The organism is Roseovarius faecimaris (genome assembly GCF_009762325.1).
In the GTDB taxonomy this organism is placed as follows: Bacteria; Pseudomonadota; Alphaproteobacteria; order Rhodobacterales; family Rhodobacteraceae; genus Roseovarius; species Roseovarius faecimaris.
Genome location: NZ_CP034348.1, coordinates 1,766,397 through 1,820,395 on the forward strand (window position 1 = coordinate 1,766,397; position 53,999 = coordinate 1,820,395).

A 53,999-nucleotide genomic window follows, 5' to 3' on the forward strand; every position below is an offset into this window, starting at 1 on the left:
TCGATGACGAACAGCATGTCGGGCGTGCCGCCCAGCTCGCGGATACCGCCCAGGGAGGCTTGCAGCTTCTCCTGGTCACGTTCCATGCCAAGGCGCTCTTTCTTGGTGAGGCCCTCGGCACCCGACGCCATCGCTTCGTCGATGTCTTTCAGGCGCTTGATCGATTGCGACACGGTTTTCCAGTTGGTCAGCGTGCCACCGAGCCAGCGGTGATTCATGTAGTATTGCGCCGATTTCTCAGCGGCTTCAGCGATCGGCCCAGCGGCCTGGCGCTTGGTGCCGACAAAGAGGATGCGCCCGCCCTTGGCGGTGGTCTCGCGGATCGCGTTCAGCGCCGCGTCCAGCATCGGCACGGTTTGCGTGAGGTCGAGAATGTGAATGCCATTGCGCGCGCCATAGATGAACTCGCCCATACGGGGGTTCCAGCGTTGCGTTTGGTGGCCAAAGTGAACGCCGGCTTCAAGCAGCTGGCGCATGGTGAACTCAGGAAGAGCCATGTCCGTTTTCCTTTCCGGTTTAAGCCTCGGTACGGGATGAGAAGCGGATGCTTCAACCGGTGGACGAAATGGGGATGTCTCCCCCACCTGCCCGCCCGTACCTGCGGAGTAAGTGGCGCGCGTATATCCGGGGCAGAATGAACTTGCAAGACTTTCCTTCAGACGTAGGCTGTCAGTCAGTCATCCCAACCTGTCCGGAGCCTTGCCATGCCCTTTCCCAGCTTTCGCGATGCGTTGCCGGCACTTGACGTGCCCTTTGATCCCGAGGTGGTCACAACCCGGGCCGTGGCGGCACCCGAAGGTTTGCTGGTCTTCTTCGACATCCATCAGGATACCAGCCTGGCACCGCATTCCCACGGGCCGCAATGGGGGACGGTGATCGCCGGAGAGTTACATCTGACGCGTGGCGGGCAGACCACGATCTACCGCCCAGGCGAGACCTATGAAATCGCCGAGGGCGAAGAGCATGGTGCTTTCATCCCGGCCGGATCGCAGATCATGGACCTCTTCGCCGAACCCGACCGCTATCCGGTCAAGCGATAGCTTTGGTCATTGCGCGGCGCTGAGGCTGAGGAAGATCAGACTTTGCCCCAGCCCCGCCTTGTCCTTGAGTGAAAGCGCCACGCGGATCCCCTGCCCTTCGTACCGGTGCAGGGTGAAACTGTCGGGATGATTGACCTGCGTATCCGCGGGCTGTGCGGCCTTCGCACCCAGACAGGCCTCGATCCCGGATCGCAAACCCTCCAGCCGCGCCTCGGCCTCGGGCGCACGATAGGCATAAACCCAATAGCAGGAGGTTTGCGCCTCTCCCCCCAGTAGCGCGCTGCTCTGGCAGGTGGCGTCGGGATCCCCGAGGCTGGGATCGCCCGCTTGCAGCGCAAGGCAGATGTCGCTCGCCCAGAGGGGCCAGGGACACAGTATGAAGATCACAAGACATAACCGCCGCATGGCTCTATCTTGCCATGAACAGTGCCATTTGCCTACATGAACAGCACAGGGGCGCGGTCGGTTCGCAGCGGGCACGACCTGCGGCAAAAGGGAGTAAACCGCAATGATAACCTATGATTTTTCCTCCCGCGTGGCTGTCGTCACCGGTGCGGGCGGCGGAATGGGCGAGGAAATCGCGCATGCCATTCTCGACGCGGGCGGGGCGGTGATCGCCATTGACATCAAGCCGCAACCGGAGCGGCTTGTGCAGGAGCGGTGTGTTTACGCCCAGGCAGACCTGACGGATGCCGATGCCGTGACGCGCATCATCGACGACGGGGCCGCCCGTTTCGGCCGGATCGACTATCTTGCCAATGTGGCCGGGGTGCTGTGGTTCGGGCGCGATGTGTCGCTGCTCGACATTGATCTCGACCTCTGGGATCAGGTGTTTGACATCAATCTGAAGTCCATGCTGCACACCGCCCGGGCTGCTGTTCCACATATGCGGGCGGCCGGTGGCGGGGCGATGGTGCATATCTCGTCAACCCAATGCCTGCGCGGTGACCCGGTGCCTCAGGATGCCTATTCGACCGCCAAGGCCGGGGTTGGGGCCCTGTCGCGGTCGCTGGCAATGCAGCTGGCCGGGGACCAGATCCGCTCCAACACGATTTATCCGGGCTCCACCCGGACGCCCCTGCAAGCCCGCTGGGACAGCGATGAGAAACTGGCGCAGGCAGGCTCTTACGTGCCGCTTGGCCGGGTCGGCGAGGCGCGCGAGCTGGCCGCCGCGGCGCTGTGGCTTCTGAGCGATGGTGCGTCTTATGTCACGGGTGCCGATCTTGTGGTCGATGGCGGGTTGCTGTTGCACTGAGCCGCATCCCGCGCCAGAAGGATGTCATGAGCAACCTCCTGTGCATCGGCAGCGTCCTGTGGGACGTGATCGGGCTGAGCCCCAAGGCAATGGCCCATGGCAACGATCTGCCCGGCCGGATCACCCGTCAACCGGGTGGTGTCGCGCTGAATGTTGCGATGGCGTTGCGGCAGTTCGGGCTTGCGCCCGCATTGCTGTCCGCCGTGGGACAGGACGCGGAGGGCGAGGCGCTGATCAAGACCTGTCAGGCGCTTGATCTGAATACGGGTTTTGTGTTCCGGTCCAGTGACTTGCGGACCGATCTTTACATGGCAATCGAGGATCCCAATGGCCTGATCGCCGCGATCGCCGACGCAAGCTCACTTGAAGCGGCAGGCGCGGATATCCTTGCGCCCTTGCAGGATGGGCGGCTGGGCAGCGCCGCGGCCCCCTATGACGGGATCATCGTGCTCGATGGCAACCTCACGGCGGACCTGATGGACGAGATCGCCCGTAGTCCGCTACTGGTCAGCGCCGATCTTCGGGTGGCCCCCGCCTCGCCCGGCAAGGCGCTGCGGCTGCGCCCCTTCCTCAACCATCGCAGTGCAACGCTCTATGTGAACCTCGAAGAGGCCAACCTGCTGAGCGAAGGGCACCATGAAGCGGCCGCCGACGCCGCGCAAGCGCTGCGTGCGGCTGGCGCGCGGCGGGTGCTGGTCACTCACGGGCCGCATGACGCCTGTTTTGCCGATGCTGAAGGGCTGTTCACCGAAACACCGCCCCGTGTCACACCAAGGCGTATCACCGGCGCGGGCGACATGGTGATCGCCGCGCATATCGCGGCCGAACTTGACGCTGCAGACCGGCAAGAGGCGCTCTCCCGCGCGCTCTGCGCCGCCGCCACCCATGTCGCCGGAGGCACTCCATGACAGTTTTCACCCCTTCCCCCGACGTCGCTGATGCGCTTCAGGCCGGCCGTCCCGTTGTCGCGCTGGAAAGCACGATCATCACCCACGGCATGCCCTACCCCGACAACCTGACCACGGCGCGGCAGGTTGAGGCGGATATCCGGCAGGCTGGCGCAACCCCCGCCACCATCGCCGTGCTTGACGGGGTCTTGTCAGTGGGCCTGACCGATGCGCAGCTTGACACCCTGGCCAGGGCGAAAGACGTCGCCAAGCTCAGCCGCGCAGATCTGGCCGCCTGTATGGCGCGTGGCGGCACCGGATCGACCACCGTTGCGGCAACCATGATCGGCGCACATCTGGCGGGGATCGCCGTCTTTGCCACCGGTGGCATTGGCGGGGTGCATCAGGGGGCCGAGTTGAGCTTTGATGTCTCCGCTGACCTGCAGGAGCTGGCACAAACCCCCGTCACCGTCGTCAGCGCCGGGGCTAAGGCCATTCTCGATCTGCCAAAGACGCTCGAAGTGTTGGAAACGCTCGGGGTGCCGGTCATGGCCTATGGGCAGGATACCCTGCCGGCTTTCTGGTCCGCCTGTTCGGGGCTTGCCGCCCCTCTGCGTTGTGACAGCCCGCAGGAGATCGCGGCGATGCACAGGATGCGCACAAGGCTTGGCCTGCCCGGCGGTCAGCTTGTCGCCAATCCGGTCCCCCAGGCCGACAGCATCCCCGCAGAGGAGTTGCATCCGCTCATTCTTCGGGCGCAGCAGGACGCACTCGCCGCCGGGATCACCGGCAAGCAGGTCACGCCCTTCCTGCTTGGACGGCTTTACGAGCTGACCCAGGGGCGAACCCTGACCGCGAATATTGCCCTCGTGCGCAACAATGCCCGCCTTGCCGCGGCCATTGCCGCGGAGCTTGCACGCTAAACCCATTGTAGGGCGGCGGATTTCTGCTTACATAGCGCGTCAGTACCCGATCAGAGCCTGCCAATCATGAACACGCCTTTCGACGAAGAGCCGCACGAGCCGCGCAAGCCGGGCCGTTTTGCCGGGCTGCGCGCGAGCTTTCTGACCGGGATCGTGGTGATCGCGCCGGTGGCGCTTACCGTCTGGCTTGTCTGGGCCGTGATCGGCTGGATCGACAGCGTTGTGCTGCCGCTGGTGCCCTATGATTTCCAGCCTGAGAAATACATCGGCATCAACCTGCGCGGCGTTGGGGTGATCATCTTCCTGATCTTCACCATCTTCGTGGGCTGGGTTGCCAAGGGACTTATCGGACGGTCGCTTATCAATTTCGCTGAATCCCTGGTCGACCGGATGCCGGTGGTGCGCAGCATTTATTCCGGCGTGAAACAAATCGCCGAGACGGTATTTGCCCAATCCGAACGGAGCTTTGAAAAGGCCTGTCTGATCCAGTATCCGCGCAAGGGTATCTGGGCGATCGGCTTCATCTCCACCACCGCCAAGGGCGAGATCGCCCGCCGCGCGGAAACAAGCGGCGAACTGATGAGCATATTCCTGCCCACCACTCCCAACCCGACCTCGGGCTTTCTTCTGTTCCTGCCGAAGGAAGACGTGATCGAGCTCGACATGAGCGTGGAAGAGGCGGCCAAGCTCGTGATTTCGGCAGGGCTGGTTTATCCGGGGGACCAAATGCTCGAAAGTCAGGACAAGTAACCGCGCCCCGAGCGCGTGGTTAATCGAACATCGCCTCGATATCGGTACTGCTGCGCTGACCCAGATCATCGAAATGCTGCGCGAGGAATGTGTCGCAGGCCGCGCGCCCCGACTCCTTCAGCCGGGCCAGCAGATAGGGATTGGGAATAAGCTTCGTGGCCACCGAAAGCGCCCCCATCAGCGCATCATCCGCCACCATATGGACCAGCACATATTTCATCGCGCCCTGCTTGACGGCCCCGTCAGCAATCAGCCGTTGGGCAAAGCGGATCGCGCGCAGCTCGCGCAAAAGCGATGAGTTGAAGCTGATCTCGTTGATCCGGTTCTGGATCTCCTGCGGGCTGCGTGGCACCTCGCGGCGCTCCAGCGGGTTGATGTTCACAATCAGGATGTCATCGGGCAGGTCGGGATCAAAAAGCGGAAACAACGCCGGATTGCCGGTATAGCCGCCATCCCAGTAGTGTGCGCCGTCGATTTCCACCGCCTGAAACAGCGTCGGCAGACAGGCCGAGGCCAAAAGCACATCCGTGCTGATCTCATCGCCCTGAAAGACCCGGATCTTGCCGTCATGCACATTTGTCGCCCCGATAAACAGCTTCGGGCCGGTTGCCGCGCAGACCTCCTCATAATCAAACGCGCGCGCTACCGGCTCCAGCGGATTGCGATAGAGCGGGCCATACGCATAGGGCGACACCAGCCGGGAGGCCGCATCGGCCATCTGGTAGCCCGGTGACAGCTCCAGCGCGCCGCTCAGCAATCCGGGCAAAGGCAACCCGCCTGCCATCCATCCGGGCATGCGCATGTCCTGCACCGCTCCCAGCCTGTGCCAGAGCCAGTCGAGTTTGGCCCGAGCGCCCGCCCGCCCGTCTTCCAGCCAGCCCGATTTGAACGCGGCCGCATTCATCGCACCTGCCGAAGTGCCGGATATCCCCGCCACCTCGATCCGCTCATCCTCCAGCAGACGGTCGAGCACCCCCCAGGTAAAGGCGCCATGCGCGCCACCACCCTGCAAAGCCAGATTGATCCGCTTCACCTCCACCATGCGCGCCCTTTCTTCCTGGCTCTGATATGACCGGGGACCACGACGGAACGGCCCCTCGCCCCGGTCGGATGGCCGTCGGGCCAATCGGGATTATTGCGAGGTCCAGCCACCATCCGCGGTCAGCGTCGTGCCGGTCATCTGCGCGGCAGCATCCGAACACAAGAACAGCGCGATACCGGCCAGTTGCTCGACCGTGACAAATTCTTTCGAGGGCTGTTTGAGCAGGATCACCTTCTCAATCGCCTCATCTTCGGAAATGCCATATTCCTTGGCCGTATCCGGGATCTGTGCCTCGACCAGCGGGGTCAGCACATAGCCCGGGCAGATCGCATTGCAGGTGATCGGCTCTTTTGCCGTTTCCAGCGCCACGACCTTGGTCATCCCGACCACACCATGCTTGGCCGTGACATATGCCGATTTGAACGGGCTGGCGCGAAGGCCGTGTGCCGAGGCGATGTTGATCACCCGGCCCCATCCCGCCTTGCGCATCATCGGCAGAGCGGCGGCCGTGGTGTGAAAGGCCGAGGACATGTTGATCGCGATGATCGCGTCCCACTTCTCTACCGGGAACTCCGGGATCGGGGCCACGTGCTGAATGCCGGCATTGTTGACGAGGATATCGCAGGCCCCCGCCTTTTCGATCAGGCCCCGGCACTGATCCGCCTTGGACATGTCGGCCTGGATGTAGCGCGCGTTCACGCCGTGCTCCTCCGCCAGCGACGCGGCCAGCGCATGATCCTCTTCCGAATCCGTAAACGAGTTCAGGATCACATTCGCCCCGGCCCTGGCAAGCTCGGTCGCAATGCCAAGACCAATGCCCGAGGTCGACCCGGTGACAACCGCTGTTTTTCCGCTCACGCTCATTTCGATGCACTCCTTTGTTTGCAGTTGCAGCATAATTCGCGCCGCGCCGGAATGCACCCGATCTTTGCCCGGCAGCAAAGCCACCCGGCCAAAAAAAACGCCCGCACGAAGCGGGCGTTAAGTTATTGAGGCAGGTTTCATACAGGCAAGAAACCTATCGAGCAGTGACCCCTTTATAAGCGTTTCAGCGCCGCTGGCCAAGCTAAAAGTTTGAAAAGACATAAAACCGTCTTTACCTAGGCAGTAAAGAAAACAAGGGCAGTTAAGGATTGTTGCGATAATGAGATCAGAATTTTTCCGCTCATTGCGGCGCGGGGCGCTGATTCTTGCAGTTGTTTTTCCGGCCAGCTTTGCAGGGGCCGAACCGCGACATGGCATAGCTATGTATGGCGACCCGGTCCTACCACCTGATTTTGTGTCTCTGCCCTATGCCAACCCCGACGCCCCCAAGGGCGGGCAGCTGATCACCGGCAATGTGGGCGGTTTCGATTCGCTCAATCCCTTCGCCCGCAAAGGCACCCCGCCCTGGCAACTGAGGTTCCTCGCTTACGAGTCGCTCATGGGGCGTTCCTATGACGAACCCTTCTCGCTTTATGGCCTTCTGGCCGAATCGGTCGAGACCAGCCCGGCGCGCGATTGGGTCGAGTTTACCCTGCGCGAGGAGGCGCGATTCTCCGATGGATCCCCGGTCACGGTCGAGGATGTGATCTGGTCCTATGAGACTTTGGGCACCGTGGGCCATCTGCGTTACCAGAACCTCTGGTCCAAGATCGAGCGTATCGAGGCAACCGGGCCGCGCACTGTCCGGATCAGCTTCAACACGGCTGACCGTGAACTGGCGCTTATTGCCGGGCTGCGTCCGATCCTGAAGAAAGCACAGTGGACCGAACGGGATTTTGCCGAGGCCGGGCTTGACGACATTCCCATCGGAACGGCACCTTATGTGGTCGACAGCTATGAGATCGACCGCAATGTCGTTCTGCAGCGCAATCCCGATTACTGGGGCAACGACCTTCCCCTCCGGCGCGGCACCAACAATTTCGATGAGATCCGGATCGAGTTCTACGGCGACGACACGGTGATGAAAGAGGCGTTCAAGGCGCAGGCGATTTCCTTTGTCCGCGAATTCAACGCCGAGCGCTGGGACACACAATATGATTTTCCGGCCGTTGAACGCGGCGACATCGTGAAATCGGAAATTCCCCATCAGAAGCCTTCAGGCATCACCGGGTTTGTGTTCAACACCCGCCGGGCGCCGCTGGATGACTGGCGGGTGCGCGATGCGCTGCTGCATGCGTTCAACTTCGAGTTTATCAACGACACGCTGACCGGCGGCCGCCAGCCGCGCATCACATCCTATTTTTCCAATTCCGAGCTGGGCATGCAGGATGGCCCCGCGACCGGCGCTGTCCGGGAGCTTCTGGAGCCGTTCGCGCAGAGCCTGCCGCCCGGTGCGCTGGAAGGTTACAGCCTGCCCGTCTCGGACGGCACGAAACGCAACCGCGCCAATCTGCGCCGCGCCCGCGCCCTGCTGGAAGAGGCGGGATGGACGGTGCAGGACGGTCGCCTCAAGAACGCCGCCGGAGAGACGCTTGAGCTGGAGGTGCTGTTACAGCAAGACGCCCTGTTGCAGCAGGCGACAGCGATCATGGATATTTATTCAGGCGCGCTGGCGCGTCTCGGGATCACGCTCACCGTACAGCAGATCGACAAGGCGCAATTTGCCGAACGCGAGGCGCAATTCGATTTCGATCTTACCTTCATCCGCCGTGCCATTTCGCTCAGCCCGGGCAATGAGCAGGCGTTTTACTGGGGATCGGCCGTGGCCGACCAGCCCGGCAGCCGCAACCTGATGGGTATGAAAAGCCCGGCGGCGGATGCGATGATCGACGCCATGCTGACCGCTGAAAGCCGGGAGGCGTTTATCGCCGCGACCCGTGCGCTTGACCGGGTGCTGACCAGCGGGCGCTATGTCATTCCCATCCATAATTACGCTGTCGGGCGTGTGGCGCATGTGAAACAGCTGACATATGCAAAAGATCGCCTGCCGATCTACGGGGATGGCATTCACTTCCTGCCTGAGGTATGGTGGTGGCAGGATTAGGGGCGCAAAACCCCTGCAAAGCTTGAGGCAAATCGATGAAACATCTGGCCATTCTTGGGCTTCTCGCCGCGCTGGCGGGCTGTGGGACGATCGAAGGTATGGGCGAGGATGTCTCGGCCGCGTCGCGCACTGTGCAAAGCTGGTTCTGATCCGTCACATCACCGTTACAAGCTCTGGTTAAATCGGGCTGATGAATTTCCTCGTTCTCTGCACCGGTAATTCGGCCCGCTCCATCCTGCTCGAAGCCATCCTGAACCGGCTCGGTGCAGGCCGTGTGCGCGCCTTTTCCGCAGGCTCACAGCCGACCGGCCTTGTGCATCCGCAATCGCTGACCCAGCTGTCTGAGCTTGGATATGACACCATCGGCGCCCGCTCCAAAAGCTGGGATGAATTCGCAGGACCGGATGCGCCCGCGATGGACGTGGTAATCACCGTCTGTGCCTCGGCGGCGGGCGAAACCTGTCCGCTCTGGCCGGGGGCGCCGCTGCGGGCGCATTGGGGGGTAGACGACCCCGCCGCACAGGACGAACCCGCATGGGAGCCCGCTTTTCGCACCGCATATGACCAGTTGCATGCGCGGGCCTCGGCCCTGTTGGCGCTGCCTGTCGAGCAGATGGAAGCACCCGCCCTGCAGGCGGCGCTCGACCGGATCGGCACGCAGAGCTAGAGCGGCGCGCCCTCTTCGGTTTCGCCCGGGGCCGGTGTGTGATTGAACACATACGCGTTTCGACAGGCGTCGACCCCACCCAGTTCTTCGATCCGGGCTTTTTGATCCGCAAAACAGCGGGCATTCACGACATCCGGGTCGCAGATCCGTTGAAGCCGCGCGCGCCCTTCGGCGAGGATGGCCGCGATATGCGGCTCCCGGGCGGCGCGCGGCGCAAGATCCTGAAACTCCTGAGGATCCGTCTCCAGGTCAAAAAGCTGGGGCGCATACCCGACATAATGGACATATTTCCACCTGTCCCATCGGATCATGAACGTCCCCGTCGAGGACCCGCCATCGTGATATTCGCTGAAGACGGTGCGATCAGGGTCGTCCGGGGCCTGCGCCAGCGCCCGCAAGGATTGCCCGGGCCTCTCCGCCCGGGCAGGCAGGCCCGCCACCTCCCGCGCCGTCGCCGCGATATCCAGAAGGCTGGCCCCGCTGCGCACCCGCCGCCTCGGCGGCACACCCGGCCCCGCAAGGATCATCGGCACCCCGGCCGAGGCCTCGTACATCACCTGCTTGGTCCAGTACCCATGATCCCCCAGCATCTCGCCATGATCGGAGACATAGAGGATAAGCGTATCCTCGGCCTGCCCGCTGTCTTCCAGCGCGTGCAGCACCCGGCCCAGGCAGTCATCCATGAAAGAGGTCAGCCCGTAATACGCCGCCCGCGCCTCGCGCATTCTCTGCGCGTCGAAATATTCCTGATATTTGAAAAAGCGGCGCAGGTGCCGCAACTCCGGATGATCCGCCTCGGCGGCATATCCAACCGGCAGATCGACCGTTTCCGGATCATAGAGGTCATACCAGTCCTGCGGGGCCTTCAACGGGTAATGCGGGCTCACCAGCGATACGAATGCAGCCCAGGGTCTCTGCTTGCGCGCCCTGTCGCCAAGCCACGCCTCCGCGGCCTGCGTGATCATCAGATCGTAATCGGTATAGCTGCTGGCCCCGCGTCCCACATCCCCGGCCAGCTCGGCGGCGGCGTCGTAATCGGGCGGCTCTTCGCGCAACAGGCCAATCGCCCAGCCGACCCCGCCGACCACATGCATCGGCAAGATCTCTTCTGAGAACCCGTTATCATCCTCGCCGGACCGGAAATGCAGCTTGCCGATCGACACAACGTCGCGTCCGGCCTCCCTCAGCTCGTGCATCCAGCTGCGCTGCGTGCCGTCATAGGGCGTGGCGCTGTCCCAATACCCCGTCCGGTGCACATAGTCGCCACAGGCAAGCGCCGCCCGGGTGGGCACGCACATCGGACAGGGCGTATAGGCGTTCTCGAACAGCGCACCGCGCGCCGCCAGAGCATCCAGGTTCGGTGTCTTCACCAGCTTGTGCCCGGCACAGCCCATCGCATCGCGCCGGTGCTCATCCGATATCAGGATCAGCAGATTGGTCATCGCGCGCCCTCCCCTTCTTCTTGGCAGACACACTCCCGCCGGAGGCGCACGTAGCGAGTGCCAAAGCCGCCCCTGCCCAATTCAGCATATGTCTCATTGTCGGAGCGGGATCGACAGGCGTCCCCGCAAGATGGCCTTTCAGACCAGAGATGTGACCCAAAGGATCGTCGCATCCTCATCGCTTACCGAAATCACGTTATGACCCATCGTGGCATCGTAATAGGCGCTGTCGCCCCGCCGCATGGTCACCGGCTCGTAAAACTCGGTATAGAGTTTGATCACACCTGTCAGCACATACAGGAATTCCTCACCGTCATGGCGCACCCAGCCGCCGAACTCCTTTTCGTCGCGCGCCCGCACCCGCGCGCGGTAGGGCAACATTTGCTTTTTCGTCAGGGCGTCGGCCAACAACTCGTGTTCATAGGTCGTGGTCGCCTGATGCGTGCCTTCCCCCTGTTTCGTCACCGCCATGCGCCCGTTGATCTGGTTTTTCTGCGGGGGGGTGAAAAGCTGGGGCACCGAAATGCTCAGACCCTCGGCCAGCTTCTTCAGCGCCTCATAGGTGGGCGACATCTGGCCGTTCTCAATCTTTGACAGGGTCGACCGCGCGAGACCGGCATGTGTGGCGGCCTGTTCCAGCGTCCAGTTGCGCGCCTTGCGCAGCTCGCGGACCCGCTCGCCCAGGTTCAGGGGTTCGGGCACCTCGTCGCGCCCGCTTTCACGGGCGATCCTGATCAGCTGTCCTGGTGCGCGCTCTGTCATACCTCACCTATAGGAGCCGACCGCGGCTCTTGCAACATCCGGCCCACGGGCCTAAGCCTTGGCGCATGCACTCAGATTTCGATCACGGCGCACCTGCGCCCTGCCCCGACCCGTTCAACATGGCCGCGCATGTCCTGCGCCGCGCCGCCGCGCAGCCTGACAAGGTGGCGCTGGCCATCCTCGGCCTCTCCGGCGCCGAGCGCTGGAGCTACGGGCGGCTGGAGGCGGCTATTCGCGGCACTGCCACGGGCCTTTTGCAATCGGGGCTGAGACCGGGCGACCGGGTGTTGATGCGGCTGGGCAATACGGTCGAGTTTCCCATCGCCTATCTGGCCTGCATCGCGGTTGATCTTGTCCCTGTTCCCACCTCGTCGCAGCTTACCGAGCCCGAGGTGCAGAAGATCATCGACATCATCAGCCCCGCGGCGATCCTCAGGGGGGCCGACATCGCCTGCCCGGAGGTGGATATTCCCATGATGGACGAGGCGACGCTTCACGGCATGCGCGACCTGCCACCGGCCGACTATGCGGTGGGCGATCCGAACCGCCCTGGCTATATCATCTTTACCTCCGGCACATCGGGCAAACCGCGCGCCGTACTGCATGCCCATCGGGCGATCTGGGCGCGTCAGATGATGTTTGACGGCTGGTACGGGCTGACCGGGAACGACCGTGTCTGCCATGCCGGCGCGTTCAACTGGACCTACACGCTCGGCACCGGTCTCATGGATCCCTGGACCGCCGGGGCCACGGCGCTGATCCCGGCCGTCGGGGTCGATCCCGACCACCTGCCGCTGCTGCTCAAACGGCACGATGCCACCATATTCGCCGCCGCGCCCGGTGTTTACCGCAAGCTTCTTCAAGGCCCCCTGCCCGCTCTGCCCAAGCTGCGCCACGGCCTGACCGCGGGCGAAAAGCTTTCCGATACGATCCACGACGCCTGGATTGCCGCCACCGGAACCGAGCTTTTCGAGGCCTATGGCATGTCCGAATGTTCCACCTTCATTTCGGGCAGCCCGGCCCATCCGGCCACCAGAGGCGCGCTGGGGCGCCCGCAAGAAGGCCGCCGTGTGGCTGTTCTGGAGAATGGCGTGCCGGTCCCTTTGGGAGAGGAAGGTACGATTGCCGTACACCGCTCCGATCCGGGGCTGATGCTGGAATATCTCGGCGCGCCCGAGGATACGGCTGCGCGGATGCAGGGCGAGTGGTTTCTGACCGGCGATCAGGGCGTGATGGATGAGCAGGGCCAGATCTTCTACAAGGGGCGCGCCGACGACATGATGAATGCCGGCGGCTATCGGGTCTCGCCGCTGGAGGTCGAGGCGGTGATGACCCGCTTTGAGGGGCTGACGGCCTGCGCCTGCACGGATATCGAGGTCAAACAGGATGCCCGGCTGATCATGGCTTTCTACACGGCCCCGGCGCCGCTTGACGAGGCCGCACTTGCCGCCCATGCCGAGGCCAATCTGGCGCGATACAAATGCCCCCGCGCCTTTATCCATGTGGACGCTCTGCCCACCGGAGCAAATGGCAAAATCCTGCGGCGCGCGCTGCGTCCCATCTATGAGGCTCTTCATGATCAGGCTTGATGTGATTTCCGACCCGATCTGCCCCTGGTGCTATATCGGGCAGACCCTGCTGCATCAGGCACTCGCCGAGCGCCCGGAGCATCCGTTCGAAGTGGTCTGGCACCCGTTTCAGCTTAACCCGGACATGCCCCGTGAGGGGATGGACCGGCGGGAATATCTTGAAACCAAGTTCGGTGGCAAGGAGGGCGCCGTCAAGGCCTATGCCCCGGTTCTGGAACGCGCCGAGGCGGCGGGGCTCAACATCAATTTCGAGGCGATCACGCGCACCCCGAACACCCTGGATGCGCACCGGCTGATCCACTGGGCCGGGATCGAGGGGGATCAGACCGCCGTCGCCATGGCGCTCTTTCGGGCCTATTTCGACGAAGGCCGCGATATCGGCGATGTGGATGTGCTGGCCGATGTGGCGGATGCAGAAGGTATGGATGCGGCCGTGATCCGCAAATTGCTGCAATCGACCGCCGATCGCGACGAGATCATCACCCGCGACAAGCAGTTTCGCGAGATGGGCGTCACCGGTGTACCCACCTTTATCGTGGCGGGCCAGCATGCGGTGCCGGGCTGCCAGCCGGCCGAGCTCTGGGTCAGGGTGATCGACGAGATGTCCCAGAGCGGCGACAACGAAGCCTGATGTCACAGGCCCATAGGGAGTGAGCCCATGCGCGACTCGAAAGTTCTTTCGATCTTCATTGCCCTTGTCTTCATCATTTTCGGCGGCACGGTGTTTTTCCACATTGTCGAAGGCTGGAGTTGGATCGACAGCTATTTCTTTACCGTGGTGACCCTGTCAACCGTGGGCTATGGCGAACTCGTCCCGGCGACAACACTGGGCAAGATCGCGACCACCGTGTTCATTTTCGTCGGTCTTGGTGTCTTTGCCCTGGCGATCCAGCTCTTCGCCCATATGCACGTCAAGAAGCGCGAAAAACATGCCGAATGGTTGCTCAATCACATGCGGCATGCGCCGCCGCCCCCTGAGGAACAGGCCGATAGCTGAGCACTCTGGCGCGGCGTTCTGCGCTGTGATAGCGCCCGTTCCATGACCGAGCACACCCCCCGCCCCACGATCGGCCGAACCGAGTTTGTGGCCTTAATGGCGATGCTGGTGGCGACGGTGGCCTTTTCCATCGACGCGATGTTGCCAGCACTGCCTCGCATTGCGTCGGAATTGTCGCCGGAGGCGCCCAATCACGCACAGCTTGTCGTCACAAGCTTTGTCTTTGGTATGGGGGTCGGCACATTCCTGGCCGGGCCGCTTTCGGACAGTTACGGACGTAAGCCCGTGGTCCTGTGGGGCTCGGTGCTCTATGTGCTGGCCTGTGCGCTGGCCTGGGCGGCCACCAGCCTTGAGCTGGTGATGCTGGCGCGCGTGTTGCAGGGCCTCGGCGCATCAGCCGCACGCGTCGTGCCCATGGCGATTACCCGCGACTATTACGCGGGACGCGGTATGGCGCGGATCGTCTCCTTCATCATGATGGTGTTCACGCTGGTGCCGGCGGTTGCGCCGCTGATCGGCAGTTTCGTTATCGCCTATACGGGCTGGCGCGGACTGTTCGGGGTGTTTGCCCTCTTTGCGTTGCTGAGCGCGGCGTGGCTGGGGCTGCGCGTGGCTGAACCCTTGCCAAAAGAACGCCGCCTGCCGTTTCGCGCAAAAGCACTGAAAGCGGCGGTGTCGGAGGTTCTGGCACACCCGGTTGTGCGCCTCAGCACGGTGATCCAGACACTCTGCTTCGTCGGTATTTTCGCCTCGCTCAGTACGATACACGCGCTGTTTGACACCACGTATCACCGCGCCGAAAGCTTCCCCTACTGGTTTTGCCTGATCGCGCTTGTCTCGGGCGGCTTCAGCCTTTTGAATGCCAGCCTCGTCATGCACCTGGGCATGCGCCGTCTGGTCCGGCTGGCCATGGCGACGACCATCCTGATCAGCCTCGCGATGCTGGCGCATATCTGGCTGATCGGTCCCCTGCCCTTTGTGCTCTATCTCTTCTGGCAGACCACCATTTTCGTGCACACCGCCATGACCCTCGGCAATCTCAACGCCATCGCGCTGGAGCCTATGGGTCATATCGCCGGCACGGCGACGAGCGTCTTTTCGGCATTGGCGACGGTTGGGTCCGTGATGTTGACTATTCCCATCGGTCTTGCCTTTGACGGAACGCCCGTTCCGCTTATCATCGGGCTGCTTGCAGTGATCAGCCTGGCCTATGGGCTGATGCATTTTCTGAACGAGTCCGAAGATGTCGAATGATGTCCTGCGACAAATCGGTATACCGTTGCATACAACTCTTTCCTATCGCCCCTCTTTGCGCTAAGAGCAGGCCAACAAGATCACACCCGAATCGAGAGAGGTTTCCCGATGGCCAACACATCCACCCCCGATATTGTCTACACCAAGGTCGATGAGGCTCCTGAACTGGCCAGCGCGTCGCTTCTGCCGATCATTCAGCGCTTCGCCTCCGCCGCCGGTATCTCGGTCGGCACCAAGGATATCTCGCTTGCCGGGCGAATTCTGGCCACCTTCCCGGAAAACCTGACCGAAGAGCAGCGCATTCCGGATGATCTTGCGGAACTGGGCGAACTGGTGAAAACGCCTGAGGCCAATGTGATCAAACTGCCCAATATCTCGGCCTCCGTGCCACAGCTTGTGGCCGCTATCGAGGAATTGCAATCCAAGGGCTATGCCATTCCCGACTATCCGGAAACCCCGTCTACGGACGAGGAAATGGCCGTGCGCGCGCGATATGACACGATCAAGGGGTCCGCAGTGAACCCGGTTCTGCGTGAAGGTAATTCAGACCGCCGTGCCGCCGCCGCCGTCAAGAAATTTGCCCAGAACAACCCGCACCGCATGGGCGAATGGAAAGCGGACAGCAAGACCCGCGTCGCCGCGATGCCGGGCAATGACTTCTTCTCCAACGAAAAATCGGCAACGCTGGACAAGGCCGCCACGGCCAAGATCGTGCTGGAGACAGCAGACGGTGAAATCGTGCTCAAGGATGGCGTGAGCTATCCGGCGGGCACGGTGGTTGACGCCACCTTCATGAGCGCCGCAGCCCTGGATGCCTTCCTTGCTGACGAGATCGAGAAAACCAAGGCCGAAGGCGTGCTGTTCTCGCTGCACATGAAAGCCACGATGATGAAAGTGTCCGACCCGATCATCTTCGGCCATGCGGTCAAGGCCTGGCTGGCACCCGTGTTCGAAGCGCATGGCGCCAAACTGGCCGAGTTGGGCGTAAACCCCAATCAGGGCCTTGGTGCATTGCTTGACAAGGTCAAGGACGAGCCCGAGATCATGGCCGCCATTGACGCCGTGACGGCTGAACGCCCGCCCATGTACATGGTCGACAGCGATCGCGGTATTACCAACCTGCATGTGCCGTCGGACGTAATCATCGACGCGTCCATGCCCGCCCTGATCCGCGCGGGTGGCAAGGGCTGGGGCCCGGATGGAAACGAGGGCGATGCAGTCTGCGTTATCCCCGACAATTCCTATGCGCCGGTCTATGACGAGGCGATCAAGTTCTTCAAAGCCAATGGCGCGCTGAACCCGGCCACCGCCGGGACAGTGCAGAACCTTGGCCTCATGGCCCAAAAGGCCGAGGAATACGGCTCGCATCCCACGACTTTCGAGATTTCGCAGGCCGGCACCGTTAAGATGATCCTCGATGACGGCACCGTTCTGCACAGCCATGAGGTGAAAGCGGGCGACATCTGGCGCTCCGCCTCGGCCCGCAAGGCCCCGATCGAGGATTGGGTGAACCTCGCCATCGAACGGCAGAAGGCCACCGGCTATCGCGCGATCTTCTGGCTCGATGCCGACCGCGCCCATGATGCGGAACTGATCGAGTACGTGAAGCCGATCCTCGAAGCCAAAGGCGTGACCGACAAGTTCGAGATCATGGCCCCGCGCGAAGCCACCCGCGCCAGCCTTGAGACGATCACCAAGGGCGAGAATACCATCGCCATCACCGGCAACGTGCTTCGCGACTACCTGACGGACCTGTTCCCGATCCTCGAACTGGCCACCTCGGCCAAGATGCTGTCCATCGTGAAGCTGATGAATGGCGGTGGTCTGTTTGAAACCGGCGCCGGCGGCTCCGCGCCCAAACACGTGCAGCAGCTTCACGCCGAAAACCACCTGCGCTGGGACAGCCTGGGCGAGTTCTGCGCTCTGGGCGAAAGCTTCAAATTCCTCGCGGATGCCAAGAACAACCCGCGCGCGCGCGTGCTGGGTGAGGCAGTGGAAGAGGCGACGCAGGGTATTCTCGACCACGGCCGCTCGCCCTCGCGCAAGGTGGGCGAGCCGGACAACCGCGACAGCCACTACTGGTTTGCCCGCTACTGGGCCGAGGCGCTGGCCGCGCAATCGGATGATGCGGCGCTGGCCGAGGAGTTTGCCCCCGTCGCCAAGGCCCTGGCCGAGAACGAGGCCGCGATTGTCGCCGAACTGGCCGCGCCTCAGGGCAAACCTGCTGATACCGGCGGCTACTACACCGCCGACGAAGCCAAGCTGGCCGCGGTGATGCGCCCCTCGGCGACGTTGAACGGGATTATCGGGTAAAGTCATTATTGACGCAGCGCCCGTGATCAGATGACATTAAGGCAGGCAGTTTCAGGCTTCCTGCTTTAATTATTCCGGAAGCCTAAAATGCGCTCATTCTTCAATGCACTGTTCATCGTTGTGATATCTGCCACTTTGTTGGCTGGTTGTTCGGGCCAAGGCGTCACTGATAAATCCAGCATCGCATCTCTGGTCGCCTCAGAGCCGCCAAATACAGCGTTGGTATATTGGAGAAACGTTGAAAAGGCCGGGAGCAAGAATTTCTTCTTCGAGGATGAAGGCGGAGATTATGTAACCCTGGGCGCAGGTGAGGTGGTTCAACTCAAACTCTCCGCGGGCGACAATGTCTTTCGAGTGGCCTCAGTCGATATGTTTGGTCAGCCGTCAAGTACCGATAAGATCGTCATCAGCAATGACGACGCAAAAACCATTTATTTGGTTCTGGACATCAAAGAAGGCATCCTGTTAGCCGATACCACATTGAATCAGGTGGACAAATCCACCTTCCTCAAAGTCGTGAATGCCTCTTAGTAAACGCATAAACACAGTGAAATCTTGACCGCCGAGCCCGATTCTGTCGTTGTGCTTCGAAACAAAGATGAGCGCAGCCGAGGTATCCCATGGGCAAGGCCTATTTCTTCCTGATAATCGCTGTTCTGTTTGAAGGCCTCGGGACCACCAGCCTACAGGCGAGCCAGCAATTTACCCGGCTCTGGCCCTCGCTTGGGGTGGTCGTTGGCTTCGGCATGGCCTTCTGGTGCATGATGATCGTGCTGCAATACCTGCCTTTGGGCATCACCTACGCACTCTGGTCCGGCATGGGCATATGCCTGACCGCGCTGCTTGGCTGGCTCGTCTTCCGGCAGGCGCTCGACTGGCCTGCCATCCTCGGCATGGGGCTGATCGTGGCCGGGATCGTGGTGATCAACCTCTATTCCAAGACGGCCACTCACTGACCCCGGTTATGGGTGCGCGCATACATCTGCGCGATCAGCCGACTCGCTGTTTTCTCGAACAGGCACGGGATCAGCGCATGGACCAGCGCCGCGAAACCGGCGGCAAACAAGGTCAGGCTGAACCGGCCTGCAAAGGCCATATGCTCGAAATAGCTTTCTTCAACGCTTTGCGGATGGTCGATGAAAATACGGCGAAACATGATGGCCTCCCTTGGCATAGTGTTTGAGGCCAAGATACTCACTATCTGCTGAGAAATGCTCTCATTATTGAGGTTATATTTCTCTTTGTTGGGACAATATCTCATGATATGCACAATTCATGGAAATAATGGATGATCTTGACCGCAAAATCCTCGCCGAGCTTCAACGCGATGCCAGCCTCCCGCTTGACGCGCTTGGCGACAGGGTTGGCCTGTCGCGCAACGCCTGCTGGCGCCGGATCAAGGCGCTGGAGGCGGCGGGCGTCATCACCGGGCGTGTGGCCCTGCTCGATCCGGCTCGGCTCGGGCTTGGGCTCATGGTCTTCATGCAGGTACGCGCCGCAGCCCATGACGCCGCCTGGCTCGATGCCTTCGCCCGTGCCACGCGATCCATGCCGGAGATCCTTTCGGTCTACCGGATGACGGGCGATCTGGATTATCTGATCCGCGCGCGGGTGGCCGATATGCAGGGATATGACCGGCTCTATCAGCGCCTGATCGGCAAGGTGGCGATGAATGATGTGTCGGCCAGCTTTGTGATGGAAGAAATCAAAGACACAACGGCGTTGCCGGTATAGCGCTCAGAGCCCCTCGAATTGCGCTTTTTGTATCGCATTCCAGCGCACGGTCAGGACGTACCCGTCTTCATCCTGCGCCTCAGCCTCCACCAGCCCCTTCTCATAGAGCCAGGCCCGCGCGCGCCCTTCAGCATAGGCCAGGCGCAGCTCTTCTTCTTGTGTGGCCCCTGCCAGCGCATCGGTGATCGCGTCGGTCAGTGCCTCCAGCCCCTCGCCCGTAACCGCCGAGATCGCATGCACCCCGTCGGCCCGTGCGGCTCTGGTCCTGACAGTGGTCAGCTCGTCTTCGCTCAGACGGTCGATCTTGTTCCAGATCTCGATCCGGGGCGTGGTCTCCAGCACGCCCAGACTGGCCATGATCGCCGCCACATCCTCGGCCTGCTCTTCTGTCTCGGGATGAGAAATATCGCGCACATGGCAAATGAGATCGGCCTCCAGCACCTCCTCCAGCGTGGCGCGGAAGGCGGCGACAAGCTCGGTCGGCAGATCCGAGATGAAACCCACCGTGTCGCTGAGAATGATCTCCGGCCCACCGCCGGGCAGCGCAATCTTGCGCATGGTCGGATCCAGCGTGGCAAAGAGCATGTCCTTGGCCATTACCTCGGCCCCGGTGAGCCGGTTGAAGAGCGTGGACTTGCCCGCATTCGTGTACCCAACAAGCGCCACGATGGGAAACGGCACCTTGGCGCGCGCCGCGCGATGCAGGCTGCGGGTTTTGACGACCTTGGCCAGCTGCCGCCGCAAACGTACCAGTTGTTCATCAATGGCGCGCCGGTCGGCCTCGATCTGTGTCTCGCCGGGACCGCCGACAAAACCCAGCCCGCCGCGCTGCCGTTCCAGGTGGGTCCAGGCGCGCACCAGACGGGTGCGCTGATAGCTGAGTGCCGCCATTTCGACCTGCAACACGCCCTCACGCGTTGCCGCGCGGTCGCTGAAAATCTCGAGAATCAGCCCGGTCCGGTCGAGCAGTTTGACCTGCCATTCGCGTTCCAGATTGCGCTGCTGCACCGGGCTTACCGACCCATCGATCAGCACCAGTTCCACCTCTTCGGCGGCCAACCTCTCGCCCAGCTCGGCCAGCTTGCCCTTCCCGAAAAGCTTTCCGGGATGCGGCCTCGGCAGGCGCACGACTTCTGCCCCGAGCACCTCCAGCTCGGGCAGCGCATGCGCCAGCGACACAGCTTCCTCCAGCGCAAGGCCGGGGTCACGTGCGCGATCCTTTCCGGAAATGTCAGGATGCAGCACCCAGGCGCGGGTGACCGCTGGTCCGTCGCCCATCAGCCGCCGTCTTCACCATCATACAGATTTACCGGCTGCGACGGCATGATTGTCGAAACCGCGTGTTTGTAAACCAGTTGCGACTGCCCGTCGCGGCGCAGCAGGATGCAGAAATTATCAAACCAGGTGATCACGCCCTGAAGCTTGACGCCGTTTATCAGAAATACCGTGACCGGAATTTTGGTCTTTCTCACCTGATTCAGGAACGCGTCCTGCAGGTTCTGTCGGTCCGTAGCCATTATCTTTGTGCCTTTATTCTTATACACGCCCTGAACAGGCGCTTTCTCCCTCTCGCAGAGTATGGCGAGCGTGCGCGTGACTTTCCACCCCTAAAATCAAGATGTTTCAGGGCCCTGCAAATTTGTCTTTTCAGTCGCGCCAGATTGCCGGGTTCAGCAAAGCGATAATCGCCAGGGTTTCCATCCTCCCCAGCACCATCGCGGCGCTCAGGACCAGCTTGGCCGATGTACCAAGCTGCAAAAGCGCAATCGGCTCTTCCGTAGCGACCGAGGCCAGCGGACCGGTTGTCGACAGGGTGGCGATCGAAAGCACAATCGCGCTTTCAAAATCCTGTCCCAGCGCCGCCAGCACCACGGTGATCAGGGCCAGGGAAATCGCGAACAGCATGAAAAAGATCCAGGCGATGAACGCCCCTTCACGGCGGATCCTGCGGCTCTGACCGCGCGCGCGCCCCACCGAGGAGGGGTGTACCAGCCGCTCCATTTCGCGTCGGCCGTTGAGATATAGCGCGTAAACACGCAGAAGCTTCACCCCGCCCGCGGTCGTCGCGACACCTCCGCCCACCAGGGAAAGCCCAAGCAGAATCAGTCCCGGCGTGCCCAGCCCTGACCACTCCCGCGCGGTGCCCCAGCTTGCACTTTCAAAGCCGGTTGTGCTGAGAAAGGACAGAACCGTAAAAGCACCGCCCCACAAGGCCCGTGCGGCCTGTCTGACGTTCTCCACCTCATCCACATCGAAGGCCGCAAGCCAGTGACGCGCGAACAGCAACAGCGGGACAATGGCCACCAGCAACAGACCGATGCGGAATTCAGGGTCATTGAGAAAGCTCGATTTCTGCATGGTCGCGGTATCGGACGAAAAGGTGAGACGCGACAGCGCGAACAGCAGGAAGAGGAACATCACCGCCTCTCCGCCAAAGCCGGATGCGCCGTTCTGCACGCCTCCCACCGATGAAATACCGCTGGTGGCCATCACCGACATGGCATGGATCAGGGCCACGAAGGACCGGTCGCCATTCAGCAGCAGGAGAAACCAAAGCGCTGCGGTCAGCGCCACATAAAGCGGCCCCAGCGCATAGGTGATCTGTGCCAGCCGCTTGGCGGAATTGGCCCGTTCGAACCGATCCATCTGGATGCCCCCCTGCCCCGGCTCGGCGCTCGCGGTCACTTCAAAGCCGCCCAGGTTGAGCGGCGCCAGCACCGCGCTGGCCGACACCCAGATGAGAAGCCCCCCCATCCAGCCGACAAGCCCGCGCCACAGATGAAGGCTATCGACCAGCCGCCCCGGATCCTGATCAAAGATCGGCAGCCCGGTGGTGGTGATAGCCGAGACCATTTCGAGATAAGCGTTGATGAAGCGCGTCGTCTCAAGCCCCTCGTAAAAGGGCACGGCCAGGTAAAGCGGCAGCAGAGTATAGGCCAGAAGCAGCGAAAGCAGGTTGCCAAAATCGCTGTTATCCGTGCGTTCGCGGCCCGACATCGCCAGCCCGATGATCATCACAAATGCCAGTCCCAGAACCGACGCATAGAAAAACACCCGCGCCACCGAATGATCCTGACGTGTCAGCGCGTCGATCGCCGGCAGCAGCATCATCAGCGCAGATATGCCTGACAGGATCAGGATCAGCGGGAAGGAAAGCAGCCGGTCCTGCATGATCAGAAAAAGTCGATCGAGACCTGCAAGAGCTGCTCGACCTCTGCCACATCCGAGGCCATCGCGAAGATGACGATCACATCGCCCGCCTCGATCCTGAGCCCTCCGGTGGGCTTGTGTATCTCGTCGCCCTTCTTGACGGCCCCCACCAGCACGCCTTCGGGGAAATCAATGTCGCGGATCGCGGATCCGGCAATGGTGGAGGTTGAAAGCACTTCGGCCTCGATCACTTCCGCTTCGGCATCGCCGATGGAATACACACCGCGCACCCGGCCATGGCGGATGTGGCGCAGGATCGAACTCACCGTCGTGGCACGCGGATTGATATAGGCGTCGATGCCCAGCGGCTCCAGCAGCGGGATCAGGGTCGGATCATTGATCAGGCTGATCGCCATCGGACATCCCTCAGCTTTGGCGCGTACGGCGGCAAGCATGTTGGTCTTGTCGTCATCGGTCACGGCCAGCACCGCATCCGCCCGCGCGATCCCCGCCTCTCCCAGAAGTGACGCATCCAGCCCGTCGCCATGCAGAACGATGGTGCGTTCCAGCGCATCCGCCGCCTTTTCGGCAATGCTCCGGTTTTTCTCGATCACCTTGGCACGGATCCTGTCGGTGCGTTCTTCAAGCGCCTTCGCGACTGCCAGGCCGATATTGCCGCCGCCCACGATCACGATCCGCTCTTGTTTGGTCTCCGACTTGCCGAACACCTCCAGCGTGCGCGGAATATCCTCGACAGGGGCAAACACATAGGCCTCATCCCCGACAAACAGCTGATCCCCCGCTTCCGGTGCAAAAAGCCGTCCTTCGCGGCGCACGGCCAGAACCAGCACGCGCAGGGTCGAGAACAGATCGCTCAGCTGGCGCAGGGGCGTGTTGACGACCGGACAATCCTCTTCCAGGCGCAGACCCATGAGTTGCGCCTTGCCGTCAAAGAAGCGTTCCGTGTCGAAGGCCGCTGGTGCCGCGAGCCGCTGCAAAGCCGCCTCGGCCACTTCGCGTTCGGGGCTGATCACCACATCGATCGGCATGTGGTCGCGGCGATACAGGTCGGAATAGATCGCATCGAGATAGGATTGCGAGCGCAGACGGGCAATCTTGCGCGAGATGGCAAAGACCGAATGCGCCACCTGACAGGTCACCATGTTGACCTCGTCCGAATAGGTGGCGGCAATGATCATATCTGCATCGCGCGCGCCGGCCCGGTCCAGAACGTCGGGATAGCTGGCAAACCCCGCCAGGCCCTGAACATCCAGCGTATCGGTGGCACGGCGCACCAGATCGGGATTGTTATCGACAACCGTCACGTCGTTCTTTTCGCCGGAAAGATGGCGGGCGATCTGCCAGCCCACCTGCCCTGCGCCGCAGATGATGACCTTCATAGGGCTTGCCTCATCTCATTTGAGGGTTTTGAATGACAGAAGGGCCGGGCCTGGTCAATCCATGAAAGGCGGCCCGTCACCGATGGGGGCCACGATGCTGTATCGAGTTATGGGTGTTCTGGGTCTGAGTGTTCTTGCGGGCTGCACGTCCCTGAGCCTGTTTTACAAGGAAGGCACGCCGGTTCAGCGGCTCAACGCCGATCTGGGCGCTTGCAAGCAGAAAGGATTTGAAACCATTCCTGTCGACCAGGATACCCGGTTCATTCCCGGTTCCGAAACGCCCCGGACATTCTGCGACGCGAATGGCTATTGTCAGACGGTCTGGGTTCAGATCACCCCGGACCGGATTGAGACATATGATGCCAATGAAGGCTTGCGCGAGGATTTCGTCGAAGCCTGCATGGCCCAACGCGGCTATCAACCGGTGCGACTGCCTGCTTGTAACGACGCGGTGGTGCGGGAGACGACATTGTCACCGACCCGTGTTCTGCCTCCGCTGTCCGCGCAAAGCTGTGCTATCCGGCTGAAAACAGGGCAATATCAGATCGTTACACCTCCGGATTGAGAAAATTCGTACGAATTTTCTTGGGCCAAGATTTTTCCTACGAAAAATCTTATGACGCCCACCGAAACCGTAAGCGGTCAGACATGCGCCCCGCGCGCACCCGCTTTCGAGCCGGTCACCACGCCGAGCGACTTCAGCTTGCGGTGCAGCGCCGAGCGTTCCATGCCCACAAACTCCGCCGTGCGGCTGACATTGCCACCAAACCGGTTGATTTGCGTCAGGAGATACTCCCGTTCAAACGCCTCGCGCGCCTCGCGCAAGGGCATGGTTGCCACGGCACCCGAGAGGACAACCCGCCCTTCGTCCGTGCTTTCGGGCGTGCTCTCGCCAGGCAGCTCGCCGGTCTGGATCGGTCCCGTTCCATCCCCCAGGATCAGCACCCGTTCGATCACGTTGCGCAACTGCTTTACATTGCCAGGCCAGCTCATGGTTTGCAGAAGGGCCGAAGCCTCTTCACTTAAGCTTCGGAGTGGAAGCCCTTGTGTTTTATTGAACAAATCAATGAAATGCTCAGCCAGGATCGGGATATCCTCGCGCCGCTCTTCGAGGGAGGGCACTGCGACGGGCACGACATTCAGCCGGTGATACAGCTCGCGGCGGAACCGCTCGGCCTCGATCTCGACTTCCAGATCGCGATTGGTGGAGGAAATCACTCGCAGATCCACACGCACCTTCTCAGCCCCGCCCACGCGCAGAAACGTCTGATCCACCAGCACACGCAGGATTTTTGACTGCGTTCCCAGCGGCATATCCGCCACCTCGTCGAAGTAGATCACCCCGCCATTGGCTTCGTCCAGCAGGCCAGGCTCGATCCCCCGCTCCCCGTTTTCGCGCCCGAAAAGCACCTCTTCCATCCGGTCCGGTTCAATTGATGCGCATCCCACAACAACGAAAGGGCCGCTGGAGCGGTTGGAATTGGCGTGTATATAGCGCGCTGCAAGTTCCTTGCCGGACCCTGCGGGGCCGGTCAGCATCACCCGGCCATTCGACTTGGTCACCTTGTCGAGCTGGCTGATCAGCATGCGCAATGAGGCGGAGTCTCCGAGGATCTCAGCAGGCTCCGTATCGCGTTGTTTCAGCGCTATGTTCTCACGCCGCAGATGCGCCGTTTCCATTCCCCTGCGGATCACTACCAGCAACTGATCGATGTTGAAGGGCTTTTCGATAAAGTCATAGGCCCCCTGCTTGATCGCCGCCACGGCAATCTCGATATTGCCATGACCCGAGATAATCACCACTGGCACTTCCGGATAATCTCGCTTCACGGTCTTCAGGATGTCGATCCCGTCCATCTGGCTATCCTTCAGCCAGATATCCAGGATAAGCAGCGCCGGACGCTCTTCGGTGATGGCCGCCATACACTCGTCGGAATTGCCCGCACGCCGTGTGCTGAACCCTTCATCCTCAAGAATATCCGCGATCAGCTCTCGGATATCGCGCTCGTCGTCAACAATCAGAATATCGCCCATTTTACCCTCACACTGCCTGTCTGGCGGCCTGCAGCGGCCCCGTGGATTCACCTCCGATCAGAGGCAGGCGGATCACCGCCATGGCGCCCTGATGGGCACCTGTTTCAAATGGCGGCGCATCCTCAAGCGTCAGCGTTCCGCCATGTTCTTCAATGATTTTCTTGACGATGGGTAAGCCAAGCCCGGTGCCCTTGTCGCGAGTGGTCACGTAGGGCTCAAAGAGTCGCGAACGATCCTGCGGCAAACCGATGCCATTGTCGGCGATACGGATGACCGCCGCCCCGTCATCCACGGCGCTGCTCACCCGTATCAATGGCACATAACCGTCTGGCGCCTCACCTTTTTCCACAAAACTTTCAATAGCTTCACCTGCGTTCTTCAACAGGTTTGTCAAGGCCTGGCTGATCATGGTCGAATCCAGATCGGCACGCAGTTCATCCAGGGTGAAATCGGTTTCGAACCGCACATCGGGTTGCCCGCTTTCCTGAAGCAACGTCGCTTCGCGGACCAGCCTGGACAGGCTTTCTTCCTTGGTTTCAGGTTCTGGCATACGCGCAAATTTGGAAAATTCGTCCACGATCCGGCGAAGATCGTTGGTCTGGCGCACCACCACATCGGTGAGTTGTTCGAGCTGCTCGGCCTGCTCGGTGTCAAGCTGGCGTCCGAATTTACGCTTGATCCGTTCCGCGCTGAGCTGGATCGGCGTGAGCGGGTTCTTGATCTCATGTGCAATACGCCGCGCCACATCGCCCCAGGCGGCCATCCTCTGCGCGCTTACCAGGTCGGTGACATCGTCGAAGGCCACAACATATCCCTCGCGCTTGCCATCCTCGGAGCGGCGGGTTGACATCCGCACCAGAAGGTTTTCCTGACGCTGGCCGCGGATCACCTTGATTTCTTCCTGAACAAAGCCCGACGCATTGCCCTTGAGACGCTGAAACAGGGCGCCGAATTCCGGAACGGCCACCGCCAGATCAAGCGATTGCTGGTCCTCGTGCCAGTCAAGAAGCCGCTCTGCCGCGCGGTTCACGAAAGTAACCCGGCCGCGTGCATCTAGCCCGACCACCCCGGACGACACAGACCCCAGCACCGAGTCAAACAGGCGTCGCCTGCGCTCAATCTGTTGCGTGTTGGTCAGAAGCCGGTCTCGCTGGCCCTTGAGCTGCCGGGTCATCTGGTTGAAGTAGGTGGACAGCATGGCGATCTCGTCATCGCCTTCTTCTTCACGCACCTTCACATCCAGATCGCCCTCGCCCACGCGCTGCGCCGCAGAGGTCAGCCGTCCGACCGGGCGCGACAGCCGCTCGGCAAACCACATGCCAAGCCAGACAGCGGCAAGGATGAGGATCACCGCGAATCCCAGATAAAGCAGGCCAAACTCAAACAGCACCCGGTCCCGTTCGCTTTCGCGCTGCTGATAGAAACGCGCGGTTTCCTGGGTCTCATCGAGCAGGTTGAGAATATCGCCATCCACATTGCGGCTGACATAGAGATAACGGTCTGTGATCGCCTCCAGCGGCATCAGGGCGCGAAACTCGTTATTGTCCCAGTCCCGGATCACAAGGACCCCGTCCTCACGCGCCGCCTCGAACTGCTCGGGACTGGGCTGCTCATAATCGAAGAGATAGGAGCGTTCACCGCGTGCACGGATCTCGCCTGTACCATCGATCACATACGCCTCGCGCAGCCCGCGCTGAATTTCACGTTGCCCACGGGACAGCACCTGCCGGATATCGCCATCGTCGATGAAAACGGCCGCGCGCTTGGTTGCATTGATGACCGAGGCGAGCACCCGCGCATCGGTGACAAGGTCGCGGCGGTGTTCGTCCTCATAGGCTTGCGCCGCAGCGACAGAGCTGTCGACCACGCGCCCCACCCGGTCGGAAAACCACGCTTCAAGTCCCATATTTACCGTGAAGGTGGCAAAGATGGCCACGGTGATCGTCGGCGCCAATGCCATGATCGCGAACACACCGGTCAGGCGAAGATGCAGCCGCGAGCCGGCCGAATGCTGTCGCCGGTCGGCGACCATCTGCACGACACGCTGCAAAACGAGGGCGGCGACGATGATCACATAGATCAGATCGGCCAGCAGGGCGATCCGCAGCAGGTTCGATGAACTGCCCTGGTCCAGCGGGCCCATCACCAGGTAGGTGACAAGCGCCAGCAACGGCCCGAGAATGACCAGCCCCAGGGTGGCCGCATTCTGCAAACGGCGCAGCCTGCGCAGTTGACTGATGCGTTCCCATGTCAATCTGCGTGTTCCGACTGCCACGCGCGGCTCCCCAAAAATTGTGTAACGCAGCAGCGCCCACACCCAGATGTAGTGGCCTCAGGGTCAGTGCACCCTTATCGCCACAAAGCTGTTGCAGTTTTACATCAATTTCCGGCGGCGTGTCACGCGAATATCAAGCTCGGTGATCTTCTTGCGCAGAGTATTGCGGTTAATGCCGAGCAATTCGGCACACTTGGCCTGATTTCCGCCTGTCGCCTCTAGTGAAATCTCGATCAGCGGCGTTTCAATTTCGCGCAGAATGCGTTGGTACAGGCCCGAAGGCGGCAGAATCGCCCCATGCATATCGAAGTATCGCTGGATATGCGTTCCAACAGATGCCGACAGGCTTTCACCGCCCGGTCCCTTGCGCACGGCGCTGAAATTGGGCTGCGCGCTGAGCGCCTCAGCGGCCTCGGATTCGCTGATTTCCTGCGCCTGTGCGGTCAGGCCAAGCCGCTTCACGATATTCTCAAGCTGCCGGACATTGCCCGGCCAGCTATAGCGCCGCAGAAGATCATCCGCGCCAGGGCTCAGATGCCGCTGTGTCTGGCCATCCCGTTCGGCCTGGGTCAGGAAATGCTCGGCCAGAAGCGAAATATCGTCACTGCGGTCCCGCAATGCCGGCACATCGATCATCGCCCCCGTGATCCGGTAATAAAGATCGTCCCTCAGCCCGTCCGGACCGCTTTCCTGTCCCGGTAGACTGACCCGCGTGGCCACGAAGCGTGGTGCGTCGTCGCCGGCCTCGTCCATCATGCGCACCACATAGCTTTGCGCCTGTACATCGAAATCCCCGATTTCATCCAGCAGGATCGTCCCCCCCTTCGCCCGCGCCATGATCCGTGACACGCTTTCGGCTTCGGTCAGGTCGGTCGATGTGACGGTAATCAGGGGCCGGGCGCGCCGGTCGGACAGGTTGTGCAGGGTGCGTGCAATCAGGGTTTTGCCAGTCCCTGACTCGCCGCAGATCATGACCGGCAATTCCGCGTTCATCACCCGCGCCACAACGCGGTAAAGTGCCTGCATGGCCGGTGTGCGACCCACAAGGGGCAATTCATCGGGATGCGATGCCGTATCGGGGGCGGGCGCACGGCGCGCGGAGCTTTGCAGCGCGCGCGCCGTGCGCTTCATGATGTCAGGCAGATCGAAGGGTTTGGGCAGATAGTCGAACGCCGCCGCCTCCTCAGCCTTGATCGCGGTCATGATTGTGTTCTGCGCCGAGATCACGATCACCGGAAGGCCCGGGCGGTCCTGGGCGATCTTGGGCAGCATTTCCAGCCCGTTTCCGTCGGGCATCATCACATCCGTGATCACCGCGTCGCCCTTGCCCTCACCAACCCAGCGCATAAGCGTGGTCAGGCTCGATGTGGCGTGCACCCGGCACCCCGCGCGTGTCAGAGCCTGAGTCAAAACCGTACGGATCGTCCGGTCATCATCAGCAACCAATACCGTACCATCCATCAGGAGACCTCCTTCTTGTGATTTGCCGATGCGTCGTCGGCACGAGGCAAGGACAGCTTGACGACGGTGCGCCCCGGCACCGAGCTGATCGAAATCCAGCCGCCATGGTCGTTCATGATCTTTGCCGCAAGCGCGAGGCCCAGCCCCGTTCCGTTGTCGCGGCCGGACACGAAGGGCTCAAACACCTCCGCCTGTATGTCCGGAGGGAGGCCCGGCCCGTCATCCACCACCTCGATCTGCAGGGGCAAAGCCTGATCCGGCGCTCCGTCACGATGCACCCGAAGCGAGGGCTCGTAATAGCTGCGCAGCTGGATCGTGCCGCCGGTCGGCCCGGCCGCCTCGGCTGCGTTCTTGAGCAGGTTTAGGATCACCTGCAAAAGCTGGTCCGCATCGCCAAGCGCCAGCGGCAAAGAGGGGTCGTAAAGCTCTTCGATGGTCATCTGAGCGGCAAACCCGAGGCCCGCGGATTTGCGCGCCCGGTCCAGCACATCATGCAGGTTGATGGGCCGAAGCCGCGGTTGACTGACATTGCCGAACTGTTCCACCTGGTCCAGCAGCGCCACGATCCGGCGGCATTCGCTGACGATCAGATCGGTCAATTCCTGATCCTCCGCCTCCAGCGTCATCGACAGAAGCTGCGCGGCCCCGGTGATCCCGGCAAGCGGGTTTTTGATCTCATGCGCCAGCATTTCGGCCATTCCGATGGCGGATTTGGCCGCGCGCCCGACCGATAGCCGTTGTGACATCCGCCCGGCCAGTTCCCGTGGCGCGATATGCAGGATCATCTGCCCCGACTGCCCAGCGAGAGGCGCGATATGCAGATTACATTGCACGGGCACCCCATGTCCGGTGCTCACGTCCACATCATTGACGAAAAGCGGTGCGTCATGGGCCCGGGCACGCCGGAAGGCCTCCTCAAGAGGCGCGTCAACCGACAGACGGTCCCAGACCGGTTGCCCGGCCACGGCCTTTGACGAACTCATCAGAAAGCTTTCCGCCGCCGGGTTGATGGCGCTGATGCGATCCTCTTCATCCAGGATCAGCACCGGGGTGGGCAACGAGGTCCAGATCATGTCCTGCAAACTCATGCCGCGCGCCTCTGCAGGTCGCACAGCGCGTCGGGCAACCGTTCCAAAACGGCCTGCGCGTCGCGCGTTGTCAGGATGTCGCGACGCAGGGCTGCGTCCGTGCCGGTCTGATCCATGTACCAGCCCAGATGCTTGCGGGCGATACGCACCCCCAGGTCCCTGCCGTAAAAGCTCAGCATATCCTCGTAATGACCTGCCACCATATCGGCCAGAGCCTGACCGTGGGGGATCTTGGGCGCGGGCGCGCCGTAAAGGTCATGCGCCACCTCTGCCAACGCCCAGGGCCGCCCCTGCGCGCCCCGCCCGATCATCACCCCATCCGCGCCGGACCGAGCCAGCGCCTCGGCAGCTCTACGGCTGTCGGTGATATCCCCATTGGCAATCACGGGAATGCTCACCGCCTGCTTGACCGCCGCGATAGCCGCCCAATCGGCATGCCCCTTGTAGAACTGGCACCGTGTTCGTCCGTGGATCGTGATCATCTGAATGCCAGCCGCCTCGGCCCGCCGCGCCAGGTCGGCCGCATTGTGATTGCTGTCATCCCAGCCAAGCCGGGTCTTGAGCGTCACCGGCAGCTTCACCGCCGCCACCACTGCCTCGATCAGGGTCAGCGCATGATCGAGATCGCGCAGCAAGGCCGAGCCACAGGCCCCCGCACCGCTGCTGGAGGTCACTTTCTTCGCCGGGCAGCCCATGTTGATGTCGATGATACGTGCGCCTTCGGCCTCGGCCATCCGGGCCGCTTCAGCCAGCCAGTACGCTTCGCGCCCGGCAAGCTGCACCGCCGTGTTCTCGGTGCCAAAACCCAGTTCGGCCTTCTCGCGCACCCCGGGCTTGGCATTGAGCAGGTCCTGACTGGCGATCATTTCGCTGACCACTAGCCCGGCGCCGAAGCGCTGCACGAGGTTGCGAAACGGCAAATCGGTGATTCCGGCCAGGGGGGCCAGGAAAACCGGTGGCGCAAGCGCTTGATGTGACAGCGTGATGGGCAAGTGCCTATTCCTTGTGCAGTACGCAGGGTTTAAGGATATATCCTTTTTATCACAATGAAATCTGGGCGTAGTTTTGACCTCATGCAATCTATTTGCCTATTTTTTGGGCATTTTGCCTGACCATTGCGCTTTTGCAAAACGCGCCGTATCCAAGCCGCATGACCAATGCCGCCATCATTGTCGCCGCCGGGCGCGGCACGCGGGCCGGAGGGGACGTGCCAAAGCAGTGGCAGGCCCTCGCCGGGCGCCGCGTGATCGACTGGACTCTGGCCGCCTTCGAGGCCGTGGCCGAAATCGACACGATCCTTGTGGTCTTGCACCGCGATGACCTCGGGCTGTTTCCCGCGCGGGGACGGGTTGAAACAACGACAGGCGGCGAGACACGCGGCGCATCCGTGCGCAACGGGCTTGAAGCGCTCACAGACCGGGGCATCACCCGCGTTCTCATTCACGACGTTGCGCGGGCCTGCATCACGCCAAGGGCCATTTCGGATATCCTGACGGCGCTTGACGCGCATACCGCTGTGGCCCCGGCCCTGCCGGTCACCGATGCCCTCTGGCGCGGCGCGGACGGTCAGGTGGTGGGCACCCAGGACCGCTCCGGCCTCTACCGGGCGCAGACGCCGCAAGGGTTTGACTATGCGGCAATTCTTGACGCGCATAGGGCCTATGCCGGAGAGCCTGCCGATGATGTCGAGGTTGCCCGCGCGGCGGGACTTCCGGTGCATATCCTTGACGGCGACGAGACAAACCTGAAAATCACCACACCCGGAGATTTTGTCCGGGCCGACCGCATATTGAGAGGCCAGATGGAGATACGCACCGGATCCGGTTATGACGTCCACCGTTTTGGGCCGGGGGATCATGTGGTTCTGTGCGGCGTGGCGATCCCGCACGCGCGCGGGCTGCAAGGCCATTCCGACGCGGATGTGGGGATGCACGCCCTGACCGATGCGCTTTATGGCGCGATGGCCGAGGGCGATATCGGTCAACATTTCCCGCCCAGCGACCCGCAATGGAAGGGGGCGGAAAGCCATATTTTTCTGCGCCATGCGGTTGAGCTTGCCACCAGGAATGGGTTTGAAATCAGCAACGTGGACGTCACTCTTATCTGCGAACATCCCAAGATCGGGCCGCATGCCACCGCCATGCGCAACGCCCTTGCCGGGATCATGTCTTTGGACTTAGGCCGTATTTCGGTAAAGGCCACCACGTCCGAGCGCCTCGGCTTCACCGGGCGCGAGGAAGGCATCGCCGCGATGGCCACGGCCACCTTGGTGCGCCGATGACGTTCAGCGCCCTTGTCGCCACGGTCGGTTATGTCGGCCACCTGCGCCCTGCGCCCGGCACCTGGGGGTCACTGGCCGCCCTGCCCCTGGCCTGGCTCGTGGCGAGCGTGGCGGGCGTTTACGGCCTTATCTTTCTCACGCTGCTCATGTTTTTTGTTGGCTGGTGGTCCGTTATCCGGGAAACCTCGGGTCAGGATGACCACGACCCTTCCGAGATTGTGATCGACGAACTGGTGGGCCAATGGATCGCCCTGCTGCCTGTCATTTACGGGGCGACCATGATGCAGGCCGATCTGTTGGCGCTCTGGCCCGGTTGGATATCCGCCTTCATCCTGTTCAGGTTTTTCGACATCACCAAGATCGGCCCGATTGGCTGGGCCGACCGGCGCAACGATCCGATGGGGGTCATGCTGGATGATGTGATTGCCGGGGTGTTCGCCGCCATCGGTGTGCTTGTCTTCGCCGCGTTGGCGCACGGGGTGGGCTGATGGATGTCGCGGCCCTTCTTGACCGGGCACGCGCAAACGGGGTGCGGATTGCGACCGCCGAAAGCTGTACCGGCGGCAAGGTCGCCGCGGAACTGACTGAAATTCCAGGGTCTTCCGATGTTTTCATTTGCGGGTTCGTCACCTATTCCAACACCGCCAAACAGGCCATGCTGGGTGTGAAATCCGCCACATTGGAGGCCCATGGCGCGGTCTCTGAAGAGGTGGCGCGCGAGATGGCCGAGGGCGCGGTCGCCCGCTCAGAGGCCGATATCGCGGTGTCGATCACCGGAATCGCAGGGCCCGGTGGTTCAGAACACAAACCCGAAGGCCGGGTCTGCTTCGCGCTGGCCCGGCGCGGTGCCGCTACATTCATCGAAACACAGGAATTCGGCGCGCCGGGGCGTGCGCGGGTGCGCCAGCTTGCCACCGATCACGCTTTGGACTTGATTGCGCGCTCTTTGGGCTGACTTTGTCTGACGGCATCACGGTAAAGCCCGAATAACGGGCGCTAGGCCGATAATGCGCTTAAAATATGTGCATTCGAGAAATGCAGGCGCTCACACGACGCCCGTCACTTCCCTTCACACGCGGACCGCCTAGGAAACAGGCAAAAGACCAAGTGAACGAGGAAATCTGACAATGAATGGCGCTGATACAGCCTGGATCATCGTGGCCACGGCCCTGGTCCTGTTTATGACACTTCCGGGGCTTGCCCTGTTCTATGGCGGCCTGGTGCGCGCACGTAACGTGCTGAGCGTGTTCATGCAATGCTATGCCATTGCCTGTTTGATGAGCGTGCTCTGGCTGGCCTTCGGCTATTCCATCGCCTTTGGGGATGGCGGCGCATATTGGGGCGGCTTGGGCAAGATGTTCCTTGCCGGTGTCACAACAGAGAGCCTCTCGGGCACCTTGCCGGAGATCCTGTTTTTCGCCTTTCAGATGACCTTCGCCATTATCACGCCCGCGCTTATTGTCGGGGCCTATGTCGAGCGGATCAACTTCGGTTTTGTGCTGCTCTTCTCCGGGCTCTGGATGCTGCTGTGCTATGCGCCTGTCGTGCATTGGATCTGGGGCGGCGGCTTCCTCGCGGATGGCGGGATATTCGGCGAGACCGGGGTGAAGGACTTTGCCGGCGGGATCGTCGTGCATGAGACGGCGGGGATCGCCGCTCTGGTGATTGCCGTGGCCCTGGGCGCGCGCCGCAACCAGACGACGCCGCCGCATAATCCGGGCCTGGTGATGATCGGCGCGGCGATGCTCTGGGTCGGCTGGTTCGGCTTTAACGGCGGCTCGCAACTGGCCGCTGACGGGGGCGCTGCCATGGCCCTGACCGTGACGCATATTTCGGCCGCGACCGCCTCGCTCAGCTGGGCGCTGTGGGAGCGGGTCAAGTTCGGCAAGGCCAGCCTTGTGGGCATGGTCACGGGCACCATTGCAGGCCTGGCCTCAATCACCCCCGCCTCGGGCTTTGTCGGCCCGGTGGAGGCACTGATCATCGGCGCCATCGCCGGGGTGCTCTGTCAGGAGGCGGTCGTTCTGATCCGTGAAAAGCTCAAGATCGACGACACGCTCGATGTGTTTGCCGTGCATGGCGTGGGCGGGATTTTCGGCACGATCATGATTGCCGCCTTCGGCGCCGGAAGCTGGGCCGCGCAGCTTGGTTCGCTGGCGATTGTCGGGGTCTTCACCGTGGTCGTCAGCGTCGTTCTGGTGAAGCTTGTCGGCCTGATCGTACCGCTGCGGGTGGATGCCGAGACCGAAACCAACGGGCTCGACCTCGATGTGCATGGCGAGCGCGCCTACGATATGACAAGCTGAAAACATTGAATTCCGCAAGAAAAGGCCCCGGGCAACCGGGGCTTTTTCATTTCGTCAGAGATACAAGTGCGCAAAGCTCCTTGGAACGACTTTCCGGAGCGCCATGGCGCGGGTCTCAGCCATAAAGCGCCTCTGCCCGGGCCTCAAAGGCGCGCACAATCCGTTGCATCGCCTCGTAAAAGAACAGCCCCGCCGCCTTTTGCAGGATCAGGTTCTTGAATTCAAAATCGACAAAGAAATCGACCGTGCAACCGCCCTCGCGATCGGTGAACTGCCAGGTCGAGATCATATGTTTGAACGGCCCATCCAGATATTCCGTCTCGATCCGGTTCTGCTCAGGCCGCAGCACGACCCGGCTGCCGAAACGTTCGCGGAAGAGTTTGAAGCTGATCACCAGATCCGCCAGCATCACCTCGCTGCCATCCGCCTGCGGCGTGACCGAGCGCACCCGCGCCGCCGCAGTCCAGGGCAGAAACTCCGGATAGCGCGCCACATCCGCCACCAGATCGTACATCTGACGCGCCGTATAGGGCAGTTCGCGGGTTTCGGAATGGGTGGTCATGCGGCTCCGCTCATTCACATGGACAGTGGGCCGCTATTTCGTAGACTGGCGGCAAAAGTGCAAGGGGACATGATGACAGATCAACCATATGTCATAGATGAACTGATCTCGGCCAAGGCGATCGCCGCGCGCATCGAGGCGCTGGCGCGTGAGATCAAGGCGGAGTTCAAGGATACAGAGAGGCTTGTCGTTGTCGGGCTCCTGCGCGGGTCATTCGTGTTTATTGCCGATCTCGTGCGCGAGCTGGACATGACCGTCGAAGTGGATTTCGTTGAGACATCTTCCTATGGCAACGCAATGGAAAGTAGCCGGGAGGTCAGGATTCTCAAGGACTTGCGCGGCGAAATTGAAGGGCGCGATGTGCTTGTCGTCGAAGATATCGTCGACACTGGCCACACGCTCACCCATGTGCTGCACCTGCTGGCAAGCCGCCACCCCGCCAAGCTGCGCACCATTGCCCTGCTCGATAAACCGTCGCGCCGCGAGGCGGATGTGAAGGCGGATTGGATCGGCTTCGAGATCCCGGACGAGTTTGTCGTGGGCTACGGGATCGACTATGCGCAGCGCAACCGCAACCTGCCCTTCATCGGCAAGGTGCGCTTTGTCGATCCCTAGCTTTCCGCGCAGATAGCAGAGCCGAGGCGGCAATCCCCCTGTCCGGGATCAAGAGACCACCGGATGCATCTCGCTGCGGTCAAGCGTCAATATCCTTCTGATTTTCGGTTTTCAGTGCTTTACTGAACCCGTTTACAGTGGAGATTTTACATGAACCGAGTTTTAAGCAGTATCATTTTGATCCTCAGCCTGCTGGCCGCGCCGGCCCTGGCGCAATCCGAAGCCGAGGTGGAAGCCGCGCGTCTTCTGCATATCGAAGGGGATTTCGACACCGCCCTGAAGGTGCTGATTCCCGCGGCCAATGCCGGAAACCCGGTCGCGCAGAACGTGCTGGGCGTCAGTTATGAGGACGGCATGGGCGTGCCCCAGGACATAAACAAGGCGATCTACTGGTACGAGGCGGCAGCGGCACAGGGGCTTGGGCGGGCCATGCATAGCCTCGGCGTCTTGTATCGCTATGGCACGCACGGGATCGACGCACGCCCCGACCACGCGCGCACCCTTTTCGAACGCGCCATCGAGGCCGGATATCTCGGGTCCTACAGCAATCTCGGCGCCATGCTGGAAAATGGTGAAGGGGGTGAGACGGACCTGAAACGCTCCTTGCAGCTATATCAGGCCGGCGCGGCCCGGAATGACCGGCATTGCACCAACAATCTGGGCCATTTTTACCGACAGGGCATAGAACTTGAGCAGGATCTCTCCGAAGCCCGCAGGCTCTATGGCAAGGCCGCTCTTCTGGGGCTGAGCGACGGCTACAACAACCTCGGCGTCATGCACGAAGAAGGGATGGCCGGGCCGTCCTATCCGGAGATGGCGGTGATGCTCTACAGGCAGGCGATGGCCCAAGACAATGCGCGGGCCGCGATCAACATCGCCGGGATGATCCACGAAGGCCGCCTGCCCGGGCTTGGGGATGAAGAGGCCGTCGCCTATTGCCTGTGGGCCGTGCGCCATGGCAGCGCCGAAGATCCGGGCTGTGTGGCGCTGGCCGAAACTCTGAGCGAAGAGGCGCAGGCCCGCGCACAGGCCCTGTCCGAGCGGCTCTGACACTCGCACACGCGTGCAACGCGGGTCTCAAGATTGGGGATGGCGGACCCAAGAGGATTCGAACCTCTGGCCTCTGCCTTCGGAGGGCAGCGCTCTATCCAGCTGAGCTATGGGTCCAGTCCTGCGCGGTATAGCCGTGGCCCTGCCCCCGTGCAAGCCGGGATTTCAGGCAAAAAGCTCATGCGCAAGTTCAAGCGCCTCGATGAGCGTGTCCACCTCTTGCCGCGTGTTATACATCGCAAACGACGCGCGGCAGGTGGCGCTGACGCCAAGGTGATCCATCAGCGGCCCCGCGCAGTGATGACCCGCACGCACGGCGACGCCCTTTTTGTCGAGGATCGTCGAGATGTCATGCGCATGGGCCGCCCCCTCCATGGTGAAGGAAAAGATCGCGGCCTTGTCGCGTGTGGTGCCTTGCAGGCCCAGCCAATTCAGCCCCGACAGGCGCTCTTGCGCATAGGCGCTTAGATCGTCCTCATGCGCGGCAATCGCCTCCATGCCGACGCCCATCATATAGTCAAGCGCCACGCCCAGCCCGATGGTCTGCACAATCCCTGGCGTGCCCGCCTCGAACTTCATCGGTGGGTCGTTATAGGTGACAGCCTCCTTGCTGACCTCCTTGATCATATCGCCGCCGCCCATGAAGGGGCGCATCTCATTCATCCGCTCACGACGCACATAGATCGCACCCGACCCCGAGGGGCCATAAAGCTTGTGCCCGGTGATCGCGTAGAAATCACAGCCGATCTCTTCGACATTCACAGGCATGTGCACCGCCGCCTGAGAGCCATCGACCAGCACCGGCACGCCTTTGGCGCGCGCGGCCTCACAGATCGCTTTCACATCCACCTTGGTACCCAGCACATTGCTGAGCTGGGTGATGGCAATGAGCTTGGTGCGCGGTGTGATCGCGTCGATCACCTTTTGCGGATCGAGCGCACCGGTGGCATCCACATCGACCCAGGTCAGCTTGACCCCCTGACGCTCGCGCAGGAAATGCCAGGGCACGATATTGGCATGATGTTCCATCACGCTCAGCAGAATTTCGTCGCCCGCCTCCATACGCGGCATGGCCCAGCCATAGGCGACCATGTTGATCCCTTCGGTGGTGCCGGAATTGAGCACGATCTCCTCTTCATCCCGCGCCCCTAGGAACCGCGCAATGATACCGCGCACCGCCTCGTATTTCTCTGTCGCGAGATTGGACAGGAAATGCAGCCCGCGATGCACATTGGCGTATTCCTCGGCATAGGCTCTGGTGACGGCGTCGATCACCACCTGCGGCTTCTGCGCCGAGGCACCATTATCGAGATAAACCAGCGGCTTGCCATTCACCTCGCGGCTAAGAATGGGAAAATCGGCGCGGATGGCCTCAACATCAATCACAGCGTTGTCCCTCCGATGAATAGTCCGCTCAAGATCGCCAGGATCAGGGCCAGCCCGACCACCACCGTCAGGAACACGGCCAGCATCAGGATAAACGCCTGCGACAGAGACGTATACCGATGCGCCGCCTTAAGTAGAACCCCCAGGACATAAAGCCCGTAGAAAGAGCCGATCAGGGCCAGCAACCCGCCCAGCACCGGCAGCACCAGCCCCAGCACCAGCACCGCGATCTGCAACACCAGGCGCAGAAGCTGCATCCAGGTGATCACGGTCAGAATGTCTCCAAGCTCACCGCGCCCGCCCCCGATGGCCTGTCCCATGCGGTGCAGTGCAAAGACCGACACGATCAGCGCCGCAAAGAGGATGAGCGTGAACAGAAGCGGCGATTGAAAGGCCGCGGGCACCATCATCATACCCGATTGCGGATCCACCGGCGGGTTGATCCCGATCGCCAGGGAATACACGATGGAATTGAGCACCGACATAAGCACCAGCGCCATCCACAGAAAATTGACCGGCAGGCGCAGGGACAGCAGCTTTTGCGCCGCCGTGGCCGGAGAGCGGATCGTCTCGATGATCAGAGCCTGAATGTCATTCGCGGTGAGGGTCATGTGGTCTCCCGGCCCCAGGCCGCAGCGCGCATCGCTGCCAGCCAGAACCATACAAAAAGGGCGAGCCAGAGCGCGCCGACGATATTGAGCTCAAGCCCCGGACCGACAAACCCCGCCACCAGCCCATGCAAGAGCAGGACCGGGCTTGAGGCCAAAAACGCCCAGAACAGCGCCATGCGGGCGTCAAAGCCCGAGAGTTTGCCCCCAAGGGCACGCAGGATCAGATAGCTGACGAAGGCAAGCGCATAAAACAGGAGCGGCGCGATGAAGATCCACGCCATCAGCGTCCCGCCCAGAAGCGGATTGAGCTCCTGACCGGTCAGATGCGCCTCCCGCGCCAGCCGGGGCCACTGCGCAATGAAAACGACCAGGCAGCCCGCCATCAGAATGACGAGCGCCCGATCCTCACGCGGGCCCATCGCCAGAAGGCGGCGGATCACCCGGCCGGGGCCACGGTAGGTTGCAACGATGTCCGTCGTGACCGGCATCAGCCGCGCCGCCGCTCCAGCCAGCCTTGCAGCCGGTTCAGGATATCCTCGCGCAGGCCCTCGTCTTCGACCTCTTCCACCGCTTCAGCGAGGAAGGCGAGGGTCAGAAGGTCGGTGGCCACATCCTGAGAAATGCCCCGTGCGCGCAGATAAAACAGCGCCTCTTCGTCGATCGCCCCCGAGGTGGAGCCATGCGAACAAGCCACGTCATCGGCATAGATCTCAAGTTCGGGCTTGGCCAGAAACTGGCTGTCTCCATCCAGAAGAAGCGACTGGCTGATCTGGTAGCCATCGGTTTTCTGAGCGCCTTCCTTGACGAGGATCTTGCCCTGAAACACGCCCGTCGCCCCGTTGCGCAGCACTTTCTTGAACACCTGACGGCTTTCGCAGCGCTCGGCGTCATGGGTGATGAACACGGTGTCATCATGGTGAAAATTACCGTCTCCCACGCAGGCCCCGGCAACATGCGCCACGGCATCATCGCCGGTCATCTCGATCACACATTCATTGCGCGTCAGCACCCCATTCGCGGTCAGCGTGAAGGACTTGAACGCGCTTTCCTGACCCAGGCGCGCAAACATATGCGTCACTGCCATACGCTCGTGATCGCGGCCCTGCTTGCGCACATGATGGAAGGCCGCGCCATCGGCGATATCCACTTCCATCACCTTGTTGAAGCGCGCCGCCGCCGGGCCACTTTCCAGAATGGTCAGGTCGGCGCCCGCATCCAGCTTGATCACATGGTGCAGGATCGCGTCGGATGTCGTCGATCTGTGGTGATACACCAGATGCACGGGTTTGTTCACCTGACCCGTGGCATGGATCACCACGCCATCGGTTGCCATAGCGGTGTTGAGCGTGGCCAGAGGACGCGCCACAGGGGTCTGTCCGCGCTCTTCAAGCGTGCCATAAAGGTCCTTGGCCCAATGGATATCCATCCGGGTGGCCTCGGCCAGCCGCTCGATGCTCACATTCTCGCCGCTCAGATCATCGCTCGCCTCCGCGTCGAACTCACCATCGACGAAAACGATCTTGATCCGGTCACGGTTGCCGAAAAGCTCAGCCTCACCCGCGGTGTCAAACAGCGCCGCGGGTTTTGCCTCGGGCGCGACAAGCGCGTCGGGTCTTGTGTATTTCCAGTATTCATCGCGCCGGTTCGGAAGGCCCGCGGCCCGCAGCCGGGCAAGCGCACCTTCGCGCAACCCGGTCGCCCAGGCCGCCCCCTCAGGCAGGCTCAGCGCGGCCAGACGGGCCTCGGTGGCATCCAATTTCGCTTGCGGCAAAGCCATCACGCCACCTCCGCGAGGATGTCGCCATAGCCGTTGTTCTCGACCTCAAGCGCCAGCTCGGGCCCGCCGGATTTCACGATCTTCCCGTCGGCCATGATATGCACAACGTCAGGTTTGATATGATCCAGCAAGCGCTGATAGTGGGTGATCACCAGAAACCCCCGGCCCTCGTCGCGCAGCGCATTCACCCCTTCGGCCACGAGTTTCATCGCGTCTACATCGAGGCCCGAGTCGGTCTCGTCGAGGATGCACATCTTCGGCTCCAGCATCGCCATCTGCAGGATCTCGTTGCGCTTTTTCTCGCCGCCGGAGAAACCCACATTCACCGGACGTTTCAGCATATCGGCGTCGATCTTCAGTGTCTTGGCCTTTTCGCGCACGAGCTTGAGGAAATCCGCAGCACTCAGTTCGTCCTCGCCACGCGCCTTGCGCTGCGCATTCATCGCCGTGCGAAGGAAGGTCATGTTGCCCACGCCGGGGATCTCAACGGGATACTGAAACGCAAGGAAAATGCCCGCCGCCGCGCGCTCTTCGGGTTCCATCTCAAGGATATCCTCGCCCTCCAGCGTGGCCGAGCCCTTGGTCACCTCATAGCCGTCCTTGCCCGACAGAACATAGGACAGCGTTGATTTGCCCGACCCGTTCGGGCCCATGATCGCATGGACCTTTCCGGCCTCGACCGTCAGGTTCACACCTTTGAGGATCGACTTGTCCTCTTCTTCAAGATCAACGTGCAGGTCTTTGATTTCCAACATGGTCTTCAGGTCCTCTCATATATCCAGACCCGGCTCAGGGCTGGGTCATCATCCGTATGATTTCAATCAGTTTGTCGGCCGGAACCGGTCTTGGTTTCACCTCGAACCGCGCCAGTCGCCCGACCATTTGCGGGCTGCCGATATAGGGCTCGACCTTGTGGTACTGACGACGCTTGGCATAGTCGTCGATCAGCACCGTGACGGGCTTGAGCGTACGAAACGCCGTTGCCAGCGCGCAGCCGGGACGGAAACGGCCATCGACCAGCACCACATCGGGTTGGCGAAACTCCGCCAGATCCCAGACCTCAAGCGGGTAACGCGCGAACCGCTCCCAGCCGCTGTGATCCGCCGGGTGGCCCCATTTCTTGGTCGGACCGATGTCAGACCATATCACGTCGATCTGCGTGCCGCCCGCAGGCGGGTTCTGCTCGAACCAGGCGCGCATATCCTGCGCCCAGGCCTTGTCGCTCTCCACGGAAAACACCTGTTTTCCGGGCATCTCGGACGCCATCACGGTTGACCCGCCCGAGCCATATTCCAGGATCACCGACGCCGCCTCATACGCCGCACGCACGGCCTCCGCCTCTTCGGCGGGCATGGTCAGCACGGGGCGGTCTATGCGGGTCGCGGCGTCCATCTCAGGCAAGCACCACCGCGGTGCCCGAGGCCGAGACCATCAGCATTGAATTGCCCACCACCTCGTAATCGAGATCGACCCCCACAACCGCATTGGCCCCCTTGGCGCGGGCGCGCTCTTCCAGTTCATAGAGCGCCGTGTCGCGGGCATCCTGTAGCTTGCTCTCATACGCGCCCGAGCGGCCACCGACGATATCGGTGATCGAGGCGAAGATATCGCGCACAACATTTGCGCCCATGATCGCTTCGCCCACGACAATGCCCACGTACTCGGTGATCTGGCGGCCTTCGACCGAATTCGTTGTGGTGATGATCATCTCTTGCTCCTTTGCCGGTCGGCCATGGCTTCCAGTGGTTTGGCGATGAGACGGGCAACCAGCCAGCCAAGCAAAGCGCCCGTGGAGATATAGATGAACGGGTTGCCCAGGTTCGACATATTGACAAGCACGACACCGATACCTCCGCCGATGGCAGGCATCACGAAGGGCAGCACCGTGGCAACCTTTTGCACAAATGGCTCGGATTGATCAGTCATCATGACGAACCTCAGATGGCTGTCGTGCGGCAGTTGCACGGGAGCGGTCATGCTTAAATCCGGCTGTGCTCATGATCATTTCCACTTGTCCAACTGGCGCTCTTGATCAGAAATCTGAGCAACGAAGTAGAGATAGAGCACCCAAAGCCCGAAGAGCGATGCAGGTGTCAATGTCAGCGCCATGACCTTCCACACGATCGCACCCTCCTCTCCGGGCCAAAAGACGACCAGTATGAGAAGCGGTAGGAAAAACACCAGGGGAAGGAACGCCCCCACCAGAAGCTTCTGCTGAAGCAGTGGCGATGAGAGCTTGTCTTTCAGGCGCCGGAGCATATGTCACCCCACCGACCCTTCAAGCGAAATCGCCACAAGCTGTTGCGCTTCCATGGCAAATTCCATCGGCAGGGCTTGCAGCACGTCCTTGCAGAAGCCGTTGACGACAAGCGCCACCGCCTCTTCCTCGTCCATGCCGCGCTGGCGGCAATAGAAAAGCTGGTCGTCATCCACCTTGGATGTGGTCGCCTCATGCTCCACGCGGGAGGAATTGTTCTTTACCTCGATATAAGGCACCGTATGCGCCCCGCATTTGTCGCCGATCAGCAGGCTATCACACTGGGTGTAATTCCGGCTGTTCTTGGCCTTGGGGTGCATCGAGACAAGCCCGCGATAGGTGTTCTGCGCCTTGCCGGCGCTGATCCCCTTGGACACGATCCGCGACTTGGTGTTGCGCCCCAGATGCACCATTTTCGTGCCGGTATCGGCCTGCTGCATGTTGTTGGTGATGGCAATCGAGTAGAACTCGCCCTGGCTGTCATTGCCGCGCAGGATGCAGCTGGGGTATTTCCAGGTCACGGCCGAGCCTGTCTCGACCTGCGTCCACATCACCTTGGCACGGTCGCCCCGGCAATCGGCGCGTTTGGTCACGAAATTATAGATCCCGCCCTTGCCGTTTTCATCGCCCGGGAACCAGTTTTGAACGGTGGAATATTTCACCTCGGCATCTTCCTCGATGACGATCTCCACCACAGCGGCATGCAGCTGCGCGATGTCCCGCTGCGGCGCGGTGCAGCCTTCCAGATAGCTGACGTAAGAGCCCTTGTCGGCAATGATCAGCGTCCGCTCGAACTGGCCGGTGTTTTCGGCATTGATCCGGAAATAGGTGCTGAGCTCCATCGGACAGCGCACGCCCGGCGGCACATAGACGAACGACCCATCCGAGAAGACCGCGCTGTTCAGCGTGGCATAGAAATTGTCACTGACCGGCACGACCGAGCCGAGGTACTTCTTCACCAGCTCCGGGTGCTCTTTGATCGCTTCGGAGATCGAGCAGAAGATCACCCCTGCCTTTTTCAGCTCTTCCTGGAAGGTCGTCCCGACCGAGACGCTGTCAAACACCGCGTCCACCGCCACTTTGCGGCCTTCGGCAGGGGCATCCTCGGCCCCTTCTACACCGGCCAGGATCATCTGTTCCTTCAGCGGGATGCCCAGTTTTTCATAGGTGGCCAGAAGCTTGGGATCGACCTCATCCAGTGACTTTGGCTTCGTCTCCATCGACTTCGGGCGCGCATAATAATACTGATCCTGAAAGTCGATCTCGGGATAGTCGACCATCGCCCAATCCGGCTCTTCCAGCTTCAGCCAGCGTTCATAGGCCGCCAGCCGCCACTCGGTCATCCACTCGGGCTCTTCGTTTTTCTCCGAGATCAGCCGCACGATGTCCGGCGTCAGCCCCTTGGGGGCGTACTCCATCTCGATCTCGGTTTCCCAGCCGTATTTATAGGTGCTGACCTGACGAACCGCGTCGACCGTTTCCTGATCCACACCGTCCTTGACTTGCGTGTCATCCAATGCAGGCATGTCGTCTCCCTCTTTCACGCCGCTCGGGCGCGGTGTTTGTCTCTTGCGGCGCGCCAGGTTTGTGCAAAGCGGCGCACGTCGTCTTCTGTCGTCTCCGGCCCGAGCGACACCCTGATCGCGGATGCCGCCTCGCGCTCGTCAAAGCCCATCGCCGTCAGGACGCGGCTCGTCTTCACCTTCCCGCTGGAGCAGGCCGACCCGGCTGAGACGGCAAATCCGGCAAGATCCATCTGCATCACCTGTGTCTCGCCTTTCCAGCCCGGCGACAGGATGCAGGAGGTGTTGGGAAGCCGCTCCTCCGATTTCCCGACAAAAATAGTCTCATTAGAGGATTCCTCAAGGGACAATTCTAGAATGTTTCTAAGTTTTTCAACTTCACCCCAGACGCCGCTTTCCAGATCCCGCATCGCTGCTTCAACTGCGGCCCCGAACCCTGCGATTCCAATGACATTTTCCGTACCTGACCGGCGACCCATCTCTTGCCCGCCTCCAAGCGCCAGTGGTGTGATATCCAACCCTTGCCGCAGGATCAGCGCGCCCACCCCCTTTGGCCCGCCAAGCTTGTGGGCCGAGCAAATGGCCATATCCGCCCCGGACCAGGCAAAAGAGAACGGCATACGCCCCAGCGCCTGGGTGATATCCAGACACAGCCAGTCCGCCCGCGCCTGCCCGAAAGGATACTGCCCGTCGATCTGCTCCGGCGGGTTTGTGATCACCCCGGTTTCGGAATTGGCCAACCCCATGGCCAGCGTATGCCCCGGCCCTTTAGGCCTCTCTGGCCAATTGTGCATACGCACCTGCGCCCAGAGCGCATCATGCGCGGTCTCCTGCACCAGAACATCGCAACCCTCGGGCAGATCGCCCAGAACGCGTGCCGCTTCGGTGGCCCCGCTGGTGAATATCACCTCCTGCGGACGACACCCGACCGCCGCCGCCACCTGACCGCGTGCGCGTTCAATCAACCCCTTCGCCGCGCGACCCTCGGCATGCACGCTGGACGGGTTGCCCACCACGTCCATCGCCTCAATCATCGCGGCACGGGCCTCGGCGCGCAACGGCGCGGTCGCGTTGTAATCAAGATAGACCCGCTTCACTGCCAAGCCCCTCTTTCATTGTTCCAAAAATACTCACATAGAAAATTCGCAGAATTTTCTTGCCGCGCCCCGGTCACTCGTCATCCACCACGGCAAAGAGATTGGGCACCGCCGGGCATGGGGCCAGCGTGTTCTCGACCACGTCGCTCAGCCTTGTCTGATGCAGAAACACATAGACATGCGCGCTCAGCCCTTCCCAAAGCCGGTTGGTCATCGATTGCGCCCGCGACCCGCTCGTCGCCCCCGACGCCCCTGCCCCCTTGTGCAGCGCGTCCACCGTTTCATCGACTGCCGCCAGGACCTCCGTCACCCGGATTTCCGAAGCTGGCCGCGCCAAACGGTACCCGCCACCTGGCCCGCGCACCGAAGTCACAAGATCGGCCCGGCGCAACTTCACGAAAAGCTGTTCCAGATAGGGCAGTGAAATATCCTGCCGTCTGGCGACATCCCCCAGCGTCACCAGCCCGTCACGCTCCTGAAGCGCGATATCGGCCAGGGCCACCATCGCATATCGTCCCTTGGTGCTGAGTTTCATCGTTTTTCCTCTTGCGAATTGATTGACCTTGGCGCGCGCAGGTCTTATCTCGCTTGCAGCCCATCCGGCACAGGCTGGAACTTAGAAAGGTTCTAAGATGTCTGAGCGATTTCGTCAAGAAATCTGAGCAGCGCTTAACGGACCCAAGACGAAGGATTGCAGGCGCACATGCCCGAGGTAATTTTCGCAGGCCCAGAGGGCCGTCTTGAAGGACGCTACCACCCCCAACGTGAGCGTGACGCACCGATCGCCATCGTTCTGCACCCGCATCCGCAATTTGGCGGGACGATGAACAACAAGGTCGTCTACAACCTGCATTACGCCTTCTACAACATGGGCTTCACCGTGTTGCGGTTCAACTTCCGCGGTGTCGGGCGCAGCCAGGGCGAATATGACCAGGGCGTGGGCGAGCTTTCGGATGCCGCATCGGCACTCGACTACCTGCAGTCGATGAACAACAATTCCAAGCATTGCTGGGTCGCGGGCTTCTCTTTCGGTGCGTGGATCGGCATGCAGCTTCTGATGCGTCGGCCCGAGATCACCGGGTTCATCTCGGTCAGCCCGCCGGCCAATATGTATGACTTTTCATTCCTGGCGCCCTGCCCGTCCTCCGGGTTGATCATCAACGGCACGAATGACCGCGTGGCGCCGCCCGCTGACACGCATGCGCTGGTCAACAAGCTGCATGAGCAACAGGGCATCACGATCACCCATCAGGAAATCGAAGGCTCGGGCCATTTCTTCGAAGAGCCTTACATGGACACGATGATCGACAACGTGACCACATATGTGAAGCGCCGTCTGACCGAAACCACGCGGTGACAACATGGGCGTGATCGAAGACCTTGCCGACGAGCTGGCCTGCGATGTGATCAAGGCCATCGAAGCCACCGGCGACGAAGAGCTGGTCAACGAGATCGCGCAGGTGCTCGGCGCCACGTCACAGACAGCCGAAGAAGCGTTCCTGACCTATGTCCGCGTGCGTCGCGCCAATATCAAGGCCCGCGCCATGCTTCTGAAAAAACTAAAGGCCTTCAAGGCCCAGAAGGAAAGCGCGAAAAAGGCCGACGGGTAATCCCTCGCCGGCCTTTCATCATTGCGTATGAGTGGTGGCTCCGAAGCGCCGGTCAGTCGGCCTTCTGAGCCTCGATCGAGATCATCACAGCCAGCTCATCCGACACGTGCGGAGCAAATTTGCCCAGCCCGAAATCCGAGCGCAGGATCGTTGTGGTTGCATCGAACCCGGCCCAGGGCTTGCCCGCCATCGGGTGCTCGGCCACACGGTTGAGCTTGGAGTCGAGCACGACGGATTTGGTCGTGCCATTGATGGTCAGATCGCCGGTGATCATCGCGGTGTCTTCACCGGTGACTTCGATCCCAGTGGACGTGAAGGTGATCATGTCCCCGTCGGCCGCGCCAAAGAAGTCTTCGCTCATGAAGTGCTCAAAACGAGCTTCCCAGCCGGTAAAGAGTGACATCACCGGCATCGACACGCTTACCGAGGAGTTGGCGGGGCTGTCCTGGTCGAACATGATCTCGCCATTGAATCCCGAGAACATGTTATACGTTGTGGAATAACCCAGATGGTCGTACGAGAACACGACCTGACTGTGGCCGGCATCGAGAACATACTTCTCGGCTTCGGCGGTGGCTGTGGTGGCCAGAGCGGCAAGCGCTGCGGCAAGGGCAAATCTTTTCATCAGGCGGTCCTCTGTTACGACACGTTTAAGATGAAAAGAGAATTGGCTCGCAAACCGTCGGCGGCAACCCCAAATTCTTCAACATGATCTGTGGAACAGCGAACATTCGCCTGCCGCCTGCTCAGGCTGCGCGGTTCAGCGCCTCTTTGAGGGCCGCCTCGGTAGAGCTATCGCGCAAGGGCACGGACGCCACGAGATTGCCGCGGTCATCGCGCGCCGTCAGCAACCGGTCCTGAATGCTCACTTCCGAGAGCGCGTCGAAGCTGTGAACCGCATCGACATAGGCCGTGCCGGTGCTGTCATGCTTGATGATGCGAAGCTCGCGCTTGGCCGTGTCCAGCTGGATCTCGGGCAGGTCGCGGCCGCGGTCGAGCGACAGGAAAAACATCACGCCCACCCCTGCCAGCACCATGCTCACCAGCAACTTGATCAGGCGCATGGCCGCATCGCCATCAGCGACCGGAACCGCCCAAAGCCCAAGCGCCGATATGACGAGGACCGAACCAAAGAAGATCCGGCCACCCCGGTTGACCCCGCTGGCCGATTGCCGACCGGCCTCTGTATCGCTTAACGCAACCATGTCTGTCCTCCTCAATCCGTGGGATATACCGAGTGCGGGTCTCAATCCAACTGGTCCGGATCAGGCGACAACCTTTGCTCAGGATATGTCCCATGCCGCGTTTGCCGAAAAGCACATTCCAGCGCCAATGCCAAACGACTTTGCAGGCGATGATCGGGGCCAATCGCGACAAGAATACGGCACCCGCAAGGAGATTATCTGACAGCGGCACACCCCCTTGCCCCGCTGGGCGATCCATCGTATAGCCCGGCTTCCTTCCGCAGTTTTTATGAACCGCGCAGTCTCTCGTGGATGGGTCGCGGAAGGGGTCGGCCCTCCTATGAAATGCGCCTTGACAGAAGTGGAAACGACCCATGCCTCTTTACGAGCATGTCTTTATCTCGCGTCAGGACTTGTCCAACACGCAAGCCGAAGGCCTCATCGAACATTTTGGTGCGATCCTCGCCGACAATGGCGGCAAACTCGTCGAGCACGAGTACTGGGGCATCAAGACGATGGCCTACAAGATCAACAAGAACCGCAAGGGCCACTATGCCTTCCTGAAGACCGACGCACCTGCCGCCGCGATCCAGGAAATGGAGCGCCTGATGCGCCTGCACGAAGACGTGATGCGTGTTCTGACCATCAAGGTCGACGAGCATGCCGAAGGTCCCTCGGTCCAGATGCAAAAGCGCGACGAGCGTGGCGAACGCCGCGAACGCCGCCCGTAATCGCCTGAAGAAAGGAAGCTAAGTTATGGCTGCAAAACCATTTTTCCGCCGTCGCAAAGTTTGCCCCTTCTCGGGTGAGAACGCGCCGAAGATCGACTACAAAGACACCAAGCTGCTGCAGCGCTACATTTCCGAGCGCGGCAAGATCGTGCCCTCGCGCATCACTGCCGTCTCGGCCAAGAAGCAACGTGAACTGGCCAAGGCCATCAAACGCGCCCGCTTCCTGGCTCTGCTGCCCTATGCCGTGAAGTAAGGAGAGAGACGATGCAAGTTATCCTTCTTGAGCGCGTGGCCAAGCTGGGCCAGATGGGCGATGTGGTCGATGTGAAACCGGGCTATGCCCGCAATTTCCTTCTGCCCCAGGGCAAGGCCCTGTCGGCCTCGGAAAGCAACATCGCCGACTTCGAAGCCCGCAAGGCGCAGCTCGAAGCCAACAACCTGGAGACCAAGAAAGAAGCCGAAGCGATGGCTGACAAACTCAACGGTCAGCAATTCGTCGTGATTCGTCAGGCTTCGGATTCGGGCGCTCTCTACGGCTCTGTATCGACGCGTGACGCGGCGGACGCAGCCACCGACAACGGTTTCTCGCTGGATCGCAAGCAGGTCGCTCTGGCCCGCCCGATCAAGGAACTGGGTCTGCATGACGTGATCGTGTCGCTGCACCCCGAGGTGGACGCCACGATCGTGCTGAACGTCGCGCGCTCGTCCGAGGAAGCCGAGCTTCAAGCCTCCGGTAAGACCATTCAGGACGCTGCCGCCGAAGCCGAGGAAGCCGCCGAGTTCGAGATTGCCGAACTCTTCGAGGATATCGGTTCGGCCGCGAATGACGATGACGACCTGGCCGCCACCGTCGCGGCTGACGAGGCTCCGGCTGAGGACAGCGAAGAAAGCTGATCCGCTTCGTCACAGAACAAGGACGGGCCGCGCGAGTGATTGCGCGGCCCGTTTTCGTTTGACCAAATGGATCAAGACACTATTCTCAGGAGTTGAACGGCATCGCGGCAATATTCTTTTTGCGATACTTGCTTTTCGGTGAATACGCCCGTTCAGAGGACTGCATATGGGTATGAAAGGCCCCTGCGCGACTGGAGCGCATCAGAATGTCTGCCAGCCCCCCCTATCCCGGGGTGGGCTTTATCGTGCGTTGGGTGATGGTGTCAGGGATGTTCGATGGAACTGATTGACCTCGCCGCGACACCCCAAGGCCGCCATGATTTCGTGGATTACCTTAACCAGATCTGCGGCGCGCTCGAACTTGATTATGCCTCTTACGCGTCGGCCAATCCGGTCAGCGGCAAAGTCGTGGCCTTCACCACCTATCCTGACCGCTGGCGCGACCACTACATGCAGCAGAACCTGCATCTGAGTGATCCGACCCTGCACACCGCAAGCCGCAGCATCGCACCGGTGGATTGGAGCAGGCTCGACCACACAGAAGCGTTCACCAACATTTTCGACCAGGCATCCGATTTCGGTTTGCCCGATAAGGGGCTGACCGTTCCGGTGCGCGGGCCCTTCGGAGAAACCGGACTTTTCAGCGTCACCTCCTCGGCCTCCGGCGCCTGCTGGGCAAAGCTGAAGAAGAACATCATCGCTGATCTGCAACTCAGCGCCGTCTATATGCACGACCGGGTCATGAAATCAGACCGGCTCCTCGATATTCTGCAATACCCTGCCCTCTCCGCGCGCGAGATTGAAATATTGCAATGGGTCGCCGTGGGCAAAACACAACAGGACGTGGCCGATATCCTCGGCATTTCCGCCCGCACCGTCGAAGTGCATCTTCGCTCCAGCCGCGAGAAACTGAGCACAATCACGACCCCTCAGGCCGTCGGCCGCGCCGTGAGCATTGGGCTGATTTACCCGGGTTGAACCCGCACTGAGGGTTGGCGTCTACAATGATGTCTCTTTTTCGGTCCTAAATACGGGATTTCCACAATACCAAGATCCTGTAGCGCTGCTAAAATTCCTTCATGACAAAGACATCATGGGGGAAATCAAAATGATCATTGTTATCGACGGAATAAACAAAGACCGCTTCACCACCATACTTGACGACATGTACAAGCTTCGCGCTCGCGTGTTTCAAGACAGGATGGGATGGGATGTCCGGGTTCTTCATGGTCGAGAAACGGACGAGTTCGATGAGTTGAATCCCGCCTACATCGTTTCACTGGACGATGACTATCAGGTGATCGGGTGCGCCAGGCTGTTGCAGACCACTGGCCCGCATATGCTGTCGGATGTGTTCTATGACATCCTGGATGGAGAGCCGCCACTGCGCAGCGCAACGATCTGGGAATCGACCCGCTTCTGTGTCGATCGCGAGCGGCTTAGCAAGGGAACTCTGCGCAACTCGGTTTCCTACACCACAGCCGAGCTTATGGTCGGCATCATGGAATATGCCCGCGCAGCCGGCATATCAGACATCATCACGGTCATCGATCCCTTGATGGACCGTGTCATGAAACGGTCTGAAAATGCGCCTTACGGCTATGTCGGAAAAACCGCGGATATGGGCAAGGTGAAGGCGCTCGCTGCCCTGGTTGATTGTACAGAAGACCGGATCGAACGCGTCCGCAACTTTGCGGGCATTGAGGGCGATATCTTCCTCGATGAAGACGAGGTGATCGATGCGAGAAAAGACCGCGACACCAACATCATGGAAACTGAACTAAAAGCATATTGCGAACAGCAGATCTCCTCTGCCCGGACCGAGCGAGAGCGCTCGGATGCCATCGCACTGCGTGATGCCATCACTCAGATGCTTCGTGAACGCAAGATGAGTGACGCCTGACCCCCAACTCGCGACACCCATTTCAGGGACAGGAGTGACCAACCTGCTTCCCCGCGCAAACGAAGAGGGCCGCCCCTGGCAGGGCGGCCCAATTTCATGACATGCCTGAAGCCGATCACTCGTCTTCGAGGGCTTCCAGCGCCTTTTCAAGATCGTCCTTGCTGATCTCTTTCTCGGTGACCTTCGCCTGTTCAAATGCGTGATCGACCACCTTGTCCTCGAAGATCGGCGCGCGCAGCTGTTGCTGCATCTGCGGGTTCGATTGCACGAATTCGAAGAACTCGCGCTCCTGACCCGGATACTGCCGCGCCTGCTCCATCACCGCCTGGGTCATTTCCGCATCCGACACCTGCACCTCGGCCACCCGGCCAAGCTCGGCCAGAACGAGGCCCAGCTTCACGCGGCGCTCGGCGAGTTCCGTGTGCTCTTTGGTGGGCTCGATCTCGGGGTGATCGTGACCATGCACATCCGGGTTATCCTCATGCCAGAGCTGATGGGCAATCTGCTTGGCTTCCATTTCGACCATGGTCGGCGGCAGCTCGAACTTCACCGTTTTGTCCAGCGCATCCAGCAGGCCGCGCTTCATGATCGCGCGGGCCGCACCGGCATATTCCATCTCCAGACGCTCGCGGATTTGCGTCTTGAGCGCTTCGAGATCCTCGGCGCCGAATTTCTGCGCCAGTTCATCGTTGATCTCGGCAGCGACCGGCTCTTTCACAGCCTTGATCGTGCAGGAAAACACGGCTTCCTTACCCGCCAGATGCTCGGCCTGATAATCTTCGGGGAAGGAAACGGTCACGTCCTTCTCTTCACCGGCCTTTACACCAACGAGCTGCTCTTCATAGCCCGGGATGAAGCTGTTGGAGCCCAGCACCAGCGGATAGTCTTCGGCCGAGCCGCCTTCGAAGGCCTCGCCATCGACCTTGCCGACAAAGTCAAACGTGACCTGGTCGCCATCCTTGGCCTTGGATCCCTTGCGGCGATCCTTGAAATCCTGCGCCGTCGAGGCCAGGTTCCCGAGCGCTTCGTCCACGGCGGCGTCATCGGCCTTCACGACCAGCTTTTCCAGCTTGATCTTGTCCAGCGCCAGCTCGGGGATCTCCGGCAGCGCCTCATAGGACATTTCGACCTCGACGTCGTCGCCTTCTTTCCAGTCCTCGTTGGTCATCTTGACGGCAGGC

General features: G+C 61.2%; 62 protein-coding genes and 1 tRNA gene (2 of these 63 cut by a window edge). 30 read left to right on the top strand and 33 right to left on the bottom strand.

All coding sequences use genetic code 11. From position 1 onward, the window contains the following. Nucleotides 1–497, bottom strand: partial view of a 30S ribosomal protein S2 gene (gene rpsB / locus EI983_RS09065; RefSeq protein ID WP_157707045.1) — the 5' portion only. The gene continues 307 nt to the left of window position 1, outside the view; only the first 497 of its 804 coding nucleotides appear in the window; it begins with the start codon at nucleotides 495–497; its stop codon lies off the left edge, out of view. Nucleotides 498–704: 207 nt separating this feature from the next. Between rpsB and EI983_RS09070 the strand changes: the two genes are divergently transcribed. Next, nucleotides 705–1,040, top strand: coding sequence for a cupin domain-containing protein (locus EI983_RS09070; protein WP_157707046.1), 336 nt, complete (start codon nucleotides 705–707; stop codon nucleotides 1,038–1,040). A gap of 6 nt (nucleotides 1,041–1,046) precedes the next feature. Here the strand turns inward: EI983_RS09070 and EI983_RS09075 are convergent, their stop codons facing one another. Continuing rightward, nucleotides 1,047–1,445, bottom strand: coding sequence for a hypothetical protein (locus EI983_RS09075; RefSeq protein WP_157707047.1), 399 nt, complete (start codon nucleotides 1,443–1,445; stop codon nucleotides 1,047–1,049). A 103-nt stretch (nucleotides 1,446–1,548) separates the two neighbouring features. On the opposite strand from EI983_RS09075, the gene EI983_RS09080 reads away from it, so the two are divergent. The 4 genes from EI983_RS09080 (at nucleotide 1,549) to EI983_RS09095 (ending at nucleotide 4,855) form a co-directional block, all read left to right on the top strand. Further along, nucleotides 1,549–2,295, top strand: coding sequence for an SDR family NAD(P)-dependent oxidoreductase (locus EI983_RS09080; RefSeq protein WP_157707048.1), 747 nt, complete (start codon nucleotides 1,549–1,551; stop codon nucleotides 2,293–2,295). 26 nt (nucleotides 2,296–2,321) lie between these two features. After that, complete coding sequence (locus tag EI983_RS09085) at nucleotides 2,322–3,203, top strand: PfkB family carbohydrate kinase (RefSeq protein ID WP_157707049.1); 882 nt, start codon at nucleotides 2,322–2,324, stop codon at nucleotides 3,201–3,203. Further along, a complete protein-coding gene (locus EI983_RS09090) occupies nucleotides 3,200–4,105 on the top strand; it encodes a pseudouridine-5'-phosphate glycosidase (protein WP_157707050.1) in 906 nt (301 codons plus the stop codon). Before EI983_RS09085 ends, EI983_RS09090 begins: the two co-directional genes overlap by 4 nt. Before the next feature lie 66 nt (nucleotides 4,106–4,171). Next, entirely contained in the window at nucleotides 4,172–4,855 is a 684-nt protein-coding gene (locus EI983_RS09095) for a DUF502 domain-containing protein (RefSeq protein WP_157707051.1), read from the top strand. Between the two features lie 19 nt (nucleotides 4,856–4,874). Here EI983_RS09095 and EI983_RS09100 read toward each other — a convergent pair whose 3' ends face one another. Then, nucleotides 4,875–5,897, bottom strand: coding sequence for a patatin-like phospholipase family protein (locus tag EI983_RS09100; protein WP_157707052.1), 1,023 nt, complete (start codon nucleotides 5,895–5,897; stop codon nucleotides 4,875–4,877). Between the two features lie 90 nt (nucleotides 5,898–5,987). Beyond that, nucleotides 5,988–6,761: a 3-hydroxybutyrate dehydrogenase gene (locus EI983_RS09105; protein WP_157707053.1), complete on the bottom strand. Its 774-nt coding sequence runs from the start codon at nucleotides 6,759–6,761 to the stop codon at nucleotides 5,988–5,990. Nucleotides 6,762–7,041: 280 nt separating this feature from the next. On the opposite strand from EI983_RS09105, the gene EI983_RS09110 reads away from it, so the two are divergent. From EI983_RS09110 to EI983_RS09120, 3 genes are read left to right on the top strand one after another with little or no spacing between them, the layout of a single operon-like run. After that, nucleotides 7,042–8,865: an extracellular solute-binding protein gene (locus tag EI983_RS09110; RefSeq protein ID WP_157707054.1), complete on the top strand. Its 1,824-nt coding sequence runs from the start codon at nucleotides 7,042–7,044 to the stop codon at nucleotides 8,863–8,865. A 35-nt stretch (nucleotides 8,866–8,900) separates the two neighbouring features. Beyond that, nucleotides 8,901–9,014 (top strand): entericidin EcnA/B family protein, encoded by a 114-nt coding sequence (locus tag EI983_RS09115; protein WP_157707055.1) that lies wholly within the window; start codon nucleotides 8,901–8,903, stop codon nucleotides 9,012–9,014. A 41-nt stretch (nucleotides 9,015–9,055) separates the two neighbouring features. Further along, nucleotides 9,056–9,532: an arsenate reductase ArsC gene (locus EI983_RS09120; protein ID WP_157707056.1), complete on the top strand. Its 477-nt coding sequence runs from the start codon at nucleotides 9,056–9,058 to the stop codon at nucleotides 9,530–9,532. On the opposite strand, the gene EI983_RS09125 is transcribed toward EI983_RS09120, so the two are convergent. Both EI983_RS09125 and EI983_RS09130 read right to left on the bottom strand, forming a co-directional pair. Then, on the bottom strand, nucleotides 9,529–10,974 hold the full coding sequence (locus tag EI983_RS09125; RefSeq protein ID WP_157707057.1) for a sulfatase-like hydrolase/transferase: 1,446 nt from the start codon (nucleotides 10,972–10,974) through the stop codon (nucleotides 9,529–9,531). The genes EI983_RS09120 and EI983_RS09125 overlap by 4 nt on opposite strands. A 138-nt stretch (nucleotides 10,975–11,112) precedes the next feature. Beyond that, nucleotides 11,113–11,736, bottom strand: coding sequence for a helix-turn-helix domain-containing protein (locus EI983_RS09130; protein WP_157707058.1), 624 nt, complete (start codon nucleotides 11,734–11,736; stop codon nucleotides 11,113–11,115). Between the two features lie 65 nt (nucleotides 11,737–11,801). Here EI983_RS09130 and EI983_RS09135 point away from each other — a divergent pair, with 65 nt between their 5' ends. From EI983_RS09135 to EI983_RS09165, 7 genes are all read left to right on the top strand, one after another. Next, complete coding sequence (locus EI983_RS09135; protein WP_157707059.1) at nucleotides 11,802–13,325, top strand: class I adenylate-forming enzyme family protein; 1,524 nt, start codon at nucleotides 11,802–11,804, stop codon at nucleotides 13,323–13,325. Then, nucleotides 13,312–13,956: a DsbA family oxidoreductase gene (locus EI983_RS09140; RefSeq protein WP_157707060.1), complete on the top strand. Its 645-nt coding sequence runs from the start codon at nucleotides 13,312–13,314 to the stop codon at nucleotides 13,954–13,956. The genes EI983_RS09135 and EI983_RS09140 overlap by 14 nt, the downstream gene beginning before the upstream one ends. 27 nt (nucleotides 13,957–13,983) lie before the next feature. Further along, nucleotides 13,984–14,322, top strand: a complete 339-nt coding sequence (locus tag EI983_RS09145; RefSeq protein ID WP_157707061.1) for a potassium channel family protein — start codon at nucleotides 13,984–13,986, stop codon at nucleotides 14,320–14,322. A gap of 42 nt (nucleotides 14,323–14,364) precedes the next feature. Continuing rightward, the gene (locus EI983_RS09150; RefSeq protein WP_157707062.1) at nucleotides 14,365–15,576 is read left to right on the top strand and encodes a multidrug effflux MFS transporter; all 1,212 of its coding nucleotides are present in this window, start codon (nucleotides 14,365–14,367) and stop codon (nucleotides 15,574–15,576) included. Between the two features lie 108 nt (nucleotides 15,577–15,684). Beyond that, nucleotides 15,685–17,889 (top strand): NADP-dependent isocitrate dehydrogenase, encoded by a 2,205-nt coding sequence (locus EI983_RS09155; RefSeq protein WP_157707063.1) that lies wholly within the window; start codon nucleotides 15,685–15,687, stop codon nucleotides 17,887–17,889. Between the two features lie 87 nt (nucleotides 17,890–17,976). Continuing rightward, nucleotides 17,977–18,420 carry a hypothetical protein gene (locus tag EI983_RS09160; RefSeq protein WP_157707064.1) on the top strand — a complete coding sequence of 148 codons (444 nt, stop codon included), beginning with the start codon at nucleotides 17,977–17,979 and terminating at the stop codon, nucleotides 18,418–18,420. 89 nt (nucleotides 18,421–18,509) lie between these two features. After that, nucleotides 18,510–18,845 carry a DMT family transporter gene (locus EI983_RS09165; protein ID WP_157707065.1) on the top strand — a complete coding sequence of 112 codons (336 nt, stop codon included), beginning with the start codon at nucleotides 18,510–18,512 and terminating at the stop codon, nucleotides 18,843–18,845. On the opposite strand, the gene EI983_RS09170 is transcribed toward EI983_RS09165, so the two are convergent. Beyond that, complete coding sequence (locus EI983_RS09170) at nucleotides 18,839–19,045, bottom strand: DUF6356 family protein (protein WP_157707066.1); 207 nt, start codon at nucleotides 19,043–19,045, stop codon at nucleotides 18,839–18,841. The genes EI983_RS09165 and EI983_RS09170 overlap by 7 nt on opposite strands. Before the next feature lie 119 nt (nucleotides 19,046–19,164). Between EI983_RS09170 and EI983_RS09175 the strand changes: the two genes are divergently transcribed. Beyond that, nucleotides 19,165–19,623, top strand: coding sequence for an Lrp/AsnC family transcriptional regulator (locus EI983_RS09175; protein ID WP_157707067.1), 459 nt, complete (start codon nucleotides 19,165–19,167; stop codon nucleotides 19,621–19,623). A gap of 3 nt (nucleotides 19,624–19,626) precedes the next feature. Here the strand turns inward: EI983_RS09175 and hflX are convergent, their stop codons facing one another. The 4 genes from hflX to trkA all read right to left on the bottom strand — a co-directional run bounded on the left by hflX (nucleotide 19,627) and on the right by trkA (nucleotide 24,173). After that, on the bottom strand, nucleotides 19,627–20,901 hold the full coding sequence (hflX, locus tag EI983_RS09180; RefSeq protein WP_157707068.1) for a GTPase HflX: 1,275 nt from the start codon (nucleotides 20,899–20,901) through the stop codon (nucleotides 19,627–19,629). Further along, the gene (hfq, locus tag EI983_RS09185) at nucleotides 20,901–21,140 is read right to left on the bottom strand and encodes an RNA chaperone Hfq (protein ID WP_157707069.1); all 240 of its coding nucleotides are present in this window, start codon (nucleotides 21,138–21,140) and stop codon (nucleotides 20,901–20,903) included. The genes hflX and hfq overlap by 1 nt, the downstream gene beginning before the upstream one ends. Nucleotides 21,141–21,270: 130 nt before the next feature. Further along, entirely contained in the window at nucleotides 21,271–22,794 is a 1,524-nt protein-coding gene (locus EI983_RS09190) for a TrkH family potassium uptake protein (RefSeq protein WP_157707070.1), read from the bottom strand. Between the two features lie 2 nt (nucleotides 22,795–22,796). Then, on the bottom strand, nucleotides 22,797–24,173 hold the full coding sequence (trkA, locus tag EI983_RS09195) for a Trk system potassium transporter TrkA (RefSeq protein ID WP_157707071.1): 1,377 nt from the start codon (nucleotides 24,171–24,173) through the stop codon (nucleotides 22,797–22,799). A 94-nt stretch (nucleotides 24,174–24,267) separates the two neighbouring features. Here trkA and EI983_RS09200 point away from each other — a divergent pair, with 94 nt between their 5' ends. Then, nucleotides 24,268–24,738, top strand: a complete 471-nt coding sequence (locus tag EI983_RS09200; RefSeq protein ID WP_198389403.1) for a hypothetical protein — start codon at nucleotides 24,268–24,270, stop codon at nucleotides 24,736–24,738. A 77-nt stretch (nucleotides 24,739–24,815) separates the two neighbouring features. Here EI983_RS09200 and ntrX read toward each other — a convergent pair whose 3' ends face one another. The 5 genes from ntrX to dusB form a co-directional block, all read right to left on the bottom strand. Next, nucleotides 24,816–26,207 carry a nitrogen assimilation response regulator NtrX gene (gene ntrX, locus EI983_RS09205; RefSeq protein ID WP_157707073.1) on the bottom strand — a complete coding sequence of 464 codons (1,392 nt, stop codon included), beginning with the start codon at nucleotides 26,205–26,207 and terminating at the stop codon, nucleotides 24,816–24,818. Between the two features lie 7 nt (nucleotides 26,208–26,214). Beyond that, entirely contained in the window at nucleotides 26,215–28,482 is a 2,268-nt protein-coding gene (locus EI983_RS09210) for a sensor histidine kinase NtrY-like (RefSeq protein WP_246162362.1), read from the bottom strand. A gap of 99 nt (nucleotides 28,483–28,581) precedes the next feature. After that, nucleotides 28,582–29,943 (bottom strand): response regulator, encoded by a 1,362-nt coding sequence (locus EI983_RS09215; RefSeq protein ID WP_157707074.1) that lies wholly within the window; start codon nucleotides 29,941–29,943, stop codon nucleotides 28,582–28,584. Next, entirely contained in the window at nucleotides 29,943–31,031 is a 1,089-nt protein-coding gene (locus EI983_RS09220; protein WP_157707075.1) for a two-component system sensor histidine kinase NtrB, read from the bottom strand. The genes EI983_RS09215 and EI983_RS09220 overlap by 1 nt, the downstream gene beginning before the upstream one ends. Then, entirely contained in the window at nucleotides 31,028–32,023 is a 996-nt protein-coding gene (dusB, locus tag EI983_RS09225) for a tRNA dihydrouridine synthase DusB (RefSeq protein ID WP_246162364.1), read from the bottom strand. The genes EI983_RS09220 and dusB overlap by 4 nt, the downstream gene beginning before the upstream one ends. 158 nt (nucleotides 32,024–32,181) lie before the next feature. On the opposite strand from dusB, the gene EI983_RS09230 reads away from it, so the two are divergent. From EI983_RS09230 to EI983_RS09245, 4 genes are all read left to right on the top strand, one after another. Continuing rightward, nucleotides 32,182–33,312 carry a bifunctional 2-C-methyl-D-erythritol 4-phosphate cytidylyltransferase/2-C-methyl-D-erythritol 2,4-cyclodiphosphate synthase gene (locus EI983_RS09230; protein WP_157707076.1) on the top strand — a complete coding sequence of 377 codons (1,131 nt, stop codon included), beginning with the start codon at nucleotides 32,182–32,184 and terminating at the stop codon, nucleotides 33,310–33,312. Then, nucleotides 33,309–33,800, top strand: coding sequence for a phosphatidylglycerophosphatase A family protein (locus tag EI983_RS09235; protein ID WP_157707077.1), 492 nt, complete (start codon nucleotides 33,309–33,311; stop codon nucleotides 33,798–33,800). The genes EI983_RS09230 and EI983_RS09235 overlap by 4 nt, the downstream gene beginning before the upstream one ends. Beyond that, nucleotides 33,800–34,267: a CinA family protein gene (locus tag EI983_RS09240; RefSeq protein WP_157707078.1), complete on the top strand. Its 468-nt coding sequence runs from the start codon at nucleotides 33,800–33,802 to the stop codon at nucleotides 34,265–34,267. Before EI983_RS09235 ends, EI983_RS09240 begins: the two co-directional genes overlap by 1 nt. A gap of 172 nt (nucleotides 34,268–34,439) precedes the next feature. Further along, a complete protein-coding gene (locus EI983_RS09245) occupies nucleotides 34,440–35,618 on the top strand; it encodes an ammonium transporter (RefSeq protein ID WP_157707079.1) in 1,179 nt (392 codons plus the stop codon). Between the two features lie 115 nt (nucleotides 35,619–35,733). Here EI983_RS09245 and EI983_RS09250 read toward each other — a convergent pair whose 3' ends face one another. Next, on the bottom strand, nucleotides 35,734–36,180 hold the full coding sequence (locus EI983_RS09250; protein WP_157707080.1) for a type II toxin-antitoxin system RatA family toxin: 447 nt from the start codon (nucleotides 36,178–36,180) through the stop codon (nucleotides 35,734–35,736). Between the two features lie 72 nt (nucleotides 36,181–36,252). Between EI983_RS09250 and hpt the strand changes: the two genes are divergently transcribed. Both hpt and EI983_RS09260 read left to right on the top strand, forming a co-directional pair. Next, on the top strand, nucleotides 36,253–36,795 hold the full coding sequence (gene hpt / locus EI983_RS09255) for a hypoxanthine phosphoribosyltransferase (RefSeq protein ID WP_157707081.1): 543 nt from the start codon (nucleotides 36,253–36,255) through the stop codon (nucleotides 36,793–36,795). Nucleotides 36,796–36,945: 150 nt separating this feature from the next. Then, on the top strand, nucleotides 36,946–37,845 hold the full coding sequence (locus EI983_RS09260) for a tetratricopeptide repeat protein (RefSeq protein ID WP_157707082.1): 900 nt from the start codon (nucleotides 36,946–36,948) through the stop codon (nucleotides 37,843–37,845). Between the two features lie 40 nt (nucleotides 37,846–37,885). Here EI983_RS09260 and EI983_RS09265 read toward each other — a convergent pair. From EI983_RS09265 to iscR, 13 genes are all read right to left on the bottom strand, one after another. Continuing rightward, a tRNA-Arg gene (locus EI983_RS09265) sits at nucleotides 37,886–37,962 on the bottom strand. 48 nt (nucleotides 37,963–38,010) lie between these two features. Continuing rightward, entirely contained in the window at nucleotides 38,011–39,231 is a 1,221-nt protein-coding gene (locus EI983_RS09270; RefSeq protein ID WP_157707083.1) for a cysteine desulfurase, read from the bottom strand. Further along, on the bottom strand, nucleotides 39,228–39,842 hold the full coding sequence (locus EI983_RS09275; RefSeq protein ID WP_157707084.1) for a YIP1 family protein: 615 nt from the start codon (nucleotides 39,840–39,842) through the stop codon (nucleotides 39,228–39,230). The genes EI983_RS09270 and EI983_RS09275 overlap by 4 nt, the downstream gene beginning before the upstream one ends. Then, nucleotides 39,839–40,330 carry a YIP1 family protein gene (locus EI983_RS09280; protein WP_157707085.1) on the bottom strand — a complete coding sequence of 164 codons (492 nt, stop codon included), beginning with the start codon at nucleotides 40,328–40,330 and terminating at the stop codon, nucleotides 39,839–39,841. The genes EI983_RS09275 and EI983_RS09280 overlap by 4 nt, the downstream gene beginning before the upstream one ends. Next, on the bottom strand, nucleotides 40,330–41,619 hold the full coding sequence (sufD, locus tag EI983_RS09285) for a Fe-S cluster assembly protein SufD (RefSeq protein WP_157707086.1): 1,290 nt from the start codon (nucleotides 41,617–41,619) through the stop codon (nucleotides 40,330–40,332). The genes EI983_RS09280 and sufD overlap by 1 nt, the downstream gene beginning before the upstream one ends. Then, nucleotides 41,619–42,374, bottom strand: coding sequence for a Fe-S cluster assembly ATPase SufC (gene sufC / locus EI983_RS09290; protein ID WP_157707087.1), 756 nt, complete (start codon nucleotides 42,372–42,374; stop codon nucleotides 41,619–41,621). Before sufC ends, sufD begins: the two co-directional genes overlap by 1 nt. Before the next feature lie 34 nt (nucleotides 42,375–42,408). Further along, nucleotides 42,409–43,011 carry a hypothetical protein gene (locus EI983_RS09295; RefSeq protein ID WP_198389404.1) on the bottom strand — a complete coding sequence of 201 codons (603 nt, stop codon included), beginning with the start codon at nucleotides 43,009–43,011 and terminating at the stop codon, nucleotides 42,409–42,411. A gap of 1 nt (nucleotide 43,012) precedes the next feature. Beyond that, on the bottom strand, nucleotides 43,013–43,327 hold the full coding sequence (locus tag EI983_RS09300; protein WP_157707088.1) for a heavy metal-binding domain-containing protein: 315 nt from the start codon (nucleotides 43,325–43,327) through the stop codon (nucleotides 43,013–43,015). Then, complete coding sequence (locus EI983_RS09305; RefSeq protein ID WP_157707089.1) at nucleotides 43,324–43,596, bottom strand: hypothetical protein; 273 nt, start codon at nucleotides 43,594–43,596, stop codon at nucleotides 43,324–43,326. Before EI983_RS09305 ends, EI983_RS09300 begins: the two co-directional genes overlap by 4 nt. Nucleotides 43,597–43,620: 24 nt before the next feature. Next, nucleotides 43,621–43,878 (bottom strand): hypothetical protein, encoded by a 258-nt coding sequence (locus tag EI983_RS09310; protein WP_157707090.1) that lies wholly within the window; start codon nucleotides 43,876–43,878, stop codon nucleotides 43,621–43,623. A 3-nt stretch (nucleotides 43,879–43,881) separates the two neighbouring features. Beyond that, nucleotides 43,882–45,402 (bottom strand): Fe-S cluster assembly protein SufB, encoded by a 1,521-nt coding sequence (sufB, locus tag EI983_RS09315; protein ID WP_157707091.1) that lies wholly within the window; start codon nucleotides 45,400–45,402, stop codon nucleotides 43,882–43,884. A gap of 14 nt (nucleotides 45,403–45,416) precedes the next feature. Beyond that, a complete protein-coding gene (locus EI983_RS09320) occupies nucleotides 45,417–46,496 on the bottom strand; it encodes a cysteine desulfurase family protein (protein ID WP_157707092.1) in 1,080 nt (359 codons plus the stop codon). Nucleotides 46,497–46,569: 73 nt separating this feature from the next. Further along, complete coding sequence (gene iscR / locus EI983_RS09325) at nucleotides 46,570–47,031, bottom strand: Fe-S cluster assembly transcriptional regulator IscR (RefSeq protein ID WP_157707093.1); 462 nt, start codon at nucleotides 47,029–47,031, stop codon at nucleotides 46,570–46,572. A 168-nt stretch (nucleotides 47,032–47,199) separates the two neighbouring features. Between iscR and EI983_RS09330 the strand changes: the two genes are divergently transcribed. Continuing rightward, nucleotides 47,200–47,853 (top strand): alpha/beta hydrolase, encoded by a 654-nt coding sequence (locus EI983_RS09330; RefSeq protein WP_157707094.1) that lies wholly within the window; start codon nucleotides 47,200–47,202, stop codon nucleotides 47,851–47,853. A 4-nt stretch (nucleotides 47,854–47,857) separates the two neighbouring features. Then, nucleotides 47,858–48,106, top strand: coding sequence for a hypothetical protein (locus EI983_RS09335; RefSeq protein WP_157707095.1), 249 nt, complete (start codon nucleotides 47,858–47,860; stop codon nucleotides 48,104–48,106). A gap of 52 nt (nucleotides 48,107–48,158) precedes the next feature. Here EI983_RS09335 and EI983_RS09340 read toward each other — a convergent pair whose 3' ends face one another. After that, on the bottom strand, nucleotides 48,159–48,731 hold the full coding sequence (locus EI983_RS09340; protein WP_157707096.1) for a YceI family protein: 573 nt from the start codon (nucleotides 48,729–48,731) through the stop codon (nucleotides 48,159–48,161). A gap of 121 nt (nucleotides 48,732–48,852) precedes the next feature. After that, nucleotides 48,853–49,311 (bottom strand): hypothetical protein, encoded by a 459-nt coding sequence (locus tag EI983_RS09345; protein ID WP_157707097.1) that lies wholly within the window; start codon nucleotides 49,309–49,311, stop codon nucleotides 48,853–48,855. Between the two features lie 353 nt (nucleotides 49,312–49,664). On the opposite strand from EI983_RS09345, the gene rpsF reads away from it, so the two are divergent. The 5 genes from rpsF to EI983_RS09375 all read left to right on the top strand — a co-directional run bounded on the left by rpsF (nucleotide 49,665) and on the right by EI983_RS09375 (nucleotide 52,818). Then, entirely contained in the window at nucleotides 49,665–50,021 is a 357-nt protein-coding gene (gene rpsF / locus EI983_RS09355) for a 30S ribosomal protein S6 (RefSeq protein WP_157707099.1), read from the top strand. A 25-nt stretch (nucleotides 50,022–50,046) separates the two neighbouring features. Next, a complete protein-coding gene (gene rpsR, locus EI983_RS09360) occupies nucleotides 50,047–50,274 on the top strand; it encodes a 30S ribosomal protein S18 (RefSeq protein ID WP_157707100.1) in 228 nt (75 codons plus the stop codon). Nucleotides 50,275–50,285: 11 nt separating this feature from the next. Further along, a complete protein-coding gene (rplI, locus tag EI983_RS09365) occupies nucleotides 50,286–50,915 on the top strand; it encodes a 50S ribosomal protein L9 (protein WP_157707101.1) in 630 nt (209 codons plus the stop codon). A gap of 276 nt (nucleotides 50,916–51,191) precedes the next feature. Beyond that, on the top strand, nucleotides 51,192–51,893 hold the full coding sequence (locus tag EI983_RS09370) for an autoinducer binding domain-containing protein (protein WP_157707102.1): 702 nt from the start codon (nucleotides 51,192–51,194) through the stop codon (nucleotides 51,891–51,893). Between the two features lie 130 nt (nucleotides 51,894–52,023). Continuing rightward, on the top strand, nucleotides 52,024–52,818 hold the full coding sequence (locus EI983_RS09375) for an acyl-homoserine-lactone synthase (protein ID WP_157709041.1): 795 nt from the start codon (nucleotides 52,024–52,026) through the stop codon (nucleotides 52,816–52,818). 115 nt (nucleotides 52,819–52,933) lie between these two features. Here the strand turns inward: EI983_RS09375 and tig are convergent, their stop codons facing one another. After that, nucleotides 52,934–53,999, bottom strand: the 3' portion of a protein-coding gene (gene tig, locus EI983_RS09380) for a trigger factor (protein ID WP_157707103.1). It continues 266 nt past the right edge of the window; 1,066 of the gene's 1,332 nt are visible here — the last part of the coding sequence; its start codon lies beyond the right edge, outside the window; the stop codon is at nucleotides 52,934–52,936.

Excerpts from the sequence above, each read along its gene's own strand:
- EI983_RS09070 (WP_157707046.1), top strand. The coding sequence starts at position 705 with ATGCCCTTTCCCAGCTTTCGCGATGCGTTGCCGGCACTTGACGTGCCC.
- EI983_RS09075 (WP_157707047.1), bottom strand. The coding sequence starts at position 1,445 with ATGCGGCGGTTATGTCTTGTGATCTTCATACTGTGTCCCTGGCCCCTC.
- EI983_RS09080 (WP_157707048.1), top strand. The coding sequence starts at position 1,549 with ATGATAACCTATGATTTTTCCTCCCGCGTGGCTGTCGTCACCGGTGCG.
- EI983_RS09085 (WP_157707049.1), top strand. The coding sequence starts at position 2,322 with ATGAGCAACCTCCTGTGCATCGGCAGCGTCCTGTGGGACGTGATCGGG.
- EI983_RS09090 (WP_157707050.1), top strand. The coding sequence starts at position 3,200 with ATGACAGTTTTCACCCCTTCCCCCGACGTCGCTGATGCGCTTCAGGCC.
- EI983_RS09095 (WP_157707051.1), top strand. The coding sequence starts at position 4,172 with ATGAACACGCCTTTCGACGAAGAGCCGCACGAGCCGCGCAAGCCGGGC.
- EI983_RS09100 (WP_157707052.1), bottom strand. The coding sequence starts at position 5,897 with ATGGTGGAGGTGAAGCGGATCAATCTGGCTTTGCAGGGTGGTGGCGCG.
- EI983_RS09105 (WP_157707053.1), bottom strand. The coding sequence starts at position 6,761 with ATGAGCGTGAGCGGAAAAACAGCGGTTGTCACCGGGTCGACCTCGGGC.
- EI983_RS09110 (WP_157707054.1), top strand. The coding sequence starts at position 7,042 with ATGAGATCAGAATTTTTCCGCTCATTGCGGCGCGGGGCGCTGATTCTT.
- EI983_RS09115 (WP_157707055.1), top strand. The coding sequence starts at position 8,901 with ATGAAACATCTGGCCATTCTTGGGCTTCTCGCCGCGCTGGCGGGCTGT.
- EI983_RS09120 (WP_157707056.1), top strand. The coding sequence starts at position 9,056 with ATGAATTTCCTCGTTCTCTGCACCGGTAATTCGGCCCGCTCCATCCTG.
- EI983_RS09125 (WP_157707057.1), bottom strand. The coding sequence starts at position 10,974 with ATGACCAATCTGCTGATCCTGATATCGGATGAGCACCGGCGCGATGCG.
- EI983_RS09130 (WP_157707058.1), bottom strand. The coding sequence starts at position 11,736 with ATGACAGAGCGCGCACCAGGACAGCTGATCAGGATCGCCCGTGAAAGC.
- EI983_RS09135 (WP_157707059.1), top strand. The coding sequence starts at position 11,802 with ATGCACTCAGATTTCGATCACGGCGCACCTGCGCCCTGCCCCGACCCG.
- EI983_RS09140 (WP_157707060.1), top strand. The coding sequence starts at position 13,312 with ATGATCAGGCTTGATGTGATTTCCGACCCGATCTGCCCCTGGTGCTAT.
- EI983_RS09145 (WP_157707061.1), top strand. The coding sequence starts at position 13,984 with ATGCGCGACTCGAAAGTTCTTTCGATCTTCATTGCCCTTGTCTTCATC.
- EI983_RS09150 (WP_157707062.1), top strand. The coding sequence starts at position 14,365 with ATGACCGAGCACACCCCCCGCCCCACGATCGGCCGAACCGAGTTTGTG.
- EI983_RS09155 (WP_157707063.1), top strand. The coding sequence starts at position 15,685 with ATGGCCAACACATCCACCCCCGATATTGTCTACACCAAGGTCGATGAG.
- EI983_RS09160 (WP_157707064.1), top strand. The coding sequence starts at position 17,977 with ATGCGCTCATTCTTCAATGCACTGTTCATCGTTGTGATATCTGCCACT.
- EI983_RS09165 (WP_157707065.1), top strand. The coding sequence starts at position 18,510 with ATGGGCAAGGCCTATTTCTTCCTGATAATCGCTGTTCTGTTTGAAGGC.
- EI983_RS09170 (WP_157707066.1), bottom strand. The coding sequence starts at position 19,045 with ATGTTTCGCCGTATTTTCATCGACCATCCGCAAAGCGTTGAAGAAAGC.
- EI983_RS09175 (WP_157707067.1), top strand. The coding sequence starts at position 19,165 with ATGGAAATAATGGATGATCTTGACCGCAAAATCCTCGCCGAGCTTCAA.
- hflX (WP_157707068.1), bottom strand. The coding sequence starts at position 20,901 with ATGGGCGACGGACCAGCGGTCACCCGCGCCTGGGTGCTGCATCCTGAC.
- hfq (WP_157707069.1), bottom strand. The coding sequence starts at position 21,140 with ATGGCTACGGACCGACAGAACCTGCAGGACGCGTTCCTGAATCAGGTG.
- EI983_RS09190 (WP_157707070.1), bottom strand. The coding sequence starts at position 22,794 with ATGCAGGACCGGCTGCTTTCCTTCCCGCTGATCCTGATCCTGTCAGGC.
- trkA (WP_157707071.1), bottom strand. The coding sequence starts at position 24,173 with ATGAAGGTCATCATCTGCGGCGCAGGGCAGGTGGGCTGGCAGATCGCC.
- EI983_RS09200 (WP_198389403.1), top strand. The coding sequence starts at position 24,268 with ATGCTGTATCGAGTTATGGGTGTTCTGGGTCTGAGTGTTCTTGCGGGC.
- ntrX (WP_157707073.1), bottom strand. The coding sequence starts at position 26,207 with ATGGGCGATATTCTGATTGTTGACGACGAGCGCGATATCCGAGAGCTG.
- EI983_RS09215 (WP_157707074.1), bottom strand. The coding sequence starts at position 29,943 with ATGGATGGTACGGTATTGGTTGCTGATGATGACCGGACGATCCGTACG.
- EI983_RS09220 (WP_157707075.1), bottom strand. The coding sequence starts at position 31,031 with ATGAGTTTGCAGGACATGATCTGGACCTCGTTGCCCACCCCGGTGCTG.
- EI983_RS09230 (WP_157707076.1), top strand. The coding sequence starts at position 32,182 with ATGACCAATGCCGCCATCATTGTCGCCGCCGGGCGCGGCACGCGGGCC.
- EI983_RS09235 (WP_157707077.1), top strand. The coding sequence starts at position 33,309 with ATGACGTTCAGCGCCCTTGTCGCCACGGTCGGTTATGTCGGCCACCTG.
- EI983_RS09240 (WP_157707078.1), top strand. The coding sequence starts at position 33,800 with ATGGATGTCGCGGCCCTTCTTGACCGGGCACGCGCAAACGGGGTGCGG.
- EI983_RS09245 (WP_157707079.1), top strand. The coding sequence starts at position 34,440 with ATGAATGGCGCTGATACAGCCTGGATCATCGTGGCCACGGCCCTGGTC.
- EI983_RS09250 (WP_157707080.1), bottom strand. The coding sequence starts at position 36,180 with ATGACCACCCATTCCGAAACCCGCGAACTGCCCTATACGGCGCGTCAG.
- hpt (WP_157707081.1), top strand. The coding sequence starts at position 36,253 with ATGACAGATCAACCATATGTCATAGATGAACTGATCTCGGCCAAGGCG.
- EI983_RS09260 (WP_157707082.1), top strand. The coding sequence starts at position 36,946 with ATGAACCGAGTTTTAAGCAGTATCATTTTGATCCTCAGCCTGCTGGCC.
- EI983_RS09275 (WP_157707084.1), bottom strand. The coding sequence starts at position 39,842 with ATGACCCTCACCGCGAATGACATTCAGGCTCTGATCATCGAGACGATC.
- EI983_RS09280 (WP_157707085.1), bottom strand. The coding sequence starts at position 40,330 with ATGCCGGTCACGACGGACATCGTTGCAACCTACCGTGGCCCCGGCCGG.
- sufD (WP_157707086.1), bottom strand. The coding sequence starts at position 41,619 with ATGGCTTTGCCGCAAGCGAAATTGGATGCCACCGAGGCCCGTCTGGCC.
- sufC (WP_157707087.1), bottom strand. The coding sequence starts at position 42,374 with ATGTTGGAAATCAAAGACCTGCACGTTGATCTTGAAGAAGAGGACAAG.
- EI983_RS09295 (WP_198389404.1), bottom strand. The coding sequence starts at position 43,011 with ATGGACGCCGCGACCCGCATAGACCGCCCCGTGCTGACCATGCCCGCC.
- EI983_RS09300 (WP_157707088.1), bottom strand. The coding sequence starts at position 43,327 with ATGATCATCACCACAACGAATTCGGTCGAAGGCCGCCAGATCACCGAG.
- EI983_RS09305 (WP_157707089.1), bottom strand. The coding sequence starts at position 43,596 with ATGACCGCTCCCGTGCAACTGCCGCACGACAGCCATCTGAGGTTCGTC.
- EI983_RS09310 (WP_157707090.1), bottom strand. The coding sequence starts at position 43,878 with ATGCTCCGGCGCCTGAAAGACAAGCTCTCATCGCCACTGCTTCAGCAG.
- sufB (WP_157707091.1), bottom strand. The coding sequence starts at position 45,402 with ATGCCTGCATTGGATGACACGCAAGTCAAGGACGGTGTGGATCAGGAA.
- iscR (WP_157707093.1), bottom strand. The coding sequence starts at position 47,031 with ATGAAACTCAGCACCAAGGGACGATATGCGATGGTGGCCCTGGCCGAT.
- EI983_RS09330 (WP_157707094.1), top strand. The coding sequence starts at position 47,200 with ATGCCCGAGGTAATTTTCGCAGGCCCAGAGGGCCGTCTTGAAGGACGC.
- EI983_RS09335 (WP_157707095.1), top strand. The coding sequence starts at position 47,858 with ATGGGCGTGATCGAAGACCTTGCCGACGAGCTGGCCTGCGATGTGATC.
- EI983_RS09340 (WP_157707096.1), bottom strand. The coding sequence starts at position 48,731 with ATGAAAAGATTTGCCCTTGCCGCAGCGCTTGCCGCTCTGGCCACCACA.
- EI983_RS09345 (WP_157707097.1), bottom strand. The coding sequence starts at position 49,311 with ATGGTTGCGTTAAGCGATACAGAGGCCGGTCGGCAATCGGCCAGCGGG.
- rpsF (WP_157707099.1), top strand. The coding sequence starts at position 49,665 with ATGCCTCTTTACGAGCATGTCTTTATCTCGCGTCAGGACTTGTCCAAC.
- rpsR (WP_157707100.1), top strand. The coding sequence starts at position 50,047 with ATGGCTGCAAAACCATTTTTCCGCCGTCGCAAAGTTTGCCCCTTCTCG.
- rplI (WP_157707101.1), top strand. The coding sequence starts at position 50,286 with ATGCAAGTTATCCTTCTTGAGCGCGTGGCCAAGCTGGGCCAGATGGGC.
- EI983_RS09370 (WP_157707102.1), top strand. The coding sequence starts at position 51,192 with ATGGAACTGATTGACCTCGCCGCGACACCCCAAGGCCGCCATGATTTC.
- EI983_RS09375 (WP_157709041.1), top strand. The coding sequence starts at position 52,024 with ATGATCATTGTTATCGACGGAATAAACAAAGACCGCTTCACCACCATA.